At 40.8% G+C, this 57,671-nt stretch carries 58 protein-coding genes (2 of these 58 cut by a window edge); 27 read left to right on the forward strand and 31 right to left on the reverse strand.

From position 1 onward, the window contains the following. Nucleotides 1–272, forward strand: partial view of a glycerol-3-phosphate 1-O-acyltransferase PlsB gene (gene plsB, locus GBI66_RS07335; protein ID WP_151715630.1) — the final stretch only. Its footprint begins 2,275 nt before the window's first position; the window shows 272 of its 2,547 coding nt (coding positions 2,276–2,547); the start codon falls outside the window, past its left edge; the stop codon is at nt 270–272. A gap of 209 nt (nt 273–481) precedes the next feature. Here plsB and GBI66_RS07340 read toward each other — a convergent pair whose 3' ends face one another. Together GBI66_RS07340 and GBI66_RS07345 are read right to left on the reverse strand one after the other, a co-directional pair. After that, nucleotides 482–1,459, reverse strand: a complete 978-nt coding sequence (locus GBI66_RS07340; protein WP_005185273.1) for a putative solute-binding protein — start codon at nt 1,457–1,459, stop codon at nt 482–484. 125 nt (nt 1,460–1,584) lie between these two features. Beyond that, nucleotides 1,585–2,403 (reverse strand): NAD-dependent epimerase/dehydratase family protein, encoded by an 819-nt coding sequence (locus GBI66_RS07345; protein WP_151715631.1) that lies wholly within the window; start codon nt 2,401–2,403, stop codon nt 1,585–1,587. An 18-nt stretch (nt 2,404–2,421) separates the two neighbouring features. Here GBI66_RS07345 and recG point away from each other — a divergent pair, with 18 nt between their 5' ends. Together recG and GBI66_RS07355 are read left to right on the forward strand one after the other, a co-directional pair. Then, complete coding sequence (gene recG / locus GBI66_RS07350) at nt 2,422–4,467, forward strand: ATP-dependent DNA helicase RecG (protein ID WP_151715632.1); 2,046 nt, start codon at nt 2,422–2,424, stop codon at nt 4,465–4,467. Then, nucleotides 4,460–5,143, forward strand: coding sequence for a ComF family protein (locus tag GBI66_RS07355; RefSeq protein ID WP_151715633.1), 684 nt, complete (start codon nt 4,460–4,462; stop codon nt 5,141–5,143). The genes recG and GBI66_RS07355 overlap by 8 nt, the downstream gene beginning before the upstream one ends. On the opposite strand, the gene GBI66_RS07360 is transcribed toward GBI66_RS07355, so the two are convergent. Both GBI66_RS07360 and GBI66_RS07365 read right to left on the reverse strand, forming a co-directional pair. Continuing rightward, nucleotides 5,097–5,492 carry an NUDIX domain-containing protein gene (locus GBI66_RS07360; protein ID WP_005209105.1) on the reverse strand — a complete coding sequence of 132 codons (396 nt, stop codon included), beginning with the start codon at nt 5,490–5,492 and terminating at the stop codon, nt 5,097–5,099. The two genes, GBI66_RS07355 and GBI66_RS07360, sit on opposite strands and share 47 nt — an antisense overlap. A gap of 10 nt (nt 5,493–5,502) precedes the next feature. Continuing rightward, nucleotides 5,503–6,087 (reverse strand): TIGR00730 family Rossman fold protein, encoded by a 585-nt coding sequence (locus GBI66_RS07365; protein ID WP_151715634.1) that lies wholly within the window; start codon nt 6,085–6,087, stop codon nt 5,503–5,505. A gap of 171 nt (nt 6,088–6,258) precedes the next feature. Between GBI66_RS07365 and GBI66_RS07370 the strand changes: the two genes are divergently transcribed. Then, nucleotides 6,259–7,272: a magnesium and cobalt transport protein CorA gene (locus GBI66_RS07370; RefSeq protein ID WP_151715635.1), complete on the forward strand. Its 1,014-nt coding sequence runs from the start codon at nt 6,259–6,261 to the stop codon at nt 7,270–7,272. Further along, nucleotides 7,263–7,808 (forward strand): hypothetical protein, encoded by a 546-nt coding sequence (locus GBI66_RS07375; RefSeq protein ID WP_151715636.1) that lies wholly within the window; start codon nt 7,263–7,265, stop codon nt 7,806–7,808. The genes GBI66_RS07370 and GBI66_RS07375 overlap by 10 nt, the downstream gene beginning before the upstream one ends. Before the next feature lie 55 nt (nt 7,809–7,863). Here the strand turns inward: GBI66_RS07375 and GBI66_RS07380 are convergent, their stop codons facing one another. The 9 genes from GBI66_RS07380 to dxs form a co-directional block, all read right to left on the reverse strand. After that, nucleotides 7,864–8,151, reverse strand: coding sequence for a lipid asymmetry maintenance protein MlaB (locus GBI66_RS07380; protein WP_005185301.1), 288 nt, complete (start codon nt 8,149–8,151; stop codon nt 7,864–7,866). Between the two features lie 11 nt (nt 8,152–8,162). Beyond that, nucleotides 8,163–8,795 carry a phospholipid-binding protein MlaC gene (locus tag GBI66_RS07385; protein WP_005185306.1) on the reverse strand — a complete coding sequence of 211 codons (633 nt, stop codon included), beginning with the start codon at nt 8,793–8,795 and terminating at the stop codon, nt 8,163–8,165. A gap of 19 nt (nt 8,796–8,814) precedes the next feature. Further along, nucleotides 8,815–9,492, reverse strand: coding sequence for an outer membrane lipid asymmetry maintenance protein MlaD (locus GBI66_RS07390; protein ID WP_151715637.1), 678 nt, complete (start codon nt 9,490–9,492; stop codon nt 8,815–8,817). Further along, nucleotides 9,492–10,271 (reverse strand): lipid asymmetry maintenance ABC transporter permease subunit MlaE, encoded by a 780-nt coding sequence (gene mlaE, locus GBI66_RS07395; RefSeq protein ID WP_005185319.1) that lies wholly within the window; start codon nt 10,269–10,271, stop codon nt 9,492–9,494. The genes GBI66_RS07390 and mlaE overlap by 1 nt, the downstream gene beginning before the upstream one ends. Beyond that, nucleotides 10,268–11,086 carry an ABC transporter ATP-binding protein gene (locus GBI66_RS07400; protein WP_005185323.1) on the reverse strand — a complete coding sequence of 273 codons (819 nt, stop codon included), beginning with the start codon at nt 11,084–11,086 and terminating at the stop codon, nt 10,268–10,270. The genes mlaE and GBI66_RS07400 overlap by 4 nt, the downstream gene beginning before the upstream one ends. 416 nt (nt 11,087–11,502) lie before the next feature. Then, on the reverse strand, nt 11,503–13,425 hold the full coding sequence (locus tag GBI66_RS07410) for a DEAD/DEAH box helicase (protein WP_005185326.1): 1,923 nt from the start codon (nt 13,423–13,425) through the stop codon (nt 11,503–11,505). A gap of 480 nt (nt 13,426–13,905) precedes the next feature. Continuing rightward, nucleotides 13,906–14,475, reverse strand: coding sequence for a shikimate kinase (locus tag GBI66_RS07415; RefSeq protein ID WP_151715638.1), 570 nt, complete (start codon nt 14,473–14,475; stop codon nt 13,906–13,908). Nucleotides 14,476–14,548: 73 nt separating this feature from the next. Beyond that, nucleotides 14,549–15,379, reverse strand: coding sequence for an inositol monophosphatase family protein (locus GBI66_RS07420; protein ID WP_151715639.1), 831 nt, complete (start codon nt 15,377–15,379; stop codon nt 14,549–14,551). 133 nt (nt 15,380–15,512) lie between these two features. Next, a complete protein-coding gene (gene dxs, locus GBI66_RS07425) occupies nt 15,513–17,408 on the reverse strand; it encodes a 1-deoxy-D-xylulose-5-phosphate synthase (protein WP_151715640.1) in 1,896 nt (631 codons plus the stop codon). A 306-nt stretch (nt 17,409–17,714) separates the two neighbouring features. On the opposite strand from dxs, the gene ribA reads away from it, so the two are divergent. Beyond that, nucleotides 17,715–18,317, forward strand: a complete 603-nt coding sequence (ribA, locus tag GBI66_RS07430; RefSeq protein WP_004804065.1) for a GTP cyclohydrolase II — start codon at nt 17,715–17,717, stop codon at nt 18,315–18,317. A 131-nt stretch (nt 18,318–18,448) separates the two neighbouring features. Further along, nucleotides 18,449–19,390: an oxygen-dependent coproporphyrinogen oxidase gene (gene hemF, locus GBI66_RS07435; RefSeq protein ID WP_151715641.1), complete on the forward strand. Its 942-nt coding sequence runs from the start codon at nt 18,449–18,451 to the stop codon at nt 19,388–19,390. 50 nt (nt 19,391–19,440) lie between these two features. On the opposite strand, the gene GBI66_RS07440 is transcribed toward hemF, so the two are convergent. Then, on the reverse strand, nt 19,441–20,022 hold the full coding sequence (locus tag GBI66_RS07440; protein ID WP_151715642.1) for a histidine phosphatase family protein: 582 nt from the start codon (nt 20,020–20,022) through the stop codon (nt 19,441–19,443). A gap of 151 nt (nt 20,023–20,173) precedes the next feature. On the opposite strand from GBI66_RS07440, the gene aroE reads away from it, so the two are divergent. Continuing rightward, nucleotides 20,174–20,962, forward strand: a complete 789-nt coding sequence (gene aroE, locus GBI66_RS07445) for a shikimate dehydrogenase (protein ID WP_151715643.1) — start codon at nt 20,174–20,176, stop codon at nt 20,960–20,962. A gap of 56 nt (nt 20,963–21,018) precedes the next feature. Here aroE and GBI66_RS07450 read toward each other — a convergent pair whose 3' ends face one another. Beyond that, complete coding sequence (locus GBI66_RS07450) at nt 21,019–23,346, reverse strand: hypothetical protein (RefSeq protein WP_151715644.1); 2,328 nt, start codon at nt 23,344–23,346, stop codon at nt 21,019–21,021. Between the two features lie 239 nt (nt 23,347–23,585). Between GBI66_RS07450 and GBI66_RS07455 the strand changes: the two genes are divergently transcribed. Further along, entirely contained in the window at nt 23,586–25,409 is a 1,824-nt protein-coding gene (locus GBI66_RS07455; RefSeq protein ID WP_005185365.1) for an acyl-CoA dehydrogenase C-terminal domain-containing protein, read from the forward strand. A 56-nt stretch (nt 25,410–25,465) separates the two neighbouring features. Here the strand turns inward: GBI66_RS07455 and GBI66_RS07460 are convergent, their stop codons facing one another. After that, nucleotides 25,466–26,140 carry a hypothetical protein gene (locus GBI66_RS07460; protein ID WP_005185368.1) on the reverse strand — a complete coding sequence of 225 codons (675 nt, stop codon included), beginning with the start codon at nt 26,138–26,140 and terminating at the stop codon, nt 25,466–25,468. 344 nt (nt 26,141–26,484) lie between these two features. Between GBI66_RS07460 and GBI66_RS07465 the strand changes: the two genes are divergently transcribed. Beyond that, nucleotides 26,485–26,754: a PspC domain-containing protein gene (locus GBI66_RS07465; protein WP_005185370.1), complete on the forward strand. Its 270-nt coding sequence runs from the start codon at nt 26,485–26,487 to the stop codon at nt 26,752–26,754. A gap of 72 nt (nt 26,755–26,826) precedes the next feature. Here GBI66_RS07465 and GBI66_RS07470 read toward each other — a convergent pair whose 3' ends face one another. From GBI66_RS07470 to GBI66_RS07490, 5 genes are all read right to left on the reverse strand, one after another. Then, nucleotides 26,827–27,927 (reverse strand): HPP family protein, encoded by a 1,101-nt coding sequence (locus GBI66_RS07470; protein WP_151715645.1) that lies wholly within the window; start codon nt 27,925–27,927, stop codon nt 26,827–26,829. Nucleotides 27,928–28,038: 111 nt separating this feature from the next. Further along, on the reverse strand, nt 28,039–28,455 hold the full coding sequence (locus tag GBI66_RS07475) for a lysozyme inhibitor LprI family protein (RefSeq protein ID WP_151715646.1): 417 nt from the start codon (nt 28,453–28,455) through the stop codon (nt 28,039–28,041). 196 nt (nt 28,456–28,651) lie between these two features. Then, the gene (locus tag GBI66_RS07480) at nt 28,652–29,917 is read right to left on the reverse strand and encodes a hypothetical protein (RefSeq protein ID WP_151715647.1); all 1,266 of its coding nucleotides are present in this window, start codon (nt 29,915–29,917) and stop codon (nt 28,652–28,654) included. A 129-nt stretch (nt 29,918–30,046) separates the two neighbouring features. After that, nucleotides 30,047–30,838, reverse strand: a complete 792-nt coding sequence (locus GBI66_RS07485; protein ID WP_151715648.1) for a TIGR03915 family putative DNA repair protein — start codon at nt 30,836–30,838, stop codon at nt 30,047–30,049. Between the two features lie 2 nt (nt 30,839–30,840). Next, nucleotides 30,841–32,103, reverse strand: coding sequence for a putative DNA modification/repair radical SAM protein (locus tag GBI66_RS07490; protein WP_151715649.1), 1,263 nt, complete (start codon nt 32,101–32,103; stop codon nt 30,841–30,843). Between the two features lie 178 nt (nt 32,104–32,281). Between GBI66_RS07490 and GBI66_RS07495 the strand changes: the two genes are divergently transcribed. From GBI66_RS07495 to glyS, 3 genes are all read left to right on the forward strand, one after another. Then, the gene (locus tag GBI66_RS07495) at nt 32,282–33,721 is read left to right on the forward strand and encodes a hypothetical protein (protein WP_228267288.1); all 1,440 of its coding nucleotides are present in this window, start codon (nt 32,282–32,284) and stop codon (nt 33,719–33,721) included. Between the two features lie 68 nt (nt 33,722–33,789). After that, a complete protein-coding gene (gene glyQ / locus GBI66_RS07500; protein WP_151715650.1) occupies nt 33,790–34,779 on the forward strand; it encodes a glycine--tRNA ligase subunit alpha in 990 nt (329 codons plus the stop codon). Continuing rightward, entirely contained in the window at nt 34,779–36,848 is a 2,070-nt protein-coding gene (gene glyS / locus GBI66_RS07505) for a glycine--tRNA ligase subunit beta (protein ID WP_151715651.1), read from the forward strand. The genes glyQ and glyS overlap by 1 nt, the downstream gene beginning before the upstream one ends. Nucleotides 36,849–36,911: 63 nt before the next feature. Here glyS and GBI66_RS07510 read toward each other — a convergent pair whose 3' ends face one another. Beyond that, on the reverse strand, nt 36,912–37,196 hold the full coding sequence (locus GBI66_RS07510) for a YciI family protein (protein ID WP_005185387.1): 285 nt from the start codon (nt 37,194–37,196) through the stop codon (nt 36,912–36,914). Nucleotides 37,197–37,369: 173 nt separating this feature from the next. Between GBI66_RS07510 and GBI66_RS07515 the strand changes: the two genes are divergently transcribed. Both GBI66_RS07515 and GBI66_RS07520 read left to right on the forward strand, forming a co-directional pair. Continuing rightward, nucleotides 37,370–37,792: a hypothetical protein gene (locus tag GBI66_RS07515; RefSeq protein ID WP_151715652.1), complete on the forward strand. Its 423-nt coding sequence runs from the start codon at nt 37,370–37,372 to the stop codon at nt 37,790–37,792. A 210-nt stretch (nt 37,793–38,002) separates the two neighbouring features. Further along, nucleotides 38,003–38,413, forward strand: a complete 411-nt coding sequence (locus tag GBI66_RS07520; RefSeq protein WP_151715653.1) for a hypothetical protein — start codon at nt 38,003–38,005, stop codon at nt 38,411–38,413. 93 nt (nt 38,414–38,506) lie between these two features. Here the strand turns inward: GBI66_RS07520 and GBI66_RS07525 are convergent, their stop codons facing one another. Both GBI66_RS07525 and GBI66_RS07530 read right to left on the reverse strand, forming a co-directional pair. After that, on the reverse strand, nt 38,507–39,862 hold the full coding sequence (locus GBI66_RS07525) for a S8 family serine peptidase (protein ID WP_005185392.1): 1,356 nt from the start codon (nt 39,860–39,862) through the stop codon (nt 38,507–38,509). A 76-nt stretch (nt 39,863–39,938) separates the two neighbouring features. After that, nucleotides 39,939–40,250, reverse strand: coding sequence for a hypothetical protein (locus GBI66_RS07530; RefSeq protein ID WP_151715654.1), 312 nt, complete (start codon nt 40,248–40,250; stop codon nt 39,939–39,941). A 616-nt stretch (nt 40,251–40,866) separates the two neighbouring features. On the opposite strand from GBI66_RS07530, the gene GBI66_RS07535 reads away from it, so the two are divergent. Beyond that, nucleotides 40,867–41,481 carry a hypothetical protein gene (locus tag GBI66_RS07535; protein WP_151715655.1) on the forward strand — a complete coding sequence of 205 codons (615 nt, stop codon included), beginning with the start codon at nt 40,867–40,869 and terminating at the stop codon, nt 41,479–41,481. A gap of 67 nt (nt 41,482–41,548) precedes the next feature. Here the strand turns inward: GBI66_RS07535 and GBI66_RS07540 are convergent, their stop codons facing one another. Next, nucleotides 41,549–42,820 (reverse strand): hypothetical protein, encoded by a 1,272-nt coding sequence (locus tag GBI66_RS07540; RefSeq protein ID WP_151715656.1) that lies wholly within the window; start codon nt 42,818–42,820, stop codon nt 41,549–41,551. 121 nt (nt 42,821–42,941) lie between these two features. Here GBI66_RS07540 and GBI66_RS07545 point away from each other — a divergent pair, with 121 nt between their 5' ends. Then, a complete protein-coding gene (locus GBI66_RS07545) occupies nt 42,942–43,721 on the forward strand; it encodes a class I SAM-dependent methyltransferase (protein WP_005185400.1) in 780 nt (259 codons plus the stop codon). Nucleotides 43,722–43,739: 18 nt separating this feature from the next. Then, entirely contained in the window at nt 43,740–44,309 is a 570-nt protein-coding gene (locus tag GBI66_RS07550) for a hypothetical protein (protein ID WP_151715657.1), read from the forward strand. A 61-nt stretch (nt 44,310–44,370) separates the two neighbouring features. Here the strand turns inward: GBI66_RS07550 and GBI66_RS07555 are convergent, their stop codons facing one another. Continuing rightward, a complete protein-coding gene (locus GBI66_RS07555) occupies nt 44,371–44,934 on the reverse strand; it encodes a hypothetical protein (protein ID WP_005185405.1) in 564 nt (187 codons plus the stop codon). 162 nt (nt 44,935–45,096) lie between these two features. Between GBI66_RS07555 and GBI66_RS07560 the strand changes: the two genes are divergently transcribed. Beyond that, entirely contained in the window at nt 45,097–45,732 is a 636-nt protein-coding gene (locus GBI66_RS07560; protein WP_151715658.1) for a class I SAM-dependent methyltransferase, read from the forward strand. On the opposite strand, the gene GBI66_RS07565 is transcribed toward GBI66_RS07560, so the two are convergent. Next, complete coding sequence (locus GBI66_RS07565; protein WP_151715659.1) at nt 45,726–46,196, reverse strand: Holliday junction resolvase-like protein; 471 nt, start codon at nt 46,194–46,196, stop codon at nt 45,726–45,728. The genes GBI66_RS07560 and GBI66_RS07565 overlap by 7 nt on opposite strands. A gap of 130 nt (nt 46,197–46,326) precedes the next feature. Here GBI66_RS07565 and GBI66_RS07570 point away from each other — a divergent pair, with 130 nt between their 5' ends. The 4 genes from GBI66_RS07570 (at nt 46,327) to yccS (ending at nt 51,276) form a co-directional block, all read left to right on the forward strand. Then, a complete protein-coding gene (locus GBI66_RS07570) occupies nt 46,327–46,971 on the forward strand; it encodes a ParA family protein (protein ID WP_004657565.1) in 645 nt (214 codons plus the stop codon). Nucleotides 46,972–47,094: 123 nt separating this feature from the next. Next, entirely contained in the window at nt 47,095–48,189 is a 1,095-nt protein-coding gene (locus tag GBI66_RS07575; protein WP_151715660.1) for an AI-2E family transporter, read from the forward strand. Between the two features lie 108 nt (nt 48,190–48,297). Next, nucleotides 48,298–48,879 carry a superoxide dismutase family protein gene (sodC, locus tag GBI66_RS07580; protein WP_151715661.1) on the forward strand — a complete coding sequence of 194 codons (582 nt, stop codon included), beginning with the start codon at nt 48,298–48,300 and terminating at the stop codon, nt 48,877–48,879. Nucleotides 48,880–49,119: 240 nt separating this feature from the next. Continuing rightward, entirely contained in the window at nt 49,120–51,276 is a 2,157-nt protein-coding gene (gene yccS, locus GBI66_RS07585; protein WP_151715662.1) for a YccS family putative transporter, read from the forward strand. Between the two features lie 17 nt (nt 51,277–51,293). On the opposite strand, the gene GBI66_RS07590 is transcribed toward yccS, so the two are convergent. Then, a complete protein-coding gene (locus GBI66_RS07590; protein WP_373885781.1) occupies nt 51,294–52,529 on the reverse strand; it encodes an MFS transporter in 1,236 nt (411 codons plus the stop codon). A 361-nt stretch (nt 52,530–52,890) separates the two neighbouring features. Continuing rightward, nucleotides 52,891–53,262: a hypothetical protein gene (locus GBI66_RS07595; protein WP_151715663.1), complete on the reverse strand. Its 372-nt coding sequence runs from the start codon at nt 53,260–53,262 to the stop codon at nt 52,891–52,893. Nucleotides 53,263–53,442: 180 nt separating this feature from the next. Between GBI66_RS07595 and GBI66_RS07600 the strand changes: the two genes are divergently transcribed. From GBI66_RS07600 to GBI66_RS07610, 3 genes are all read left to right on the forward strand, one after another. Next, nucleotides 53,443–54,318, forward strand: a complete 876-nt coding sequence (locus GBI66_RS07600; RefSeq protein WP_151715664.1) for a DUF4349 domain-containing protein — start codon at nt 53,443–53,445, stop codon at nt 54,316–54,318. Between the two features lie 112 nt (nt 54,319–54,430). Next, nucleotides 54,431–55,021 (forward strand): NAD(P)H-dependent oxidoreductase, encoded by a 591-nt coding sequence (locus GBI66_RS07605; protein WP_004804006.1) that lies wholly within the window; start codon nt 54,431–54,433, stop codon nt 55,019–55,021. Nucleotides 55,022–55,034: 13 nt separating this feature from the next. Then, nucleotides 55,035–55,349 (forward strand): putative quinol monooxygenase, encoded by a 315-nt coding sequence (locus GBI66_RS07610; protein WP_004804005.1) that lies wholly within the window; start codon nt 55,035–55,037, stop codon nt 55,347–55,349. 86 nt (nt 55,350–55,435) lie between these two features. On the opposite strand, the gene GBI66_RS07615 is transcribed toward GBI66_RS07610, so the two are convergent. After that, nucleotides 55,436–56,200 carry a DNA polymerase beta superfamily protein gene (locus tag GBI66_RS07615; RefSeq protein WP_151715665.1) on the reverse strand — a complete coding sequence of 255 codons (765 nt, stop codon included), beginning with the start codon at nt 56,198–56,200 and terminating at the stop codon, nt 55,436–55,438. A 136-nt stretch (nt 56,201–56,336) separates the two neighbouring features. Between GBI66_RS07615 and GBI66_RS07620 the strand changes: the two genes are divergently transcribed. Continuing rightward, a complete protein-coding gene (locus tag GBI66_RS07620; RefSeq protein ID WP_151715666.1) occupies nt 56,337–57,125 on the forward strand; it encodes a xanthine permease in 789 nt (262 codons plus the stop codon). Nucleotides 57,126–57,220: 95 nt separating this feature from the next. On the opposite strand, the gene GBI66_RS07625 is transcribed toward GBI66_RS07620, so the two are convergent. Next, nucleotides 57,221–57,671, reverse strand: partial view of a hypothetical protein gene (locus GBI66_RS07625; RefSeq protein WP_151715667.1) — the 3' portion only. The gene runs 194 nt beyond the window's last position; the window shows 451 of its 645 coding nt (coding positions 195–645); its start codon lies beyond the right edge, outside the window; the stop codon is at nt 57,221–57,223.

The following is a 57,671-nucleotide window of genomic DNA, read 5'->3' on the forward strand; positions in this document are numbered from 1 at the left end:
TCAACTCACCTGAGTTCTTTGACAAAGCCTTATTCCAAAGCTTTATTAAGGTCCTCACTCAACAAAATTATATTCGTAATAATGAGCAAGGTTTCATTGAATATGATGATAACTTCAGTGAAATGGCCGCAGGTGCACAGCTGGTCTTAGATGAGACGACGCTACAAATGTTGCAGCACATCACTACATTTAGTGATGAGGAATTGGCTGAAGCATTAGAAGCCATGGCATCTCAACAAGCCAAACGTCGCTTAAAACGCAAAAAAGCTTAAAAGCTTAAAAGCTTAAAAGCTTAAAAGCAGAATAAATCCTCCCCAACCCTCCTTTTTCAAAGGAGGGGGTTTCAGAAATCTAAAATCATCTAAGATTCTCAATAATTCCCCTCTTTTTAAAGAGGGGTTAGGGGAGATTTTAAATCAGTCATCACAGAATTATTATTCACTGATCAATATTACAAACTTCGGTTGCCTTTTTTAATGCACTAACGACACTCCAAATACTTCGGATCATCCAAACATCTAAGACGTTTAATGAGCGATACAAAATATGCATCATAATAACCAGAGTCGACATAACGATTCCGAATTTTGACCACCATCGCGTCATAGCCCTGTTTCTCATAACCTGAGATATCCGCCCAGTAATAGGCTGGTAAATGGTTTTCCCATTGAATGGCTTGTGCAGCAAGTACATTGCTATTACGTACAAACCAAGATCGTATTTGATGACCAAAGCCTGCTGGGTAGACTTGTGGTCGAATCACGATATTCATCGCAAAATATGCCATAGGGAAGTTAACGACCTGCGTGTCTGCACCAAACTCTTTTTTCAAGTTATACGGCAATATGCCATAGGCAGGTGCAGCCAAAATATCAATTTTTTTCTGCTTGAAGGATTCCACCGCATTGGAAAAATCTACGTAGACGGGTTTAGCGCCTACACTTTGTACCAATGCCTGCTGTGGTGGATTATTCTCTAAAATACCAATGGTCTTATTTTTTAATTGAGACACCTTATTGATCTGTTGCGTATTCATGATCATATAAGCTGTGCCGATCGGGATCATACCCAGCATTTCATAATCTGCCCCGACCATACGCTTTTCCACATTGCTATTATTTAAAAGCTGTAAAAAGACTCTGGCAACACGATTATTGGGAATCAAACCAATTCCCCCTGTTGTTCCCATAAAGCGGTTATAGCGATAGGTATTAAAGTTAGATGCCACCAAGCCTGAACATTTACGCTGATCAAAAGCTTGTATAGCCTCCTTTTCATTTTTAAAGGTTTGAAAATCTAATTGAACTTGATTCTGGAGCGCATACAAACGAATGTCTTGTAAACGACGGCTAATATCACCCTTTGTACTTAAAGGATCAAACACGCACCATGTTTGTTCAACAGCCCAACTCGCTGTCGTGATCAATCCCAATAAGACCATGCAAATTATTTTTCTCATGTATCACCTTTACGCCTCTCCGCAAACTATGTGCTCAATTCAGGCGGTTCCCTTACGGAATCTGTTCGTATTTTAGATTCAAAATACATACCAACTATTTAAACTTTCTTTACAGTGTAATCTAATTATTTTTCATTACTATGTACCAATAACGCTGCTGCATAGTCATTAAAGCAAATCAAATGGTCAAATCGGAAACCTGTGTCTACCAAGCGTGTCGCGTAAATTTGTTTGCCTGTGGGTTGTTCTGACAATAGTTTTAAACGTGGTAAATTTAATTGCTGCTGAAACCACAACAAAATTTCATGCATCGGCATAGGTGTATTATTGGTAACGATATAACTTTGTTTCACTTTAGATAAATTAACTAATAGTGCTAAAAACTTTGCCAAATCATCAACATGAATGCGATTACTAAAATGGATCGTTGGATAAGTTAATGTTTGTTCGGCCAACTTTGTTAACCGTGCAATCGACGTCCCATAAATGCCAGTCGGGCGAACAATAATACTTTGTTGCGGATAATGCGCCTGCCAAAGCAATTCCATCTTTCGAAGAATATGCCCTTGCTCATCAGCAGGTTGTATCAACGATTCATCATCGATTCGCTCTCCTGCATTTTCACCATAAACACGGGTCGAAGACACTACGACAATACGTTTTACGGGATGTACTTTGAGTGCGTTAACAATGGGTAACACACTGTCGAGATAGGTTTGCTGATAGGCCACTATACCACTCTGTGCAGGGGCCAATATCACATACACTATATCAACAGGTGGCAGTTTACTTAAATCCAGCTGATGAATATCCTGAATATAATGCGTCGCGTAACAATCTGTTTTTTCACTGCGACTAATTGTGCTAATGTGGTGACCTTGCTCAAATAAGTGTTTAGCGACACGTTGAGATGTTTTACCATAACCAATAAATAAAATATGCATACACACCTTTGAGCAGAGATGACATCAGTTCAGCAATTACAAGGCGTTGGTGCTGCCGCAGCGACCCTCTTAGAAAAGCTTCATATTTTTAGCACGGATGATTTGTTATTCCATCTTCCCCGTGACTATGAAGATCGTAGCACTATTATTCCAATGAATCAGCTGATCGTTGGGCGAAGTTATTTACTTGAAGGTGAAGTCCGCTCTGTCGACTTTCCCCCAGGGAAAAAGAAGTCGCTTGCAGCCCTAGTGCAAGATGATTTTGGCAAAGTAACTTTGCGCTTTTACCATATTTATAAAGGATTGACTGATCGCATCAAGATGGGGCAACAACTGCGGATTTTTGGTGAAGTTCGCGTTGGTGCACGGGGTTTAGAGCTTTATCATCCTGAAATTCAAGTGATCCAGCAACATACCGCTTTACCTAAGACACAACTCACTGCGATTTATCCCAGCACAGAAGGCTTAACTCAACCCAAGCTGCGTGAATATGTCCGCCAAGCCTTGCAACATCATAGTGATGACTTACCTGAATTACTGCCTAGCAAATATAGCAATGGCTACCAACTTAAAGAGGCGTTGCATTACATCCATGAGCCGCCAACCGATGCCAACATGTTGCAGCTCAATCAAGGTTCACATCCAGCGCAACAACGTCTGATTTTTGAAGAGCTGGTTGCCCATCAAATCAGTTTACTCACCCGACGTGCTTATATTCGCCAGATTGCTGCTCCACGCTTTAGTAGCAGTAAAGTACTCGCGAAGAAACTCTTGGAAGGTTTGCCCTTCCAAATGACCAATGCACAAAAACGGGTATCCAAAGAAATTCTGCAAGATCTTAAACAAGATCAACCGATGCTACGCTTGGTGCAAGGTGATGTAGGCGCAGGTAAAACTTTGGTCGCTGCAATCGCGGCGTGCCATGCCTTAGAGGCGGATTGGCAAGTGGCCCTCATGGCACCAACTGAAATTTTAGCTGAACAGCATTACTTAAACTTTAAACGCTGGTTTGAACCTTTAGGCATTCAGGTTGCATGGCTGTCAGGTAAACAAAAAGGCAAAGCCAGAACCCATGCAGAACAACAAATCAAAGAAGGTCATGCGCAACTGATCGTGGGTACACATGCCCTGTTTCAAGACACTGTTGGATTTTCTAAACTTGGCTTGGTGATTATTGATGAGCAACATCGCTTCGGTGTTGACCAACGTCTTGCCTTAAGAAATAAGGGTGCAGACCAATTTACGCCACATCAATTGGTGATGACGGCAACACCGATCCCTCGCACTTTAGCGATGAGTGCATATGGGGATTTAGACACCTCAATTATTGACGAGTTACCTCCTGGACGCACACCAATTCAAACCGTCACGATCCCATTAGAACGTCGTGAACAGGTATTACAACGCATTGCCAGCAATTGCCGCGAAGGTAAACAAGCCTATTGGGTCTGTACCTTAGTGGAGCAATCTGAAACGCTGGATGCGCAAGCTGCAGAAGCCACTTATCAAGAGATTAAAGAGCGTTTTCCAGACATCAACATTGGTTTGGTACACGGTAAAATGAAGGCTGATGAAAAGCAAAGTGTCATGCAAGCCTTTAAAGACAATCAATCCCAACTGTTAATTGCCACCACAGTGATTGAAGTCGGGGTCGATGTACCGAATGCGTCGATTATGGTGATTGAAAATGCAGAGCGTTTGGGGCTTTCGCAACTGCATCAACTCCGTGGTCGTGTGGGTCGCGGAGCAACAGCCAGTTTTTGTGCCTTACTTTATAAAACACCCCTGTCTCAAAATGGTCAGGAACGGCTTTCAATTTTACGTGAAAGTAATGACGGCTTTATCATTGCAGAAAAGGACTTAGAAATACGAGGCCCAGGAGAGTTACTCGGTACAAAGCAAACAGGTGATATGGGCTTTCGAGTGGCACGTTTAGAACGGGATGATCATTTGCTTACCCAAGCACATTATGTGGCAGAGCAAATTCTAAAGGACTACCCACAACATGCGGAAGGACTATTAAAGCGCTGGCTGCCTGAAGCCCCAAGATATGCCTATGTTTAAACGACTTGGCATATCAGCACAGCAAGTTTTTGATTATTTTACACCGTGCAGTCTCTGCGACATTGGTATGAAACGCCAATTTGGTGTTTGTCAAAGTTGCTGGCAACAACTGCCTTGGTTAAAGCAAAGTATCGAGCGTAATCAGCAACAAGTCTTGGTTGCATGCCATTATCACTATCCGATTGATCGGATCATTCAACAGTTTAAATATGAGCAAAAACTTCATCATCAAAGACTGTTAAATGGTTTGCTATTACAACTTAAACTACCGAAAGTGCATGCGATTGTACCTATGCCCATTTCGATTGATCGACTAACAGAACGTGGCTTTAATCAGGCCCTTCTACTCTCCAAAGCATTGAGCAAAAGTTTGAATGTGCCAGTTTGGCAGCCAGTACAACGCTTGGCGCAGCACTCACAAAAAAGCTTATCCCGTTTAGAGCGACTGGAAGATATTGAACAACAATTTATTGCTGCACCACCAAATCAAATTCGTTATCGCAAAGTACTCATTATCGATGATGTACTCACCACAGGCAGTTCGATTAGTGCTTTATCTAAAGTACTGACCCAACTTGGCTGCCAGCAGATCTACAGTGCCTGCGTAGCAGCCGCACAAAATCCAACAATCAACTCACTCGATTTTGCTGACACCATGGAATCACAACTTCTTTAGTCAATGGCGCTAACAAAGTGGATTGGTCATCAAGTTCAATCCATTTCATTTCCGCAATTTCAGCTGCAATTTGCGGTGGCTGTTTTAATTCAACCGCGTAGACATAACTCACTAAAACATGATCAGGTTCATTAGCTGCGGCAGTTTCAAACTGACCGATAAACTGAGTTAATTCACATTCACAGCCAATTTCTTCCAAAATTTCACGTTGCATCGTGACCTCAGGTGCCTCATCAACTTCAAGCTTGCCACCGACTTGCATAAATGCCTGAGTATTTTGCTTGCGCACCAAAAGCAATTGGTTTTGCTCATTTAAAATGACGGCAGCTGCTACAGTTATAATTTTCACAAGTTGATCCTTAAGCTTGAATTTCAGCTGTCGACATCCACTTTGGTGTCGCAGGTTGATATGCCGAAAATGCGGCAAGAATTTCCTTAATTTGCTCAGCGACAATTAAGCGATCCACAAAACGTTCTTGACTAAAACCACGCTCAACTGAAGCGTGTAGCATCTTAATCAAGTCATCATAAAAACCATCAACATTTAAAAATGCACATGGTTTTTGATGAATCCCCAGTTGGCTCCATGTCCATTGTTCAAAGATTTCTTCCAAGGTTCCAGCCCCGCCTGGCAATGCCACAAAAGCATCGGATAGCTCAGCCATTTTAGTTTTACGTTCATGCATATTATTGACGATATGCAATTCAGTTAAACCCGTGTGAGCAAGCTCACGATCCACTAAAGCATTTGGGATGACCCCAATCACTCGCCCACCTGCCTGCAAGGCACTATCCGCTACCACACCCATTAGACCAGAACGACCACCACCGTAAACCAAGGTTTTACCTTGTGCCGCAATTTCCTGACCTGTTGCCTGTGCCATTTGCTGATAAATCGGGTCATTACCGAGAGAAGAACCACAGAAAACACATATAGAATTCATACAATTAAAACCGTTTTATATAACTGTCATGCTGATAAAGTAGGCTATGTAACAAGATTTTTGAGAAAATAGCGTTTAGGCAAGTGTTTTTCGTTTCATCCTTGTCTAAAATACACGCTGCTTTTCGGTAAAAGGCCGAAAATTTACATCGACTGCGCGAGGAAAAAAGACATGCTTGAAGCCTTTTATGCCACAGAGCGCGGTAGTCTAGAAGATGCAGCCATCAACGGAAGTTTTGATCTCCACCCTGAACTGGTCTGGATTGATCTCATCGCTCCATCCCAAGAAGAACAACAATGGGTCTTGGATGCCTATGAGCAAAACTTACCGACCCTAAAGTCACTTGAAGACATTTCCTCATCTGCCCGATTTTACCGTGATGATGATGGAATCTTGCATATCAGCACCTATTTTTTAACAAAGAATAAAAATTATCAAGTCGATGGTGATGCAGACGACTCTTTACCCATGTTGGCAATGGTACAAACGGTTGCATTTATTTTGCATAAAGACCGCTTATTTACTATGCGTGGTGAGAAGTTGGTTGCCTTCCGCGCATTCCGTGCCCGCGCTCGTCGTAATGACTATGATATGGACTATAAAGATCCAACATGGATCTTGCTCGGTTTACTTGAAGCAAAGCTAGATGAGCTTGCGGATATCTTGGAAGATATCCACAAGGACTTGGAACGATATTCCACAGAAGTCCTCAATAATCATCATCGCGAGAAAATTTTAGACCTTGATGACATGATTACCCGCTTAGCCCAGCAAGAAGATATGTTGGGAAAGGCACAACTCTGTTTAATTGATTTACGCCGTGTATTAACCTTTTTAGCACGCCCGCGTGCATTAGGCAGTCACATTTATGATGCCGACATTCGCGAATTAAGTGAAGATGTTCGCTCGCTGGTCGAACATGATGCCTTCTTATTCCAAAAAGTGCGATTCTTACTGGATACCACCTCTGGATTCATTAATACCGAGCAGAACGATACCATTCGTCGATTCTCGATTTTACCAAGCATGCTTGCGCCACCGATGCTGATTGCGAGTATTTATGGGATGAACACCGATGTGCTACCTTTTGCTCATGGCAGCCTCAGTTTTTGGATTGTCATCGGTATTCTGATGGCCTTCCTCGTCTTGCCAATGTTTTACTTCCGTTGGAAAAAATGGATCTAAGCAGGAAAGGATTAGTTCTCTTTTTGAGTATAATCCTTTCAATCTCAACAGCTTTTGCATGTGCACCACACTCCCCCAAAGATGTGTTTATCGCACGTGTTCAATCTATACAAAAGCAGTCTTCTGACACCCAAAATCAATTTACATTTCAGCATACTCGCTTTGTATTTCGGCATTTTCTCAGCATGTTGTTTGCACCCAAACCCACACTATGGCACAGTGATTTTCTAGCCAAAACCATAAAAATAAATGATTTAGTAATTGGTCTTGCCTACCCCGTAGACCATGCAGCTCCCAACAATTATCGAATCAGCTCTATGGCATTATTACGATGTGAGAAAAACATCATATCGATAGATCATCCCATTGCCCCCTTTACTGCATGGAATAGAAAAGCGAAAAGCTGCAGTAACAACCCATCCACCATCAAATTATTGGATGGTTTTTTAGAATATGATCAACGCTATTATTTAGAAAAATTACATCAAAAATATCCAAGCTGTGAAGCTCTCTTTTCTGCTTTCCCTAAAATATAAAGATAAAAAAAAAGAGAACTAAAAATAGTTCTCTTTTTTCACTCTGCCAGATCAATCAAATCAATTTCAAATCATCTTGCAGATGGCAGGCTTGGATAATCTTCAGCATTTTCTCAGACACATTTTTAAAATGCAGACCTTTATTCTCAGGTGTTTGACGCAACCATTGCACCAAAACAGCCAAAGATAAAGTATTACCTTGTTCAAGCTGAGCCAAATCCACAATCAAAGGAAAATCCTTATGCTGTTGAATATGCTTTAAGCCTGCCTGATAAATCTGTTCTGCATTGGCAAAGTTAATCGTTTTAGAAACAATTAACTGCTGATCAATATACTGAATCACCCGTCACCTACTTATTTTTTGCTTGTTGCAGCTTCTGCATCTGGTTTAAAGGTTGCGATCGCTTTATTGATGTCGCCGCCATTACGCTGAACAGTTGCAGCGAACTGGTTACGGAATTGCAAACCAAGATCAATACCAGAAACATTGATATTGCGTACTTTCCACTGATCGCCCTTGTCTGTTAACTGGAACGATACAGGGATTTTCTCGCCATTATGCAAAAAGTCTAAAGTCACCACAGGGTTTTTGCTGTTGGTCGACTTGAAAGGACGCATAGTGTAGCTTTCGTTGGTATATTTAGCGAAAGCACCACCATAGTTTTCAATAATCACCGCACGGAAATTTTGTTCAAACTGAGCACGCTGTGCAGCGTTGGTATATTGATTATTCGCATACGTACCTAACACGATACGTGTAAATGCTTGTGAATCTACATACGGATCAAGGTTTTGACGAATAATCGTTCTTACTAAAGCAGGGTTATTCTGTAATTTAGCGCTATCTGCTTTTAAACGCGTAATTAAGCCATCAGCCACACGTTTAACAAAATCAGGCGGGGTCTCTGTTGGTGCTGCAAATGCCGCACTTGCAAGCATTGTTGATAATACGCTTGCTGTTAGAGTTTGTTTCAATAATGTGTTCACTTCAATCTCCTAACCTGAATTACTCAACAAAAGAAGGTTCTGCTTCAGCCGTAGCTGGCTGAGAAGCAGCACCTTCTGCTGTGGTTGAGCTCGATGTGGCTTTACCCGCACCACCAGTAATAAACTTACTGATTAAATCTTCTAAATCCATTGTCCCTTGAGTATTTGAAACCACGTCACCACGTTTAAGGTAGTTCAACCCACCACCTGGAACGACTTTCAAATATTTCTCACCCAAAAGACCATTGGTTGCAACCATTATATAAGCATCTTCATCCAAATTTGTGATGGATGTCATGTTACTGATAAGTTGCTGTTCCATTTCTTTTTGTTTCGCAGCATCGGCCTGTTGGTAATCAGAGCTATAGCGCAATTCATCAAGCGCATTCTTTTGCACTTCTTTGAGTTGCTCAGGACTAAAGCTGGTTAACTTACCATCCAGATCAAATTTGACTGTTGCTAAACGTGTTACAGGATCAAGCGTAATTGATTCGACACGACCAATGGTCACACCACTCATGGTCACTTTGGCACGGGCTTTTAAACCATTTACGTTATCAAACTGCGCTGTCATGCTGTAGCTATCACGTAAATTGGTACCGACTAAACCACTAACTTTCATTGCAAGAAAAAATAGAGCGATACCGAAGATAATGACAAAAATACCTACGGCCAGCTCACTAGTACGTGATTTCATTAAATCCCTCCGAACATGACCGCAGTCAACACGAAATCAAAACCTAATACACAAAGTGAAGAATATACGACCGTTCTAGTCATCGAAGTCGCGATACCTTCTGGCGTCGGATCACAAGCATAACCTTGATATACCGCTACCCATGTACAAATTAAAGCAAATACAATGCTTTTGATAATGGTACCATTAAAGATGTCATGCCAGAATTGCACGCTGCTTTGCATACCACTCCAAAATGAACCTTCATCCGCACCCAAGAAATCAACACCAACCAACTTGCCACCAATAATACCAATGGTTGCAAAAATCACAGTGAGCATCGGCAGACTGACAATACCCGCCCATAAACGAGGGGCAACAATTTGTCGAAGTGGATCAACACCAATCATTTCCATACTGGCAAGTTGTTCACTCTGTTTCATGGAACCAATTTCAGCAGTTAATGCCGAACCTGCTCGTCCAGCAAATAATAATGCTGCAACCACAGAGGCGAGTTCACGTAACAAGGTTAATGAAATTGCGGTGCCGAGCATTGCCTCACTACCAAAAGTGACCAGAATGCTATACATCTGCAAACCAAGAACAGCACCAATAAACAGACCAGAAACAGCGATAATCAGCAGGGACATCACCCCGACACGATACATTTGATAGACAAAACGCTGAAATCCACCTTTCGATGGCATGGCAAATAAAACTTGCAAGAGCATTAATGCGGCAGCACCAATTCCCTTTATCCGCTCAATAACGAGTCTACCTAACCAGGCAATCGTATTCATGGACGAACCTCGTTATCTAAATATGCTTGATGAGTGAATTGATATTCCACAGGCCCTTCGATTGAACCTGTTAAAAACTGACGTACAAATGGCGATGCATGATTTTTTAATTGTTCTGGTGTACCTTCACCCTGAATTTTGCCTTCTGCCACCACATAAATATAGTCAGCAATCGACAAGGTCTCTGCAACATCATGCGAGACGATAATCGTGGTTAAATCTAAAGCATCACGCAAAGAACGGATTAAGCGGGTTAAAACCCCCATCACGATTGGATCTTGGCCAGCAAATGGCTCATCGTACATAATCAGTTCAGGGTCTAATGCAATCGCACGTGCCAAAGCCACACGACGGTTCATCCCGCCTGAAAGCTCCGATGGCATTAACTGCTCAGCTCCACGCAAACCGACAGATTCGAGTTTTAACGCAACTAACTCTGCAATAATATGTTCAGGTAATTTGGTATGTGCGCGGATGGGAAAAGCGACATTTTCATAAGTCGACATATCGGTAAATAATGCACCACTCTGGAATAGCATTCCCATACGTGCACGTGCAGCGAATAATTCTTGACGCGACATTGTCGCAATATCTTTACCGTCGAGCAGCACTTCACCATGATCAGGAAGCAATTGGCCGCCAATCAAACGTAATAAAGTCGTCTTACCCGTACCAGACGGTCCCATAATTGCAGTAATTTGACCACGTCGAATTTTAAGACTGATATCGTCATAAATGACGCGTTCTCCTCGATTAAAGCTCAAATTTTTAACTTCAATTAAGGCTTCTGTATCGAGAGGAGATTTGTTATTCATAATGGCATATTCCTGCACTTTTTATGCACGCATACTATACACTGAAAGATTAAACGCTTGTTTTTATTTTGATAACTGATGTATGAAGATTATTTAATTTATGTAGTTATTCTTTGAGACGGTTTGGCTGGTGGTTTGATGAGAATTAACATTAAGAGAATCAGAATGATTGGTGTCAAAAAGTGCATAAGCGAAAAACAAGCCATTACATAGCATCAGAATCACAAATAGACACGGCAGCCCTTCACTACACATGAATGACCATATTTGACTCAGAAGACTGTTATTTTGCTTAACGCTATTCATTTCTTATATAAAATTTGAATTAGTACACATTTTTTAGATTTTACATGACTAACAGAAAATAAAAAAGCCAGTTTTTCAACTGGCTTCTTCTTTTTATCGGTTTTTAACGATTAAAAATCGTTTTTGCGACGACGGTCACCACCGAAGCCACCTTCACGTTGTGGGCGATCACCGAAATCACGTTTTGGACGATCTTCACCACCGAAGCTGCGTTTTGGACGATCTTCGCCACCGAAGCTACGCTTTGGACGGTCTTCACCACCGAAACTACGTTTTGGACGATCACCAAAACCACCTTCACGTTGAGCAGGACGATCACCAAAATCACGCTTTGGACGGTCACCGAAGCTACCTTCACGACGTGGTTTGTAATCTACGCGGTTACCACGGTTGTCATCATTCGAATCAAAACGCGGTTTATCGTTGAAACCACCTTCACGACGTGGACGGTCAGAATTGAACTCGCGACGTGGACGGTCTTCACCACCAAAGCTACGCTTTGGACGATCTTCAAAACCACCTTCACGACGTGGGCGATCTGAGTTGAACTCGCGACGTGGACGGTCTTCACCACCAAAACTACGCTTTGGACGGTCTTCAAAACCACCTTCGCGACGTGGGCGATCTGAGTTGAACTCACGACGTGGACGATCTTCACCACCAAATGATGGACGTTCGCCACGTGGCTTGTCATCAAAGCTACGGCGTGGACGGTCATCACCACCTTCACGACGTTTGAAGCTGCTTTCACCTTCAAAACGACGACCACCACCGAAACCGCCACGACCGCCATCACGACCGCCACGACCACGACCACCGCCATCACGGCCACGACCACCACCATCACGACCTGAACGAGCAGGAGGTGGAGATGGCTCTAAACCTTCAATTTCAGATACATTTAAACGTGCATCTAAATAATCTTCTAAAGCACGGATTTTGCCACGCTCACGGTAAGTCGCTAAAGTAACGGCTTGACCTGTACGACCAGCACGACCTGTACGACCGATACGGTGTACATAGTCTTCGTTTTTCATTGGTAAACCGAAGTTAATTACGTGTGAAATTGTCGGTACGTCTAGACCACGCGCTGCAACGTCAGTTGCAACTAAGATTTTTGCACGACCTTCACGAATACTACGTAAACGACGGTTACGAACGGTTTGTGGCATTGCACCGTGCAACGCAACAACTGAGTGACCAGCTTCAGCTAGTTCTTCAGCAAGCATATCTGTATCTTCTTGCGTGCTTGCGAATACAACTGCTTGATCTACTGATTCGTCAGATAACCAATGCGTAAGTAATTTTTTCTTGTGTTCAAAACCGTCTGTCCAATGCAATGTTTGCGTTACATCAGTGTTGGTGCTATGACCAGTTTCGATTGCAATACGTTGTGGATCATTCATCATGCGTTCAGCAAGACGAATAATACGATCAGCAAATGTTGCAGAGAACATTAATGTTTGTTTACGGTTTGCAGCTAATTCACCAATTGCTTCTAGATCTTCAGAGAAGCCTAGATCAAGCATGCGGTCTGCTTCATCAACAATTAATGATTCAACTTTATCAAGTTTAATTTGACGACGGTTTACAAGGTCAAGTAAACGACCTGGAGTCGCAACGACAACTTGTGCACCTTTAAGCTGTTGAATTTGTTTACCAAAAGGCATACCGCCCATGATTGCAGCAATACGAACACCTTTCATGTGACGTACAAATGCAATCGCGTCTTGGCTTACTTGTTGAGCCAATTCACGTGTAGGAGAAATAACTAAAATAGTAGGCTGAGTTACCGCTTTCATGCGGTCTTTGAAAGAAACAAATGCTTCTTCGCCTGCTAATGCATTTAACGTTGGAAGTAAAAATGCAGCTGTTTTACCTGAACCAGTTTGGCTCGAAACTAATAAATCTTTCCCTTCTAACGCAGCGGGAATCGCTTGTTCTTGCACAGGAGTTGGAGTGGTAAAACCTAAACCTTCAAGCGCTTGTTGTAAGGTTTCGTGTAAAGAAAATTCGGCAAAAGTTTTGCTCATAGAGAGTTTCACCCTAATGGGTGCTCCATTTTAATAAATACAAAAAAATAGACATCGGCAACAAGCGGCAAAGCGACTCAAGCTGAAAAATAGATGAAGTTCAGCGGCGATCCGAATAACGACGATGTGGACTAAACGCACGCTTGATTACTGCTTCAACCTGAAGAATCGCTAAGCGATTTGGGCGCAAGATGTGGTCCTCTCTACGGACAGCGTGCGCTAATATGAATAGAACTGAATGTTCAGGTAATGAACTGGAATTTAAGTGCGTGGGCGGATTATAGCAGAATAATTTTAAAAGTCACCTTTTTTAATAGGTTTTTCTATTTAGTCTCCTTTATTATTTGTATCCAAACGATAATGATGACCTCAAAACAACGCATTTAAAATAATTTATATTTCAATATAAACATAATTATCAGCAAGTTAAAAACCTATTATGCCTTACTCTTTTGTTAACATTCTTATTGTACAGTTAAGCTAAGATTTATTAGATCCTTGCTTTACTTTATTAAGGGTATCCAGTATTTGTTTCACATTTGCAGCAACTTGATCAGGGATATGATCCGTGAAAAGTACCCGACACTTCAAATTCGAATAAAGCTGAAATCTCTGCCTAATCTTTAATTCTTCTTTTGCTCGAACAGGATTTAAGTAAGCTCGATTCATCTGCCTTGCAACTATTTCTTGAACACATGTTTCCAACACGAGTGAAGGTAACATTAAAAAAGTAAAAATATGGCTCTCTATTTCATCTTTGATTTTTATATAGTCTTGGTGAGTATCATGAGGATAGGTCATAAATCCAGAGGAACATACAATGATCATTATTTTATTCAAATCGTATTTTATTTGAAGCTGCATAAAAAGCTGAATGTTACGCGCTGCATATTCTTTATAACCATGTTGAATAATGTACTGAGTAATATCTCCTTCCCTCTGCATAAAATATTCATCTAAATCATAATAGTCAAAACCAAACTCCGCCGAGAGCAACTTGGCTGCAGTAGTCTTACCAGCACCACCGGGACCAATAAAATAGATCAGCAATTGGCTTTACCTTATTTCGAATAACACATAAAAAAGCCCTCAAATATTGAGGGCTTTTTTAGAATTCGGCAAATTATTTTGCAGCATCGCCCCAAGCAGGAACTACGGTCTGCATCAATGGCTTTAACATCTTAAGTGAGCTCGCAATAACCTGACCATTATCAAATGATTCATTACCACCGCGTGCATCAACCACCACACCACCTGCTTCTTTCACAATCAACTCACCCGCTGCGATATCCCACGGTTTTAAGCCAAGCTCAAAGAACCCATCAAAACGGCCTGCAGCAACATAAGCCAAATCTAATGCAGCTGAACCGCCACGGCGAATTTGTGCGCCAGATTTAGTCACTGCCAATAATGAAGCAAAATGCTGTTCAGCATAAGAAACGATTTCGCCATTACGCTTCGCACGGTATGGATGACCAACAGCAAGGAAAGTGTTTTCTAGGTTTTCTTTTACATTGACACGGATACGGCGTTGATTCATCACTGCACCACGGCCACGGCTTGCAGAGAATAATTCATCACGTACAGGATCATAGATCACACCGTGTTGAGTTACACCTTTGTGCTGTACAGCAATAGAAATACAGAAATGCGGAAGACCGTTGATAAAGTTTTGTGTGCCATCTAAAGGATCAATCACCCAGCACCAATCTGCATCGTGACCTTTACCTTCTTGCATACCAAACTCTTCACCAAGGAAGCTGTGGTTTTTATAGCTTTTGCGAAGAGTATCAATTGTAAGTTGTTCCAAGTAACGATCGACACGCGTTACTGGACCATCGATGCCTTTTTCTTCAACTTGCAAATCGAGTTTATGACGATTCTGATGTGCCTTTAAAAGCTCTTGACCAACTGTTTGAGCCGCACGCGCAGCCATAACCACCATAGGTTCCATTGAACACCCACTACAAATTTGAAGATTTTGACAAAGAATAATGCATAAAAGCGCGTATATTCTAGCAAATATAAGCGCTTTTAGGGGAAAAATGTTGCGAAAAATTATTTCCGCTTTTACATGAGCTTATAGATTAGAACCAAGCTTTCTCAATTGAAGCTAAGATTCCTTGAGCATCTAAACCACTATCTTGCAACATTTGTTGATGTGTTGCTTGATGCAAGAAGGTATCTGCTAAACCAAGATTCAAGATCGGTTTGAGAATACGTGCTTGTGCCAAGAACTCATTCACGGCACTGCCCGCACCCGCCATCACAGCATGTTCTTCTACCGTTACAAACAGTTGGGTCTGTGGAGCCAAATCACAAAGTATTTGCTCATCCAATGGCTTCACAAAACGCATATTCACAACACGCACACCCATCGAGTGTTTGTTCGCAAATTGCTGAGCTGCTTCTACCGATGCTGCAACACGACTACCAAAAGCAAGGACACTGATCTGCTGTTCAGCATCCACATTAAATTCAGCAACGATTTCAGCCTTACCAATTTCCATCGCTGTCATCTGCTGTTGAATCTCAACGCCTGTACCTACCCCACGTGGATAGCGCACTGCCGTTGGTCCTTTATAAAGATAAGCTGTATGCAACATTTGGCGGCATTCATTTTCGTCTTTCGGCGCCATGATCACCATGTTAGGTACGGTACGCATATAAGCATAATCATACGCACCGGCATGGGTTGGGCCATCTTCACCCACCAAACCAGCACGATCAATACCAAAGGTGACGTCCAGATTTTGCAAGGCAACATCATGGATCAATTGATCATAACCACGTTGTAAGAAGGTTGAATAAATCGCAACAACGGGTTTAAGACCTTCACATGCCATACCTGCAGCTAAAGTCACTGCATGCTGTTCTGCAATGGCAACATCAAAGAAACGCTCAGGATATTGCTGCGCAAATTTAACCATGCCAGAGCCTTCACACATCGCAGGCGTAATCGCGAGTAAGCGATCATCTTGTGCCGCCTCATCACATAGCCATTGCCCAAAGACATCTGAGTACTTAGGAGGCGATTTTTTTACGGGCGCTGCTGCGGCTGGCGCAATTTTAGTAATCGCATGATAGGTAATCGGATCTGCTTCCGCTGGTGCGAATCCTTTACCTTTTTTAGTATAAATATGAACCAGACGTGGACCTTTACGCTTTTTAAGCGCATGAAAAACTTGCGCTAGCTGTTCCACATCATGACCATCAAATGGCCCAAAATAATCAAAACCAATCGCTTTAAATAAATTATCTGCTGCATCGGTCGCAGATTGATGTAAGCGAGAATTATACGTCCACTTTGGATGTGGCTGAACATAGGCTTCGCCTTGTTCATTCACATTGACCAATTGACCTGTTTCCCAAATCGCAGCCAAATGTTTTGCAAAACCACCTGTACTACAAGAGATCGACATATCGTTATCATTTAAGACTACGATCAAATCGGCATCATGAGCAACCGCATCATTCATGGCTTCAAAAGCCATACCCGCAGTCATTGCGCCATCGCCCACGATTGCAACAACATCGCACGGATCTTTCTGATAACGACGTGCCAAGGCCATGCCCAAACCAGCAGAAATCGCAGTAGATGAATGTCCAACACCAAAGGTATCGAACTCAGATTCATCACGCGCTGGAAATGCAGCTAAACCATCTTTACTACGAATCGTGGTAATTCGATCACGACGACCAGTAAGCACTTTATGAGGATAAGCTTGGTGGCCCACATCCCACACTAAACGGTCATCTGGTGTATTAAAGCAATAATGCAGCGCAACAGTCAGTTCAACTACACCTAAATTTGCGCCAAAGTGTCCACCACTTTGCCCTGCCGCATACAAAATATATTGACGCAACTCATCCGCCACTTGTGCGAGTTGGCTTTGCTCGAGCTGACGTAATTGTTGTGGATGATCAATCTCATCTAACAATGGCGTAACAGGGCGCTGAGTTGGTATTTCGGTATACAACATAATGTGGCAAAGCCTTTTTAAGCCTGGCAAGTCCGAAGCTGGGTTTTAAATGGGGGCAATCATACAATTAAATATGATCTACCTTCAATCAGCCACACGTGCGAATGATGTAGTGCTGAACATTCTCATGCAAATTTTAAAGAATGACCCGTAGATTATCCTGAATTATGTCACTGTTTATCAACCATTATTGTGTGCTTTGTATGAAAAAGAAAAAGTTATGTGAAAAATCAGAAATTCCAGTTCACGCAATCTTCATACATTAGGCTATACTCGAACTGTTTTTATTATCATAGTGAGCTCTCTGTGCCGATTGAATTTATTGCAACATCAAAGCTACCCACCGCTTTTGGTGACTTCAATATTTCCGTGTTTCAAGACCCTGCAACAGGTGAAGAACATGTGGCGCTATCTAAAGGTTTAGAAACGGCTCCAGATCAGCCTGTACTTGTCCGCATCCACTCTGAATGCTTAACAGGTGATGCTTTCGCTTCACTCAAATGTGATTGTGGACCGCAACTTCAGGCCACACAAAGCTTGATCAATGAAGCTGGCCAAGGTGTGATTCTTTATCTTCGTCAAGAAGGCCGTGGTATTGGTTTAACCAATAAGATTCGTGCTTATGCCTTGCAAGATCAAGGACATGACACTGTTGATGCGAACTTGTTATTGAATTTGCCTGCTGATGCGCGTCGTTATGATATGTGCAGCATTATGTTGGATCACCTTCAGATTAAAGAAGTGAAACTACTGACCAATAACCCGCTTAAATTAAAAGCCTTGACTGATCTCGGCATCAATGTGGTTGAGCGTGTTCCTTTAACAGTAGGCCGCAATCCATTCAATGAACAATATTTAAAAACCAAACGTGAGCGTATGGATCATCTCTATAAAAAAGATGACTTTTAATTCACTTTTCAAAACGTTTAAAAATAAATCAGTTAAAGGGTTTTTATTGTAAAAAATAAAAAACCCTTACTTTTTTTATGGGTTTTATGTTTTGATATAAGCAATCCCTAGATCACTTTCAGAGGATCATCATGCAGCATCCAACTTCAGTTGATATTCAACGTGTTCGTGAGTTTTTACTCGATCTACAAGCACGGATTTGTGCAGGACTAGAACAACAGGAACGTGCAGGCGGTGGTAGCGCTGAGTTTATCATCGATGATTGGCAACGCACCGAAGGTGGCGGCGGTCGTTCTCGTGTTTTGCAAAATGGTGAAGTGATTGAAAAAGGTGGGGTGATGTTCTCCCACATCAATATTAGTAAGCTTCCTGCATCTGCTACTGAACGGCATCCACAAATTGCTGGGGCGAAAGCACAAGCACTTGGCGTATCCTTAGTGATTCACCCGAAAAACCCAAATATCCCAACATCTCATGCCAATGTTCGCCTATTTGTGGCGGAGCCTGAAGGCCAAGATCCTGTGTGGTGGTTTGGTGGCGGTTTCGACTTAACTCCGTTCTACCCAGATGATCAAGACGTTCTCAACTGGCATCAAACCGCTTATGACCTGTGTCAGCCTTTTGGCGAAAATGTCTATGCTGAACACAAACAATGGTGTGATGATTATTTCTATCTAAAGCATCGTGATGAACAACGTGGTGTGGGTGGTTTATTCTTTGATGATTTGAACCAGTGGGATTTCGAGACCTGCTTTAAATATATCCAAGCCGTGGGTAATGGCTATTTAGCAGCGATCTTACCGATTTTTGAAAAACATCGTGAGCAGCCTTATACCGAAGCTCAACGTGAATTCCAACTGTATCGACGTGGTCGTTATGTTGAATATAACCTGGTCTATGACCGTGGCACGTTGTTCGGCCTACAGACTGGCGGGCGTATTGAATCGATCTTGGTGAGCTTGCCTAATCTGGCGGGCTGGTCATATCGTCCTGAATGGGATGCAGATTCGGCTGAGAAACGTCTCACTGATTATTATCTAAAACCTCGAGATTGGTTAGGTTTGCAGAAGTAATATATTACTCATCCCTAGCTTAGATGTTGGGGATGAGGTCTTTAGAGGCATTAAAATAAAAAGATTGCTGTATTTTGAATTGGCTGATGAATTAAATCTGATCTAAAGTTTTGCATCAGCTCTCGACTTAAAGATTGTGGTCTATCCTTTAAAGTCAGAAGTAATTGTAAAAATTGCCCATGTGTAAAAATCATTAAATTCTTTTCCGTATACTTCTGTTCTAATTGCCTTAATTTGTTATGAAATAGTTGCACCCGAGAATACAAGTCAGCAAAAGACTCGGCATCATCAGCCTCGCGATAGTCATAATCCATCCTTTCCCAATAAGCACTTAGCCATAACTTACGATCATCTATATTTGTATTGAAACACTTCCTTTCTGAGAGATAGCTAAATTCATGCAAGTTTTCATCTATCTCTGCACTCAACTGATATTTATGCAAAATGGGTTCTGCTGTCTGATAAGTTCTCTTATATTTAGAAATAATCACATGATCAACTTGAGGTAATCGTTCACAAAGCTGCTCAGCCTGCCGTTGCCCCCTCTCACTCAATGCAATCGAAGCGTGAGATAACGTACGTCCGTTGATATTGGCTTCACTCTCTGCATGCCGAATTAGAAATATACTCATAATCCAATTAAAATTATCTGATCGTTTTCACTTATCAAAGCATGTTGTAAAAATCAAATCACGTTGTCGTCATGTTATAGATGTAAATCAATATTGCAGCATCCCTTTCAACTTTATAAACTTTAACCACTCTCTAGCATACTGATCACTCATGACCAAACAATTTGCTGTAATTGGAAATCCGATTGAACAATCTCGCTCACCTGAACTTCACCATGCATTTGCAGCAAAAACAGGGGTCGATCTTAACTATAAAAAAATCCTTGCACCTTTAGATGGCTTTGAAAGTACGACAAAAGCTTTTTTTGCTCAGAATGGTATGGGAATGAATGTCACTGTACCATTTAAAGAACAGGCCTTTGCCCTTTGCGACCAATTGACTGAACGTGCCAAGATCGCCAAAGCAGTCAATACCTTATGGATGCAGGATGGCAAACTATATGGTGATAACACCGATGGTCAAGGCTTGGTTGCAGCAATTCAGGCTTTGGGCTGGGAACTTAAAGAGAGTCGTATTTTAATTTTAGGGGCTGGCGGTGCAACCCGTGGTGTCATTTATCCTTTGGTACAGGCAGGTGCAAAACAGATTGTGATCGCCAACCGTACCCTCGCCCGCGCTGAGCAACTCGTTGACGATTTAAAAGATGCTGTGCCACATGCAGAACTTAAAGCAACAAGCTTAGATCAACTCGTAGGTGAGTTTGATGTTGTGATTAATGCAACCTCTGCAAGTCTAACAGGCGATGCCCTACAACTGCCTGAAAGCTTAGTATTCCATCATGCTTATGAAATGGCTTACGGCAAACCATCTAGCTTTCTAGATCAGGCCAAACAACGCCAAATCCCATCTACCGACGGTTTCGGCATGCTGGTCGGTCAAGCGATTGAAGCATTTTCGATTTGGAATGGGGTAAAACCAGAACTGAAAGATTTTTTATAATCATCAAAATAAAAAAACCTGCAAAGTGCAGGTTTTTTTTATGGTGCTTAAATCAATTATTTAACCGTCAGCATCTTCTGATAAACCTCTTTAAAAATCTCATAATCAATAAATTCGTTATGTTCAATTTTTAAAGACTGAATTGATTTTTCAGACAGCTTATTTTTACGGGCATCCACATACACTTGCCCTAAAATATTTGCTGTTTGTGCAAGCAAAACTTTTTCTTCACTTGAAACGCCATTCTCTTGTTCAAACTGGATTTGATATTGCTTGGCAAATAATTGCTGTGGTTGTCTATATTGTGCTTGTAGCTTTTTCCAAGCTTGACGATCTTTATCACCACGCATGGCATCAAGCACAAGACGATTCACCGCTTGCCCCAGTTTGTCATCAAATTGATCTTCATTTTCAAGATGATGTTTCTTTTGTAAAGCTTCAATCGTTTGCAGTGATTTACCTTCAGGATTATAAACTTCCTCATCGGCATACCAATACGCATACACACTGGCAATTTCTTGCAACTCTTGACTCGAGTAACGCTGTACAACCTGTGGTGTGCTTTCCGTTAGTTTGGCAATAAATACCGCTTTATAGGTTTGCTCATAACTATGTGCTGCATCAAAACGTTGCTCTGCAATCACTTTAAGTTGATCATCTAACGACAAGCTATAAGGCTCTGCTGAGCGTTCTTGAATACCAGCTTGGCCCAGTTTCTCAGAAAAACTACTCACCGTCTGTTCAAGCATTGAGCCTTTGCTTGCTTCTGCCCATGTTTTAGCACGTTTCAACTGCGCCTGATCGATTGGTGTGGCTTTGCCATAATTCGAAATCAACATATCCGCTTTAACACTAAATCGAGACTTCAATTCAGATAAGCCATAATTCAAATCATAATCCAGTTTGACCGCACGCCCTTGTGCATCCAGACCAACATCCATCGTAAATGGATTACGCTTATCGACTGGCGGTAAAGCCTTATCAATATCTGCTTTGTGTTTGATCCAAAGCGCTTTAAAGGCCTGATCATCAATAAACTGATTCTGATCATAGCCAACAAATTCTTTTTCTACTGTTTGTAGCTTTTCAAAATAAGACAGGAAACCTACTTCTGCGGGCTTGCTACCAAATACATCAATGCCATAAACACTTTGACAGTACTGGACATCGCCATAAGTAGTTTTAGGCATGTTTTGTAGAGCTGTACATTGTTCTTCGGTTAAACCCACCTGTTCATCTTCTTCAGCGACTGTGGTATCAACCGTACTATCTGCAGCAGCCTCGGCATAGGCTCTCTGCGCTGCTTGTGTTACATCATCTGCTGCATCTGCGCTCTCACCAGCATAGTCTTCGTCAGCATCTTCAACACCAAAATGTTTATTCACCAACCGATACAGTTCTTGGCTGACCACACTGGCATCATCAGCCGAATCTTTTTTATCTAATAATGAAGCATTTGATTTTGACTTACTTTCACTCGCAGCCTTCATTTCATTGGCAATCAGTTTCTCAAGATTCTCTTCTTTAATATTGAGAACACTTTGGGTGAAATATTTTTCATTAACCTTGCTATATAAATTGGCTTGCAAAATCAGCTCTTCAATTGAAGTTTTTAAACGGATTTTTTCAACCACACCCGCAGCTTGATCTGCCGAAGAAACAGACAAAGCCTGAATGTTGTTTTGATCTGCAAGACGGTAATAAATCGCACTCGATGCCTTGACATATTCAGCAAATTTTTTGTAATCCACTTGCTTGAATACATCCTGATATTTCGAAAAATCTAGATATGCGAGATTGTTTTGATTTTCTTTATTCACCAAATACGGCATCAAAGCAAAGTAGTTGATATAAAACTTATAATTATTTAGATCAAGCACCATTGGCACTTTAGCTTGAACCAATAAAGTCGGCTTTTCATAGCGTGCAGTCAGGTTAAATGAACCCACTTTCTGACGATAATGCACAGAACCATCATATTCAAACTGCATGTCATTGAGGACATTGGCCATGATTTGGGTAAATTTATCGACTTTAGATCGACCATAGCTTTTTTGTTCTTGCGCCAAGGCAACATATAACGCTTGTTTTTGCCTACTGTTTAAATTGACCTTCTGATCTCGTAAATATTGATCAACTTTTTGCTTGAGTGCCGCATCTAAAGGTGCATTGTCGACTTTGGCATTTGTATTATTTTGCTGCGGTTCAACATGAATATTAAATTTGCCACGATAATCATAGCTCGGATATTCATACATCGCATTGAGACTATTGATTGCCTTCTGTTCTAAATTGTTCGAAGCTGAATTGGTTTTAATGACATGCTGTGAACATGCAGAAAGACTTAGACCCATTAAGCATAAAGTTAAATATTTTATACGCATAGCTTTACCAAACACCTTTATATCATTATATTTTCAAGTATAAAATTGAGTACTTTTCACGTTTAACATCAGTTTTGAGACCAATAGAAAAGTGATTTTTGTACAAATCTCCCTTTTAGGAAATTCGCTTTTCTGACATTCTTTTCCCTAGTGGTTATCAATGTATTTTTATCACTATTGTGAATAATCAAAGTATCGAAACAGATAATCCAAAATGATTCAAATACAGGATTAAGATTATGCCAGCTTATAAAGCCCCGCTCCGTGATATTCGTTTCTTAATGAACGAAATGTTAGATTATCCAGCACATTACCAAACTTTGACAAGTGGTCAAAATGCGGATGCTGAAACAGTTGATATGATTCTTGAAGGTGCGGCAGATTATTGCGAAAACGTACTTTCTCCGCTCAATCAATCAGGTGACGAAGAAGGTTGTACTTTTAACAACGGTGAAGTGACAACACCAAAAGGCTTTAAAGAAGCTTATGACCAATTCGTAATGGGTGGTTGGCAAGGTCTTTCTTATCCAGAAGAGTTTGGTGGTCAAGGCTTACCAATGTCTTTAAACCTGATCAAATCTGAAATGATGGGAACGGCAAACTGGTCATTCACCATGTATCCAGGTTTAAGTACAGGCTGTATGAACACAATCATGCAGTTTGGTACAGACGAGCAAAAAAATACCTATATGCCTAAACTGGTTGAAGGTACTTGGTCAGGCACAATGTGCTTAACTGAACCGCAATGTGGTACAGACTTAGGTCAAGTTAAAACTAAAGCAGAACCTGCTGCTGATGGCACATACAAAATCTCTGGTACTAAAATCTTCATCTCTGCGGGTGAGCACGATTTAACCGAGAACATTATCCATATCGTACTTGCGCGTCTTCCAGATGCACCAGCAGGTACTCGTGGTATTTCTTTATTCATCGTACCTAAATTCATCCCAACTGCGGATGGTGGCGTAGGTGAACGTAATACTGTTTCTTGTGGTTCAATCGAACACAAGATGGGGATCAAAGCATCTGCAACTGCAGTGCTTAACTTTGACAATGCAACAGGTTACCTGATCGGTGAAATCAACAAAGGTTTACATGCAATGTTTACCTTCATGAACACTGCGCGTATTGGTACAGCAGTTCAAGGTATTGCACATGCTGAACTTTCTTTCCAAGGTGCTTTACCTTATGCGAAAGACCGTATGTCTATGCGTGCCCTTTCTGGTAAAAAAGAACCTGAGCGTGTAGGTGATGCAATTATTCACCACGCTGACGTTCGTCGTATGTTGTTAACGCAAAAAGCAATTGCTGAAGGCGGTCGTTCAATGATCTATCATGCTGCTAAACTTGCAGACAAAATGACAGATGCATTGGTCAGCGGCGATCAAGCAGCTTATGAAGCTTATGATGACAAACTTGGCTTCTATACACCTATTCTTAAAGGTTTCTTGACTGAACTTGGCTTAGAAGCTGCAAACCACGGTATGCAAGTTTATGGCGGTCATGGCTATATCCGTGAATGGGGTATGGAGCAAATCGCACGTGATGCACGTATCTCAACCTTGTATGAAGGTACGACAGGCATTCAAGCACTAGACTTAATTGGTCGTAAAGTACTTTTAAGCTCAAAAGGTAAAGTTGTTCGTGACTATACTGCTGAAATTTTGAAGTTCTGTGCTGCACATGCACGTAACAAGTACTTACGTCGTTTTGCGTGGGACTTGACTAAGCTTTGCGCACAATGGAATACATTAACTGTTCGTATCATGCTTGCTGCACGTAAAGACCGTGACATCGTTTCTTCAGCTTCGGTTGATTTCTTGATGTTCTCTGGTTATGTGATGATGGCTTACTTCTGGGCACAACAAGCAGTGATTGCATCTGAGAAATTAGAAGCAGGCGACGGAATCGAAACACCTGAATTCTATAAAGCAAAAATCAAAGTTGCAGACTTCTACTTTGACCGTTTATTACCACGTGCACAAGGTCATGCAGAATCAATGGTGTCAACATCTCGCACCTTGACTTCACTTGCACCAGAACACTTCAGCTTCGATTACTAATCGAAACTGCAATAAAAAAGAGCGCTTGAAGCGCTCTTTTTTATTGCGAGGTAATTTTATTCAACCTTCTTAAACACATAAGCTTGCTCAGGAAATGGATACTCTTTAAAAAACTTACGGTTATGACCGTTGTCGCCATTCCAGATTTTATCTAGATTCATTACTAAATCTTTATTTTTATTAATTTTATAATACAGATTCACATCCGCAGCATCGCAACGAATCATGATTTCGTTGAGCTCTTTATGCGCACGCCATTGTACTTGCTTACAGGTTTGCTCAATCTTGGCTGTGTTCCGTGATGGATCTGAACCTAAACGACTGAAGCTGGTATTGGTCCAATACACCGAACCATCACCCAATAAGTTGAGAATATATTCCGCTTCTTTTTCATTATTCACACAACCTGCAAAGGCATCGGTACATGGAATACGCGCATGATAACGCCCGACATAGATCATATCGGCTTCAGAAGGCTGGCTTAATTCTAGTTTATGTGTTGCAGGATGCGGCAATGTCGCTTGCCCTGCTACTTGAGTCAATGACACGCCTTGTGTATCAGATGCAAGCTGTTCTTCTTGTTCATCTGCAAGCACTTCACTCGTTTCACGACTCGGTTGCGTTTGGGGTTGTTGCTTTACTGGCTCTGGATGATGGCTATCACAAGCACTTAAACCCAAACTCAATAGAACTCCTACACTAAAATGCTGTAAGAATAACCTGAACTGCATATTCATAAATCTCTAACATCAATATCGTTATCGCGTGGTTTGCACTGACCGATCCCAAACTTGGAAAAATATAGGGATCATTTCAATGTCCGTCTATTCCCCAAATGGGTAATATCCAATGCGACCGGATTGAAATAGCAAATTGACAAAGCAGTATGCTTTAATTCGGTGCATTTTAGGCGATCATGTTGGTTTTTCCATCAAGGATTTACACAACTTAACTAATCTCCCATCTGTTTAAACTTTAAAAAAAGCAGTTTGACCCTATTTCATAATTATCAGCAGCTAAAACTGAAACGATTTATTTTTTACTGCTGTTTCATTAATTTAAGGAGACAAACTCGATGGCCAACTCTGGTTTATATCGCTCAAACCAACAAAGCATGATCGCTGGTGTAATGGGCGGTATTGCGGAACGATTTGGTTGGAACGCAAATTTATTACGTCTGATCTTTTTCGTGATCTCGATCATGAGTGCTGCCTTCCCGGGTATTTTGGTCTATCTGATTTTGTGGTTAGTAATTCCTAAACAGCAGCAGGCACGTGTTGATCATGTGCAAGGTTATAACCAACCTGTCAAAACGATTTATGAAGACCAAAGCATAAAACGTTAATTCACTGTTACCTTTTTGGTCGCTACGGTTGAAATTACCCCTAATCCAACCGTAGCTTTTTTTTATCTAAATTCAGAGCTGTCGATTAAGCTGTTGTTGCAAAGCTGCAATCATATCGGCACGACTGATAATCCCGATTAAACGATGTTCCTCAACTACAGGAATATAGTTAAATGATTTCTCGACAAAATACGGCACCAAATCCTGAATAGGTTGTAACGGGCTCACTGTCACAACTTTATGGCTCATAATCTGTCTGACATAGTGCTGCCACGAATTACGTGGATCTGCTGCGCCCTTGAACCACTCTACCACTTCGTATAAGGCCAATGTCCCAACCAAATGCTCTTCCGCATTGACGACTGGCAAACTCATTAAATTCACCGCTTTAAACTTATCTAAAGCCTGATGAATATCATCATGCTCATGCAGTTTAATTACGTCACGGCTCATAATATCTTGGCAGACGAATGAATTAATCAAGCGCTCGTTGGCATGCGATTGTGCTTCTAAAATGATTTTCTCTAAATCGTACTGACTAATATCCAATAGCTCAGTGTGATGCTCTAAAGCATATTCAATATCTTTCGGTTGAATCGAGACTTTCTGAGTGGGTGTAGGGTCTTTAGATCGCTCATTTACATGTGCCGTGATCGGATAATGACGGCCAATCAAACGATTAAAAAAGACTGCAAACACAAGCAATAAAATCGAATTAAGCAGGACTGGATACAAGATGAAATGAAAACCTAAACGGTGTACAGCTTCGCCTCCTAAAACAGCCGTAATCGCAACTGCTCCACTCGGTGGATGCAAGGAGTCTGTGGTCATCATCACAAAAATTGCCAATCCCCCAGCAACGCTAAATGCACTGGTCAGATCAGGCAAATATTGCGTACAGGCGACACCAATGAATCCTGCCAGCGTATTACCCACAATGACATTCCAAGGTTGCGCCAACGGACTGTTTGGCACTGCAAATAGCAGCACAGAAGATGCGCCCATCGGGGCGATATACCACGCATTCATGCCACCTAAGACATACCAGCTAATCAAGGAGGAAATCGCCAAACCACATAAAGCCCCGAGGCCAGAGAGCATCCTCTCTTTTAAAGGCAGGACTTTATAATTTGGTTTTAGAAAATTTAGCCAGTCTGATTGGGTCAAGCTCACAATGCACCTTGCTGGATTCGCGTGGTTTTACTCGATGCAGAAGTATACGCCTACTCAGACTTAAGGTGTATTTAAATTACAGTTTTAAATCTTGGTAAAAGCTGCTCAAACTCAATTTAAATATTCTTTTAGCTGTTCCAATCGCTCTGCATATTTTTGCATCGGGCAGAACTCATACATCGGTGAGCCGATATAAGCACCTGCATTACGACACTCTTGATCCACAAAATTTTTCCAGAGCTGTTGAGATTTCATAATGTCGTTATAGCGTTCTGGTTGCTTATATTGCTTGCTCTGAATTTTAATTTGATCCAGTAACTGTACGATCTGTTTGGCATAGAGTGTTTTAGTTCTGGTACTGCAAATTTCCACCACAGCATTATTAATATTACCCAATTTTAGCTCTTGAATGGTTTCATCCACACATTGGCTATAGGGATCAGTGGTTTTATCTTGTGCTTTGGCAAAAACATGAGCACCCAAACTCGTGATTGCAAGCAATACAACTGTGAACATTAATTTAGTCATGAATCTGCTCTTTGTTTTAATCATCTTTCAGTCATCGTCATCAAGAAATATACCCAACCTTTTTTTAAAACTTTGTGGCGGATAGACTTTTGCCCTCTTCTTGTTATAAAACCATACAACAATGGATCAAAACATTATAGATCTTTATTAAGCAAAAGCAGCCCAATATCTGGGCTACTTATTTGAGTTGCTGGCTTTAAGAGGCTTTTGCGACACCCAACCAAGTAAAGGTATTTGGTACGTCATTGAGTTGAATGGTCTGCTTGATTTTTAGATTGTTTAAATCCAGCTCCACAATGGTTTTTGCTTGTGTATCATTAATGAAAATGGTATCTGTTGCGGCATTGACTGCTAGACGGCTTTTTGCAAGTTCTGTCGCATTGACGTTTGCGATCGCCTTGATTTGCCCAAGTCGTTTCCAGTTTTGGCTATCAATCACATGTACCCCCCCTGCGCTATCCAGAATCGCCAAATGACGGCCTGAGCTGTCGACTACTTGTTGTAAACGCTTAACTGGCGTCGTTGCATCTGCTTCTTTCGCACCTAAAGACCAATCTAAACTTGTAGCATTGAGGTTCTTGGGATCAACAATAAACAAAGCATGTGTCCCTGTTGCAAAGGCTGCGAATTTCTCTAACTTTTCATGCCCTGCAATCGTGGTAATCCGCTGGTCGATCAGGATTTTCTTATCTGTAAATTGATTACCTTTCTGCTCAACCACCAATACACCATCTTCACAACCAAAAGCCGCATATTGCTGAACCGATGCAGCCCCATGCAAACGGTTACATGCATTTTTTAGGGTTTGTTCTTCGTGGAAATGATCGCCATGTAATTCATAACTTTTAACGAGACTCAGCGTTTCTGCATCTTTAGGCAGGTAAGTACTTAATACATAGCCACCGCGTGGTTCTGCGACACCATGGTGCTTTTTCGGCAGCTGTTGCGTTGAAATGGCCTGTTTTTCAATTGCGGCATCATTAAACACATCAAATTTAGAAACTTCAGTATCGCTACCATCGTAGAACAGAGCGGCTAAACCATTAAAGCTACGATAATGTGCTGGCGTTGCACCTTTAAGCTGAAAGGCCAATAGATTGGGGGCATTACGTTGTAAGACACCATTTTTATTAAATATTCCACTATCTGCAAACTGCACCACACCTTCATTTCGACTCAACATCACCGCATAACGGGATTGAGGACTACTATACATCGCAGACGGAGCCGAACTCAGTGCTGTAGTATTAATAAGCTTTTGCTCTTTTAGATCATAGATGCTCAGTAAGGGACGTACAGTATCTGCATTGGCAATGACCAAGCGACCTTGATCACTTTGTGCTGGTTGCTCTGGTTTTGGTGTAACAGCGGAAGTTGAATCTGATGAATCTCCTCCACATGCCGACAGCAACAGACTACTCAATAATGCGCCCAGCAGATAATGATGTTTTATGCGCTTCACTCTGATTTTCCTTATTGGATGAATAATTCTGAATTATTGTTATGTTATAACATAACAATAACAATTCATTCATCTTTTTTTAAGCTTTGTTTGAGTGAGGCGTTTTTTTAAAGATAATCAGAAAGCTTGTTAAACATATTTTTCATTCAGATAACGCCAATAACGTTTCGGCAAATATTGCACATGTAATTTGATATTTTGACGTGCTTTAATATTGATACTATTAAAATAATCTTTCCAAAGCTGATCGTATAAAACTTCCTGCTCATCCAGCTGCAACTGGAAGTTTTGGCTGCCGCCATTTTGAATATTGCGATCGATTTCATTTGCATCCATATAGACTTCATGGACATCGAGCAGATCATAATAGAGTCCATATTTACGTTGCTCATCATAAATCAGCCAACGTTGATCCTGATAACGACGCCTAAAATGCGGCTGAATCAAAGGCAATACATTAAAATCGGGACGAACTAAACTTAAAAACAGCCCATCTGTGGTTTTCTTAAACCGTACAAAAGCCTCCATCCGATGCTTTTCACGTCCTACTTTTTTGGTCCACTGAGAAATCGCCAACACACTCGGATGTAAATAATCTTTTTCTATAGAGTACGGCTGTTGAAAGACATAAATACAGTAGTTAAATACATGCTGGTAGGCATCAAGTGACTCAGATAAAGACGCAAAATAAATCTGCTTCAATGCTGCTTTAGACAGTTTTTGTTGTAAGGCAGACCAAACCCGCTGTGCATGTTGCTCATGAGCTGGAACCTCAATGACTTCAGAAAACAAGCCATGTTGTGCCCCATCCAATAAACCAAGCTGAACCTGAAACTCTTTAAACTGAAAGGCACGAAATACGCAGCTCAGCAAGCCTACCATTGAACCATCAAAATAATAGCTCAGTTGCTCATTCGACATTGTTAAAACCCTAAACTCAACTGAGGTGAAAGCGGCTTAATATATTTAGATGAGCCTTGGGTTAAAATCTGCTGACGAATAAAACCAGCAGAAAGTTCCTTCTGAAAGCGAGGACTGTCTTCACAACGAATGAAATACTGTGCACGCGAATAGGCCACACCTAACTGCTTTAATAAATCGACATGAATTTTGCCAAAACGACGCGCCTGTACAATTTTCTTGGCTGATTTCACCCCAATACCAGGCACACGTAGAATCATAAGGTAATCAGCTCGATTTAAATCCACAGGAAAATGCTCTGAATGCCGCAATGCCCAACTGAGTTTTGGGTCGACATCCAAATCCAAATATGGGAACCGCTCATTGACGATTTCATTGACCTGAAAACCATAAAAACGCATCAACCAATCACTTTGATAAAGTCGATTTTCTCGTAGCAACGGTGGTGCAGAGCCAACCGCAGGTAGATAATTATTCTCGGTATTAATCGGGATATAACCTGAGAAATAGACCCGCTTTAATTTAAATTCTTTGTAATGTCGATCTGCCATAAACAACACATCTTGATCAGTTTCTTGATGCGCTCCCACCACCATCTGTGTGGTCTGCCCTGCAGGGACATATTTCGGCACATGCTTGATAATCTGACGTTCATCTTTAAGTTGAATCAAGCGATCTCGAACCAGTCCCAAATCTTTTTGTACTTCCTGATGCGACTTTTCAGGTGCAAAGGCTTTTAAACCGACCTCGGTTGGCATTTCCAGATTAATACTCATTCGATCGGCGTAGAGACCCGCTTCATGAATCAATTCAGGTGAAGCTCCTGGAATGGTTTTAAGATGAATATAGCCATTAAAATTTTCTTCTAGGCGTAGTTTCTTCACCACCTGCAGCATGCGCTCCATGGTGTGGTCGGCTGACTTGAAAATACCTGAGCTGAGAAACAGCCCTTCAATATAATTACGTCGATAGAAATTAATGGTCAGGTCAACCACTTCCTGTACCGTAAATGCAGCCCGTTTCACATCATTGGAACGGCGTGACACACAATAGGCGCAATCAAAAATACAAACATTGCTGAACAGGATTTTCAGCAAAGAAACACAGCGTCCATCCTCGGTATAGCTATGACAAATCCCCGCCCGACTTGCATCACCTAGACCTTTGTCTTTATTTTTACGGTCACTCCCACTGGAGGAACAGGACACATCATATTTGGCAGCGTCCGCTAAAATTTGCAGCTTTTCACGAATGCGATCAGACATTTCAAACGACCTGAGGAGAACAGAGAATATCGTTTAAAAATTAACATTTCAAAGTTGTGAAATTAAGAGGATGTGAGATGCAATACGTCATGAGCTGACGTATTAGTTTTGCTAAAGCTGGCACAGTTAATTTAATTAGATATAATCACCATAAATTCAAAAGATTAAATAATTCGTGATGGAACAAAATAAAGAAGAACTTCTCAAACATCTAGCAGCTTCACTACAAGATGCAAAAGATGAAGGTGGTGCAATTTTATTAGTAGGTGCGGGTATTTCTGTCTCTGCTGGCATCCCTCCTGCACAAAAATTAATGAAAATTGCAATTGAGAACTTCCCTAATTACTTTACATCAGAAGAACAAAAGCTTGCTCAACAAGATTTAAGTCAGCTTCAATATAACGATATTATGACTAAACTCTCGAACGTTAAGCGTAAAGAGTTATTTAAATGGTTTATTGAAGGAAACACTGCAAAAGGAATAGAAAAAGCCAAGCTAAACTTCGCACATATTGCAATTGCAGAACTATTAAAACAAGGTTATTTCAGCAGAATTCTTACTGTTAATTTTGATCCTTTATTGATACATGCATGTTATATGGTTGGCATGTATCCTTTCCCTGCGATCTATGATTTAGGGGCTATGGGTAAAGTGAATGCAGAACTTCTTCATGATCCAAGTATTGTTTACCTAAATGGTCAACATGTAGGCTTTGTCCAACGTAATACCACAGATCAATTGGAAGCCCATAAAGAAACTTTAACTCAAATTGTGCGATCTACTGGATGTAATAAAACATGGATTGTTGCTGGTTACAGTGGTGAAAATGACCCACTCATGGAAGCTTTAAATGAGCTTCGACCATATAATAATTGGTTATATTGGTTAGAATATAGTGAACAGATTATCCAGAAAGAAAGCCATCATTTTTTAGAAAATGATGAAGAATGTAAAGTTATCTATCAATGTGATGCTGATGAAATTTTTATGCAAATTGCTGAACATTTAAAATGTAGTTTAGATTTTATTGAAAAACATGAAAATGAATTGGCTCAATACTTAGAAGAAATAAATTTTATAACATCATCCAAAGGATATATTTATGAAAACAAGATAAAATCATTAATTAAAATTTTATCAACTGACGAAAACCGCGATGCTCTAAAAAATATTAATGATGAAAAGGTTTTAAGTGAAATTGCATGGGAAGAATATGGTAAGGCATTTAAGACACCAGACAAAACTGAGGCTATTGAGCATGCAAAAAAAGGATTAAAGTTATTTGAAGAACTATATTCTAACTACCCTAAAGATAATTACAAAGTCTATCAATGCGTGATTCTAATAAGGCTTTTTCACTATACAAATAATGAGTCTTATCTGGCGCAAGCACACACATTAATAAACCAAATAAGCCCCAATGATCAGTATATTCATTACATTAAAGCAAGAATTCATGCATCTGAAAAAGACTGGGAGTCTGCTATCAATGAGCTAGATAAAATAACATGGAACAACCTTCTAGAAAGCGTAAATAAAGATCCAGACTTTTCTTTCTTAAAAGAAAATGATGATTACAAAGAGAAGTTTTCAAATTTAATGAAAGGTATTCAATAGCCTTTGCCACTCCATCCCAAAATCCTTATACTTAACCACAATTTTTGTTTGATTCCAGTGGATGCACCATGAGTCGTGCTATATCGCATATTGATACATTTCAGGGCTTAATTCTTGCCCTACAAAACTATTGGGCGGAGCAAGGCTGCGTCGTATTACAACCATATGATATGGAAATGGGCGCAGGTACTTTCCACACTGCAACCTTCTTACGTGCATTGGGGCCAGAAACTTGGAACGCGGCTTATGTTCAACCATCACGTCGTCCGAAAGACGGTCGTTATGGTGAAAACCCGAACCGTTTACAACACTACTATCAGTTCCAAGTGGTACTTAAGCCAAACCCAGACAATATCCAACAGCTTTATCTCGATTCATTAAAAGCAATCGGGATTGATACCCTGACTCACGACATTCGTTTCGTGGAAGATAACTGGGAATCTCCAACGCTTGGCGCTTGGGGCTTAGGTTGGGAAGTTTGGTTAAATGGTATGGAAGTGACTCAGTTCACTTACTTCCAGCAAGTCGGTGGTATTGAATGTTACCCAGTTACAGGTGAAATCACTTACGGCTTAGAACGTCTTGCGATGTACCTTCAAGGTGTAGACTCAGTTTACGATCTGGTTTGGACCAAAGGTCAATTCGGTACCGTAACCTATGGTGATGTATTCCATCAAAATGAAGTTGAGCAATCAACCTATAACTTCGAATACGCGCCAGTCGACAAAATGTTTGAATTGTTCGACTTCTATGAAGCTGAAGCGTCTCGTTTAATCGAAGCTGAGTTACCACTTCCTGCTTATGAGCAAGTGATCAAAGCATCGCATTGCTTTAACTTGTTGGATGCGCGTGGTGCGATTTCTGTGACTGAACGTCAACGTTATATTTTACGTGTCCGTACTTTGGCGCGTTCAATTGCTCAAAGTTATGTGGCGGCCCGCGCGAAACTTGGTTTCCCAATGGCAGAACCACATTTGCGTGATGAAGTATTGGCTCAACTCAAAGCACAAGTTGAAGCAGAAACAGCCCAAGCTGAAAAAGCGAAGGAGAATAAATAATGACTCAACATACAGTTTTATTCGAACTTGGCTGTGAAGAACTTCCACCAAAAAGCTTAAAAACTTTGCGTGATGCACTTAAAGCAGAAACCGAAAAAGGCCTAAAAGATGCAGGCTTAAACTTCGCCTCTATCGAAGCCTATGCTGCACCACGTCGTTTAGCATTGAAAATTGTTGATATCGATGCTGCTCAAGCGGACACGCAAAAACGTTTTGATGGCCCTGCGGTACAAGCGGCTTATGATGCTGAAGGTAACGCAACTAAGGCACTTGAAGGCTTTATGCGCGGTCAAGGTATTACCGTTGACCAGCTTTCGACGTTCCAAGCGGGTAAAGTTGAAAAAATTTGCTTCTTGAAAGATGTCAAAGGTCAAAGTCTTGACGCTTTACTGCCACAAATTTTACAGACTGCATTGGATAACTTACCAATCGCAAAACGTATGCGTTCAGCGGCAAGCCGTACTGAATTCGTACGTCCAGTAAAATGGGTCGTATTGCTGAAAGATGATCAAGTGGTTGAAGCAACCATTCAAGATCACAAAGCAGGAAATGTGACTTATGGTCATCGTTTCCATGCACCTGAAGCCGTGACTTTGGCGCATGCAAATGACTATTTAGCAACTTTAGAACAAGCCTATGTGGTTGCGAATTTCGAAAAGCGTCAAGCGACCATTCAAGCACAAGTCAAAACATTGGCAGATGAAGTCAATGCGACTGCAATTGTGCCAGCAGACTTGCTTGATGAAGTAACCAGTCTGGTTGAATGGCCTGTTGCTTTACGTGCAACTTTTGAAGAGCGTTATTTGGCTGTTCCTCAAGAAGCCTTGATTACCACCATGCAGGATAACCAGAAGTATTTCTGCTTAATCAATGCTGAAGGTAAATTACAGCCTTACTTCATTACTATTTCAAATATTGAGTCGAAAGATCCGATTCAAATTATTGAAGGGAATGAGAAAGTTGTACGTCCTCGTTTGTCTGATGCTGAATTCTTCTTCTTACAAGACCAAAAGCAACCGCTTGCGTCGCGTAAAGAAAAATTAGCCAATATGGTGTTCCAAGCACAATTGGGCACACTTTGGGATAAATCAGAACGTATTGCTAAATTAGCGGTGGCATTGTCTCCAATTACGGGTGCAAATGTGGCTGATGCTGAGAAAGCTGCGTTACTTGCGAAATGTGACTTAACCTCTGAACTTGTGGGTGAATTCCCAGAACTTCAAGGGATTGCAGGCACTTATTATGCGCGCCTTGAAGGTGAAAATAATGAAGTTGCCGAAGCTTTAGGTGAGCAGTATTTACCTAAATTTGCTGGTGATGTATTACCGCAAACCAAGACAGGTACAACCATTGCCCTTGCGGATCGTTTAGACACATTGGTCGGTATTTTCGGTATTGGTCAAGCACCAACGGGTTCGAAAGATCCATTTGCATTACGTCGTTCTGCAATCGGTATCTTGCGTTTAATCATCGAAAATGAACTTGATGTGACCATCGAAGAATTGGTGAACTTTGCCTTGCAAGGTTATGGCGACGTTGTTAAAGATCACGATAAAACCCGTGCTGATGCAGTGGTATTCCTTGAAGGCCGTTACCGTGCCAAGTATGAAGACCAAGGCGTTGCAGTTGATGTGATTCAAGCAGTTCAAGCACTTGCACCAAAATCCCCTCTTGATTTTGACAAGCGTGTGACTGCGGTCAATCATTTCCGTACCTTACCAGAAGCGGCTGCATTAGCTGCGGCAAATAAACGTGTTGCCAATATTCTTGCTAAAGAAGCGACACCAGAAGGTGCTGTAGTTGAAGCGAATCTGGTTGAAGCGGCTGAAAAAGCACTTTATGCAGAATTGTCTGCACTCACACCTGTGGTTCAGCCATTGCTTGCTGCACGTAACTACACAGAAGCATTGTCTAAGCTTGCTGCGCTTCGTGCACCAATCGATGCCTTCTTTGAAGGTGTAATGGTTATGGCAGATGATGCTGAATTAAAAGCCAACCGTTTACGTTTATTGGCTCAGTTGCGTGACTTATTCACGTCAATTGCAGATGTAAGTGTATTGCAGGGTTAAGCTCTAAGCATATCTTCAATAAAGGGATCTTTGATAGATCCCTTTATTTTTACTTTAATTCACTTACACAAGTGCTTTAATCTCATCCAAACACTTTGAAGGTTCAAATAGTAAGAAATCATAATCTGCAATTTCCTGAATATAAAATGGGTCATTTTTTATTATTTCTTTAGCTTCTCGAATAGATGAACCCAATATTAAAATTACACCACCCACCCTATTCTCACGGCGTCCAGATGCTAAAAATTTCTTTCGCTCATAATTATCCTGTAAAAATTGAACATGCTCATTTAGAAAGGAATCAACCTCGTTCAATGGTTTCTTATAAGTTAAAGTCACAACAATCATTTTTTCTGCTAAACCCCAATTAATTATTTCTTTCCATCATACTCTTTAGGATTATCGAATCTCATTATTTATACATAACTGTATCAATTTCATATCATCCCCACTCTTTTCTTCAATCCAACGATAAGATATAAAATCTCGATTGCGACAATATCGCGGAAAGGACAGAAAAGATGATGAATAAAGTACAAATATTATGTGTTACGACGGCACTGATTGCATCGTCTTCGCTTTGGGCAGCAGACACAACTAACACCACAAGCAATGCTTCTAATGCTGTCCCTGAAAAAGCCATGCCCTACGGCGACAATCCAAGCCTAGGTCGTATCCTGCTATATAAAACAGGTAAAGGCATGCAGAATCTCGGTGATTCAATCCAAGGCGCATCCGAAAACACATCGCAAAAGATGAGCGAAAAATGGCAAGACACCAAGAAATATACGGAAGAACAATCTGAAGTTGTTCAAGCACAAACTGAAAAAGCCAAACAATACACAGCCAAGAAATGGCAAGACACCAAAGATGCGGTGGTGGGCACCAATGAAGGCAATGTCCCGATCGAGCGTGCTGAACTGAGTCAGTCTTCAAAAAATTAAACCCAAAAACCTCTACACCGTAGAGGTTTTTTATTTCTTCAAATACATCTAGCCTGATCATCTGAAATATCATTTTCTAAAAACTGCGCTGTTATAGTGATTTGAAAAATAGACTTTAAATTTACAGTGTCCGCTCAAAACATTCATTGAACTTCACGAGTTTTGCCGACACACTAAACCGCATAAATTCATCGGACTGGAATTTTGCACATGACGCAACGCACTTTCAAAATAATTCTTCTTTCCTGCATCAGTGCACTCAGCTTTACTGCTTGCTCAGCACTTTCTACACAGAACAATGGCACACAAACATTACAGCAAGTGAAGAACATTGGTGCCACACCATCCACTGAAGGTAATATTGCAAAATTGGTCAAACAAGACCAATACTGCAACATCGAATTCACAGGATATTTTGATGGCGGTCAGGCGGTTGAACATTGGAGCTTTAACCAAAATGGTTTAATTTCAGCAAGCTCTACCACTCAACACTATAAAGATAAAATGCTTGCTCAACCAACAACTGCAACCGCCTTTGATGTGCAAGATGCGACTGTTCAAGCCAATTTTCACAAACTACAAAGTAACTTTAGTGCAGATAAGCTAGCACAATGTCATTAAGCTTCTAAAAAAACTCGTTGCATCTGTCTCTAGCTGCAACGAGTCATGGCTTTTAAACTATTTTTGGATCGATCTTTAAACTATAAAATCATCTTAATTCGAACTGAGTCCGCTGGTTGCAGACAGTAAATCAATACGTGGGAACACCAAACCAGTTCGCGTATCGGTAATTGGCTTACCTGTTACTTTCAAACGATTTACGGTTTGATCGATGGTCTCTGATGGTGTCACGCCATTGGCACGTAATAATGCGATTGCCCCTGCAACATGAGGCGCAGCCTGTGAAGTTCCACCTTGAGTTTCCCCACCTGCAGTAATCATTGCACCTGGTGCCAATAAAGTCACCAATGAGCCACCATTACTAAAGCATGTGATTTTATCGGCTGCTGTGGTTGGATCAGAGCATTTCAAAGGATTGCCCCAAGACACGCCACCAATATTACTGTCATACACCGCGCCTACTCGTACTGCACCTTTCACACAGGCTGGTGAAGAAATCCCATCGGCGAAGGCATCATTACCCGAAGCCACTACAGGTACAACACCTGCTGCACGCGCATTGGCAAAAGCCGTACTGTAGCTGCTATTGCTACATTCAGAGGTGTATTTCACCCCAGGTACACCCAAACTTAAATTAATCGCTTTAATGTTATAGGTTTGCGCATTATTTACGGCCCAGTTAATGCCTGCCAGAATATCACTGTCATAAGCGGTACTTGCCCATTGCCCTTGTGATCGAACTTTTCTAAACACATCTATCCCAATTATTTTGGTTTTAGATGCAACTTTGGCAACAATCCCAGAAACGTTACTGCCATGCCCGTCATCATCCAAGCTATTGTCATCAGGTGCGCTATCAAAGGCATAGACCACACGACATGTTGAAGCTGGGGTATTGACTGCGGTACAGCCAAAGTCAGCATGTTTATAATTCACCCCAGTATCAATCACCACCACACTCGAACCCTCCCCAGTAAAGCCATTTGTGACCGCTTGAGGTTGATTAATAAGAGGTAGACTCTCCATTGTGGTCGGGACATTTTTACGGTTTGGATAAACACCCTTTACCGTCGGATCATTTAACACCTGCGCTAAGGTTTCACGATTTTGAATACGATATAAGCCCAAAGGCAAACCATTAAACTCACGCAAGGTCTGAAAACCTGCTGCGTTGCTAAATTTATTTTTAAACTGACTTTTACCATCCGCAATCAGGCTACGTTTTTCTCGCCCTAAAGTAGTGCTCGTTGCACTGCTATCGTATTCAATCAGTAGATCATTTGAATCATTGTCGACTAAGGCATCAATATTAATTTTGCCATTCGACACTTTATTTAATGCTGCGGTGCTGAGTCGTTGTTTGAGTTGGACAGCATCGAGTGCTGCGGCAGAGGTTATGGTGGTATAAAAAGCACACAAGCTTAAAAGTAGTAAGGTTTTATTGTTCACTATTGATCTCCATCGTTCTTGGATAAAGAACGGTTCTTAATATCTGTTTTTCTTGGATAAAAGAAGCCCAGACGATTTAAAGTTTTTTAATTTCATTGGCTGGATCAGTGTCAGGATCAATCGGTTGTATCGAAGGATCGCTTTTCGTATCGTAAAATTGGGTATCTTTTTGAGTTGTCTCCAATTTTTTCAACATATGTGATGTGGTATGTTCGGTTGTGTTCGCCTCCTGTTTGCTTAAAACGGTTGAAATATTCCCTGAATGATCAGGGCTGATCTCATAAATTGCGGTATCATCCGTTGAACTGGTCGGTTCGGCAGGTTCAAAGTAGAAAACCACCACGCCCAGTGCAACCAATACAATTAAAAATGCTGCAATCTGTTTCATTCATATTCTCCAGCGCTTTATTTACTGGCCATTACTTGGTTTTCAATTCTTTTTCTATAAATAATGCGAATACAATTTAAGATTCACTTTATATTTCACATATATCTTTAAATAAAATACGATCTGAATCGTGGGTTTATCAAAAAATATAGCGGCATCATGGTGTTTAATCTTGTGCTTCCTGGTGCAAAATTTCTACTCCTAGCAAACACGATGAAAAAAATGAAATGACTAAAAAAGTGCAATCACAATTTCACATAGTTATACCAAGCAATAAAAATGCCATTATTTTGATCTTTTTTGAATCGGTTTAAAGCTATTTATTTATTCATAATTTTCATATTCATTTTGCTAAAACATAACCAGATTACGATTAATTTTTATCTTAATTTTTTCTAAAACTGATGAGTTACAGAAACCTACATGATTAAAAAAACGATCTATTTCACGTTCTTATACATGTAATCGCTCTCCATAATTTCCTGCTAAAGTGTTTTTAAGCTGTAATCAGGTTGTAACGTTTTGATGAAATCCATAGATTTCTACTTTTTGCTCGCTATGATGCAATTGCGTTGATGAAGTACCCCAATACGGTACATCGCTTAAGGAAATCGCAATGAAAAAAATGATCAAAACAGCTATCGTGACAACAAGTATCCTCGCTTCTGCTTCAGTTTTTGCACAGAACGTTGGGGCGAATGCCAGCGGCTCAGCTCAAGTCAATGTACAACCGAGCGGCCTGATTAAAGGCGTAACGGGTGCAGTGAAAGGCACAGCACAAGGTGTGGGTCAAGTGGCTCAAGGTGTTGGTCATACGGCACATAATGTGGGGCATGCTGCTGTAAATACAGGTGTTTCAGCTACACATCAAACAGTTAATGCGGCAACAAATGTTGGCTCTAAAGTCGCGAATAAAACAGGTGAAGTCGTAAAAAATACCAAAGACTATGCTGTAGACAAGGCAGTTGATGGTAAAGAATTCGCTGCAGATACGACTGCAAATGTAAAACAGCGTATTGCGGATAAACAAGCAACTTCAAAATCTAAATCATTGAATTTGGAAGCACAAACCAATGCCAAAGCACAATTGAATGGCAAAACAGCTGGTGTAAATGCTCAAACAGGTTTGAATGCCGATAAAAAGAACCTGCAAACAGGTGCAAATGTGGGTGTTAAAGTGTTAGGCGTAAATGCCAACGTCAATACCAATGCAAAAATTGGTGCGAATTAATATTCAGTCAGATATAAAAAAAGCCCTTTGAACATTCAAAGGGCTTTTTTTATTGTCATTGCAAGGTTCAGCAAAGTTGTAGCTTGGTTTGCTCGTCCGCATTATTCTCAATGAACTGAGTAAAGCCAGATGCATCACAACTCAAAGTCAGTTGCTTATAACTCAGACTATAAAAATCTGCATAGTGTTTAAATACCAATGGAGATTGATCAAGTGCAAAGGGCTCCCCCTCTTTGACCAATTTATGAATTCCACGATCATTCATACTCAATAAATAGTATTCATCATTCAATCTGAGCTTCACCAAACTATTGGCAGTCAGGTTTAATGGCAATAGATAAGCTGGATTGGCTGCAATAATCTCAGCGCTATAGCAATCTAATTTCAAGCTTGCCAAATTAAAGACCAAAAACTGATTCTGCACATTCACCACATTGGCAGCTTGTGTCTCGGTATGTTGTGCAAAATTCAGATGTACACCCAGCTTATGTAAATTCTGTTCAGTACCTTGTTTTAGATTAAACAGTTGCTGTACCAGTTTTTGTTTGAGCGCAGCATCAAAATAGCGCTCATCTAAGGCAATGTCGTTCTGTTGCAGTATTTTTAATAAAGCCTGATTATGGCGCGGCAACAAAGCATCCAACACATGACGATAATAGAATTTGCTTTGCTTCTTAACTTCTCGAACCCGCTTATAGAAATAAGTGATTTCAAATGGTTTAACCACAAAATCATTCAACAACTGAGAACTGGCTAAAACAGAAAGCGCTTCATGGCCTGTAAATGGCAAATGAATCACATGCATTTTAGGCAATAAAGGTTGGATCTTTAAGAAGTGTTCTTTGTCTTCTGCATAGTACGGATCATAGACAATGATGTACTCACGCGATGAATCGACTTCATCTGCCTGAATCTGCATGTCTTGATGGATAGACGCATCAAAAAACTCAGCATAACGGCGATCCTGTACCACATCAGGGTCGATTGAATACTGTGGTACAAAAGCCACAATTTTTTGCATATTCAATAAATTTGAATACTTGATTGCAGCATAGCCGCCCATAGAGCCGCCATAACCAACAATGCCTTTGAATTGCTGCAAAATTGGCTGAATCTGCTGCTGCATATCTAGCATGCTGCTTTTAGGAAACCATGATTTCTGCTTCGGCATAATGCCGATCACATTGTATTGATATTTTATTAAGGATTTTTCAGCATTAATTGACATGCCTTTCGCACGACTAATCAAGTCGCCAAACGAAATCACTAAAGTGTCACTTGAACCTTTTAAAAAAATAACGCGAATGTGCTCATCTTCAAATATTATTTGCTTATCCATGCTCACACTGAAAAGTTGATCCTAGGTCTGTAGCAAAAAGTCACCAAATGGTGGCTTTGCCAAACCATAATTGCGGAGTATCTTATTTTATAGAGATAAGACAGATTAAAAAGCGCAAAAAATGACACAATCCTTACATCCTGCTGCTCAAAAAGGCTTTAGTTTAGGGGCTGAACTGTACCAACAGGTTCGCCCCAGTTACCCGCAAGAAATAGCGGTTTGGCTGCAAGATCGGCTCCAAATAGATGAAAGTTCCACTGTTGTTGACCTCGGTGCTGGGACTGGCAAATTCTTACCCTACCTTATTCAAACACAGGCAAAGGTGATCGCGGTTGAGCCTGTCACTGAAATGTTACAGCAGCTTCAACAAGCTTATCCGACAGTCGATTGCCAGCAAGCATTCAGTAGCGAACTGCCATTCGCGGATGCGTCAATTGATGCCATTCTCTGTGCTCAATCGTTCCACTGGTTTGCCAATATCGAAACGCTCAGTGAAATGCATCGGATACTTAAGCCATCAGGTCATCTAGGGCTGATCTGGAATCAGCGGGATACCAATGTTGATTGGGTTAAAGCCTTGGCTGATGAAATTGCACCGTTAGAAGGTGATACCCCTCGTTATCATAGTGAACAATGGAAACAGGTGTTTGAAGGACAATCCTTATTTAAACTGGATGGATTAACCACCTTTCAACAGGCGCATCAGGGCACTGTCGAACAAGTGGTGAGTAAACGCTTGCTGTCCACCAGTTTTATTGCCGCGATGCCATCAGCAGAGCAACAACAGCTAAAAGCAAAGTTTGAACAAATTGTATTTGATTTTACAGGCTTAACTGCGCAAGATCAGATTAGCTTCCCCTATACCACTTTTGCATACCATTTCCAGAAAATATCAAATTAATCTTGAACGAGTTGAGCTATGCCTAATCTTAAAATCACATTTGCCATTACCTGTGTACTCAGTTCAGCACTTATGCTCAGTGCGTGTAATAAAGATAAAGAGCCTTCTGCCAATAAAGAGCAGCAAAGCAGTTCTAGCAATGACGCGATTGGCCAGCTCAATCAAACGCCGATCAAGCAGTTCCCTGCCACAGCTGATGATGGTCATGATATTGCGATTCTTGAAGATTATGACAATCGCTTTACTGACATGAGCGATAGCATGGAAATTGAATTGGCCAAAATGAAAGAAGCCAACACGTTAACGCCTGAATTAGAACAGCAACGCCAAAAGGACAATGTAAAATCTGCACTTGCTATGCTGAAAGATTTGGAACTCAAAACTGAACAAGGGCGTTATATCCAAGGCTTGCTCTATGACTATTGGGAACAACAAGCCAAAGTTTTAGAACAAGGAAATGCATCGAATCAGTCCCAAACGGACACAAACAAACAAGTCAATCATCTGAATGAATATCTACATGCCCAAAGCCAGTTACATCACTGGAAAAGTGCACAAGCACCTGAAACCAAAATGCAGGCTGAATAATTCATAGCTATAAAAAAAGAGGGTTCCTGCCCCTCTTTTTTTATTTAGATATGGTATTTCATTAAATATTCTGTTTTTCAATCCACTGAATCGAACTCACACGAAATAATTCACATGCACCATCGCCGACCCCACCTGGGGTTAAAGAAGATTTCCATACCAAGTCCTTATCACGAATCTCGACTAGTTCACCTTTGAGTTGAACCAAATCCCCACGCTTCACCTGTTTAATCTGTTTGGCAATTTCTGGATTGGCTGGAATAATGTGCATATTCGATACCATTTTGATTGCCTGATCAGGTGGAACAGGTAATGTTTTCATTTTCCAGTTTAGGTAACGGTCATACTGTTGAACATCAATCGTCCGCGCAATCTGAGGGTCAGCAAAAAGTCCTAGACTGACCGCATAATCAATCGGAGAAAATTTAGCTTGCTCATCGTCGTGATAGACTTTTGAGCCAAGAATACGAAAATTACCATCAAAAGGTTTTAATACCGAAATCGATTGATATTCCACAACAGGTGCTAAACCATTGGCAATATTATATTCTGCCTGACTGGTTGATGCATGTGTTTGCCCAATTGCAGCCACCATGCATAAACTCATCCATAGACGTTTTTTCATGGCTCGATTATCCTCGATAAATATTAGAAAAGCCTTTCTCTTGATAGTATGCTGAGATGGTGAAAAAAAGTGCTTTTTTTGGTAACAGTCAAATTCATTTTAGTCATATTTTTGTGCTGTTAGTGACGTATCCTCTTTATTAAAACCAACGAATGGATCTCTATGATTTACCAATTTTACCAACGTCATATCTTTCCTCATTTGCTCAATCAGGTCATGCAAACTGCCAGCTTGATGGATCGACGTCGTGAATTACTGCTCCCACTCGAAGGTGAAGTGCTAGAAATTGGTTTTGGTACAGGGCTCAATATTCCGTTTTATGGCAATGTCGATTCGCTGTATGCCTTAGAACCCAATCCTGATATTTATCAGTTGGCCGTTGATCGTGTGCAACATGCTCCCTTTTACGTGAAACATGTACAGTCGAGTGCAGAAAAACTCCCCTTTGCAGATGCCTCTTTAGATCATATTGTGTCGACATGGACCTTATGCAGTATTGCGCACTTAGAGCAAGCACTGGCTGAAATTCATCGGGTACTCAAACCAACAGGGACCTTCCATCTAGTCGAGCATGTCAAACATCCAAACTCAGCAAAAATACAATCTTTGCAAACACTGCTGACCCCAATTCAAAAACGTATTGCCGATGGTTGTCATCTAAATCGAGACATTGAACGCCAGCTCTTGCAAGCCAAATTTAAATTCATCGAAAAAGAATATTTTGATGCAGAAGGAATCCCATCTGTGGCACAAACAATGCTGTTGGCGCGCGTACAAAAATTAGAAGCGCCTCATTGACCTTCAAAATCAATGCGCAAGGTTTCAAATCGGATACGCCCTTCTGCGACCGCTTGAGCAATCGCCTGCTGTCCTTTGCTTAAGCGTGCACCACCACTTTTAATATCCAGTAGAATTACCTCAATATCTTCGGCTGTTCCATCGCCATCTCTAAAGTCGGTATAACCATCAAAAACGACATAATCGACCGGATCACCCAAAAACTTGGCATCGCTGGGTAAATAACGAAATTCAGGCAAGATTGGAGCAAACTGCTCGGCCATTTTGCCTTTTAATACCGCACGACTGGTATTGACACTACGCTTCTGCGCATCAAGCAAAGCCTGCTTATGTTCTAACTCTAGTTCAGCGATATATTTTTCATACTCAGCCTGAATCCGACCATTACGGGTGCTGGATAAAATAATCGTCGTAAGCACGACACCAATACAGCCACCAATCAGCATCGCAAGCCAAACCGACATAGCAATTTTCCTTTTCTTGAATGCAGCTATTTAACTGCAACATTAAACTTTTGTCATGTGTAACACACTTGACCGAAAAAGATGCTAAGGTATAAACGAATACGAGAGTGTAGTTAATAAATCTAATTTCATGAAAACCATATTAATCGCAAATCAAAAAGGTGGCTGTGGCAAGACCATGACAGCTATTACACTGGCTGCAGCACTATCTCAAAAAGGATATAAGGTTGCGCTGGCTGACGCTGACAACCAAAAATCGTCTCTGCAATGGCTCAAGCAACGTCCTGAAACCGTCACAGGTATTCAGAGTCTGGATTGGCGACATGAAAAATCAATTGGTGAAGCACCCAAGAATTTAGATTATTTAATTATCGATGCGCCTGGTGCACTTTCAGGTGAACATGCAGAGCAACTGGTCAGCGAAGCGCATGCCATCGTGACACCGTTGCAACCATCGTTCTTTGATATCGACAGTACCCGTCGCTTCTTAAAACATTTACAAGACATTAAGCGTATTCGTAAAGGCAAAGTGCAAATCCTATTGATTGCCAATCGTGTCAAACCGAACAGTGCCAGCTCCAAAGATATTCAGGATTTCTTTAGCAAAATTGAGCAAGATCCTGTGGCATGGATTTCAGAACGAAGCGCCTACGGTACATTGGCAATGCAAGGACTGAGTGTGTTTGATAAAACCCAGAAAAACTTTGTCAGCATCCAAAGCCAATGGCAGCCTGTTTTAAATCAATTGGTCGATGATCCGAGCGAGTGGTTTTAAGGCTTTGCAAAGAAACGTAATCTTTTGATATCAAATCCTAAAATAGGGAAATGAAAATTTCCCTTGCCTACTTTTTCAGTTAAGATGGTTTTATTCAATTTCTAGCACTAGAGAAATACTATCGTGCAACAATACGCTCCCATATTACAACGCGTTTTGCTGTTTGGACTGTTCTTTGTCCTGCTCTTTTTGGGATTCAGTATTCTCAAATACTTTATTGTCCCTGTCCTTTGGGCCGCAATTATTGCCTATATGACTTGGCCCTTATATCTATGGGTACAGCGTCGTTTCTTTGGTGAAAACCGACCTACATTGAATGCCACCCTGATGATTAGCTTGGTCATTATTGTGATTGGTGTGCCATTTATCTGTGCAATCTTTATGTTGCAACTTGAAGGTCGTAATTTATATTTTAATTTACAGCGACAATTATTTTCAGGTCATGTTCAAGTTCCTGAATTTATCAAAAATCTACCGATTATTGGCAAAGACATCAGTCGCACTGTCAATGAACTGAGTAGTGATCCGAACAGTATTACCAAGAATATTGCCGAATGGATTCAAAGCCATCTGAGTTATGGCCGTTTTGTACTCAGTGAAATTAGCCGTAACTTGGTCAAACTCACATTTGCACTAATGACTTTGTTCTTTTTCTACCGTGATGGGCAAATGATTTTGGCACAAGTGAGTCGTGCCTTGGAAATGGTGATTGGTCCGCGTGTCCATCATTATTTAGACACCATTTCAGAAACAACCCGTGCCGTGGTTTACGGTGTAGGCTTAACCGCAGTTGCACAAGCCTTATTAGCGGGTCTCAGCTATTTTGTTGCAGGTGTGCCAAATCCAATGCTGTTGACCATGGTCACCTTTATCTTGGCACTGATTCCTTTTGGAACACCAGTTTCATATCTTGGGGTTGGTCTGTGGTTATTTGCACAAGGACAAACCATGGAAGCCATTGGCGTTGTGGTTTGGGGTGTACTCATCGTGAGTAGCTCGGATAATGTCATTCGACCACTGGTGATTTCAGGCGCGACCCAAATTCCATTCATTTTGATTATGTTCGGGGTATTAGGGGGTATTGCTAGCTTTGGTCTGGTCGGCCTATTCATTGGCCCAGTGATTTTAGCCATCTTGTTGGCAATTTGGCGTGAATGGCTGCATGAAAACGTCGATGAGCCTGTTGCGGCTTTGGAAGCTCCTCCCGGAACTAAGTAGGTTTGTTTTGTTTAATTTTTTGTCATGAATTGATTAATGTTGCTTGCGAGATATCGCTTACTTTGTTTGAATCGTCAAATAAAGATAATTTATAAGGATATCTTCGCAATGACTTCAATGCTTCAAAAAATTTCTCTATTAGGCTGTCTGAGTTTAAGTATCGCAGCCTGTTCTTCAGTTTCTTTAGATAACAATGCGGCTAAAATCCAGACTCAAGCCAGCAAAAGTGATCAAAAGCAATTGATCCAAGTCTACCAAGTCGATGCCAATGGTATTGGTGCTTCAATCGGAACTGTTGCTTTTCAACAAACACCTAAAGGTTTATTAATCACCCCTGCACTTTGGAAGCTTTCTCCTGGCGAACATGGTTTCCACATCCATGAGAACCCATCCTGTGAAGCGGCTCTAAAAGATGGAAAAATGGGCGCAGCCTTGGCAGCAGGCAGTCACTTAAATCCTGAAAAAGTCGCGCATCATGGTACGCCTGAAACAGGCCACTTAGGTGATTTACCCGTATTGGTGGTGAATGAAAAAGGCTTTGCAACCACACCTGTGATTGCGCCACGTTTAAAACTGGCTGATATTCAAAATCGTGCGATCATGATCCATGTTGGTGGAGACAATTATTCGGATACACCTAAGCCATTAGGCGGTGGTGGTGACCGTATTGCATGTGGTGTGATTAAGTAATCTAAATACTGTGGGTATCTTCCGAGTTATCCACAGTTGCTCTGCTTTTAGCCATTTTTACGTATTCTTTAATTTCATCATAAAAAAATACAACTGAGCATGAATTTTGCATCTTATCTATTATTTGAAAGATCAAGCAAATATTTATGCTAAAAAATAGTGCCGCTTGTTGGCTAACATGCTTTCCTTTGGGAAATTTATTTGTATGATGAATCCAGAACATATTAAAGAATAAGAATCGTGAAAAATTTATCCGTCCTGTTCAATCGCTTTCGCTCCAACTCGATTCTTCTTTATTGTCTACAAATTTTGATCGTACTGTGCGGGACCACATTAGGTTTATATCAACTTGGTCTTGGGCAACTGATTGTTCCTGTCACCTTAGGGGCAATTGCGACCGCACTGACCGACTTTGATGATCGTCTCAGTATCCGTTTACGCAATCTGATCTATGTCTGCGTGCTGTTCTTTACAGTCAGTACCATTCTAGAGTTTCTCGCCCCCTATAAATTTTGGTTCATTGTCTATCTCAGTCTCTCGAGTGCAGCGTTGGTCATGATGGGTGCGCTTGGGCAACGCTATGCCACCATTTCCTTCGGTACGATTTTACTTTCGATCTATACCATGTTTGGTTTAGGAGAATATTCAGATTGGTATCAGCAACCGAGTTATTTTGTATTGGGTGCTCTGTGGTACGGACTGACCTCGATCTTATTTTTTGTTATTCGCCCAACCTTGCCTTTACAAGAAAAGATCTCCACTATTTTTCAGGATCTTGCTGAATTACTTCAAGCCAAATCACGTTTATTCGACCCAGATAATATTGATAATGTCGAAACACTGCTATTCGAACTTTCTCACAAAAATAGCCAAGTGGTCAGTAGTCTGAATCAAGCCAAAAACTCCTTACTTACGCGCTTAAAAGCGTCCCGGGTTAACAACACCAGTATTTATTGGCTGAACTTATATTATTTCGCCCAAGACATGCATGAACAGGTCACGTCCAGTTATCTGCATTATGAAAAAATTCATCAAAATTTTAGCCGCAGTGATTTAATTTTCCGTATTCAAAAAAATATGCAGCTTCAAGCCTTGGCGTGTCATGATTTAAGCCAAGCAATCTTACATCATCAAAGCTATCAGCCCCGTGAATCTGCCAGTAAGGCACTAGAAAATCTCGAATTGTCGATGCGTGATTGGGTGCAACAACATCCCCATAATCTTGAAGTTAAAAATCTGGAATTGATTCTCAATAATTTAAAAAGTGTGCACGAGCAGTTTGCTCAACTGCAACTCAATCAAAATATTGAGCAGCTTTCACCGCAGCAACATCAAGATCAAGATCATTTGAACTTACTCGATAATGATATTCAGGGTGTGCAGGACCTGATGTTAAAAATCAAACAGCAACTCAGTCCGCAATCCGCGCTGTTCCGTCACGCCATCCGTTTGGCTGTGATCTTTGCGGTTGGTTATGCCATTTCCTTATTACCTTTTGCCCAAAATGGCTACTGGATTTTACTCACCAGTTTATTTGTTTGCCAAATTACTTATTTTGCCACCAAGAGCCGACTTAAACTGAGAACCATTGGCACTCTACTCGGAGTATTGCTAGGTATCCCCATTCTTTATTTTGTGCCCAGTATTGAAGGTCAATTAGTATTAACCGTCATCTGTGGGGTCTCATTTTTCTATTTAAGACAAAAGAAATATGCACTTGCCACGGTCATGGCCACCTTGATGGTGTTATTGATTTTTAATTTAAAAGGTGCAGGTTTTAGTATTATTCTGCCACGCATTATTGACACTTTTATTGGCTGTGCGATTGCATGGCTTGCGGTCAATTTCATTTGGCCCGATTGGAATTTTCGCAATATCTCCAGCAACATCAAGAAAAATAATCAAACCACCTTCGATTATTTTCATGTGGTGGTACAGCAGTATCACCAAGGACGTGAACTCGATCTGGAATACCGAACCACTCGACGTGCCGCACACAATGCCCAGATCGAGCTGTCAAATATGATTTCAAGTCTGAGTACCGAACCCCAGCCTAACCAAGAACTCATTCAACATGCCTTTCGCTATTTGGTCTATAGCCATAGCCAACTCAGCTATGTCTCGGCCTTAGGACATCAACGGGAAAAAATTGAAGATCAGGCGTTGTTAGAACTACTGGATAAAATTGAGAATGTGCTCAAGCAAAGTCTGATCGAACAAGCCGCTATTTCGCAACACCAAGTAGAACGGTTGCTCGAACAGATAGAAGCATTAAATCAACAGCATCAGGTCTCTGCAAAGCACCCGTTGCTGTTAAAACAAATGAGTCTGTTACTCGAGACCTTACCTGAGTTAGTCCTATTAAAAAATAAACTGCTCGCCTTAGAAATCAAGTGAGCAGTCGATGGGGATAATTAATTCAACCCGTCTTGCTGACGTGCCAGCATATGCTGTTTCAAGGCATGGCGTGGTGAACTAAACCAGAATAAAATCAAGACCAGACTGGCTAAAGCAAAGGCCCAAATATGGAAATGCGTATACAGCACACGAACCAATTCAATCACGACAAAATAACTGATCATCATCAACATCGAGACCGCGGCTGCGACTGTTCCTTTTGAGACTTCTGAAGACATCAGTGCAAAACGGTACATCACCGAGAAGCTAATCCCCTCACCCAAACTGATTAAGGTCATACCAATCAATAAACAAGGTACCAAATAGCTTTGCCAAATGACACCGAGCAGCAAGAATGCAGTACCCAATAACATGATCGGCAAACCAAGCAGAATGGTTTTACCTAGCGGGAAACGATCAATAATCTTGATCAGGATGATATTGCCTGCAATTAAGCCAAAGAACACAGGAAACTGCGCCAAGCCATATTGCACACTGCTCAATTTCAGCTCATCAACTAAAATGATTGGTGATAAAGCAATCCATAGCATCAACGGCATACCCACCATCGGTAAGGCGATGCTTAAACCCAAGAAGCGACGGTTGCTCAATACCTTTTTAAAGTCATCAAAGATATAACTAAAAGGCTGTTTTGGTTGTTTACGGCTTTCTTGGGTCGCAGGCATAAATTTCTTTAAGCCAAACCAACTGATAAAAGACACCGCAGCAATGGCGATGAAACCCCAATGCCATGACACATAATCAATCAGGAATGCCCCCAATACAGGGCCTAGTAAAGGCGCCAATAGAGAAATATTCGCCATTAGTGCCATGACTTTGATCGCATCACGCTCTTCAAAGGTTTCTTGAATGGCTGCATAACCGACCGCAGAAATGACGCTCAGCCCCATACCCTGCAAGAAACGCAACGTTAGGAATTGTTCAATATTGTGGGTCAATAAAATCAGCAAACAACACAGCGTAAAAAATGCCACACCAGCCAAGAGCACTTTTTTACGCCCGAGGCGATCCGAAAGTGGTCCTAATAGCCATGCGACACTGGCACCACCCAACAAATAAAATGACATTGACGACGGTGCCCACGTTGCACTGACCGCAAATTGTTCTGTAATCGACAACATCGCAGGTTGAATCAAGTCATTACCGATATAAACTGAAAATTCGAATAGCACTAAAGCTAAAGGAAACATGAGCGTTATACGGTTTAACGTCATGTTCTGATTATTCGTCATCATGTTTTATTCACAAAAATAACCAACTCGTGTACGTCCCATTTTTCAAAACGAAAAAGGGATCATCACCACAAGATTTTATGGCTTAGATTTAAATTAAATTTTGATTTCATGCTGTGAGAAAGCATGTGATAAATGTGAAAACACCGTATTCACTAGGTGTATATAAGAAAAACAATTTATTTACGTGAGATTGGTAAATGTTTTACCGTTTGGCTAAATTGCCACGCGCAACTGTAGCACTATTTCAAAATGACCGCAATTTAAACAACCGATAACGAGGATTCAGCAATGTGCATAACCGAAAAGTTATCCACATCTTTGCTGATATTTCATACACCGCTCTAAATAGAAGCCGTACTTATGGACAAAGATCAAACTGGAAGGTCTCGGTATTCTCTCCTCTGGCACATTGATAGCTTTGCTTTTTATTCACCACTTTCCAAACATCTTGATTTCGTTTCAATTGATATTCTGTCCGTACCGCGATCACAGAGTCATCTAATTGTGCTTGCTCAACCGTAACCTGTGCATCGGTTGGATTCTCGGCACTATTGAATTGCTGATCTATTTTTAAATTGCTGTCTGCATGAAATAGATCGGGCTGATCCGATAAGATTGCATGCATCACCGTACTCTTTTGCACGGCTGCTTGTTGCTGCGATGGTGCTGTTGGTTGATTACATGCTGTGAGGAATAAAGCAGCCCCCAAGGTCATCGCAATTTTATGCATTTTGTACCCATCCAATCCATTTAGCTCATTTATGCTACTATGCAAAATTAAATTGCCACGCAACAAAATGTATGTGGCGTGCATTAAATTTGTTGTCATCATTCAAGATGATGATCATAACAAATGATTAAAAAAACACAGTTTATAACATCAAAATCACCATACTTTGGACATGCCGATATGTCAGATTTAGCAAAGAAATTAACGATTATTTTAATCCTTGGGAGCACCGCCTTAGGCTGCTCGAAAAAAGAAGAAGGCCATGCTGGTGAAGCCGCTATGGCAACTGAAACTGCTGCGGCAGACAGTCAAGCTGTTCAAGAAAATGCCGCTCAAAATCCAGAACAACTGGTTAGCAACCAACAGAGTGCTTTAGAGCAAAATCGTCAATTGGTCAAAAGCGCACAATTGCAATTTGAAGTGAAAGACGTGTTAAAAACCACATCAGCACTAGAACAGCAGTTATTGCAATACAATGGTTATATCGAAGAAAAACAGATTAATTATCAAGTCAGTGACCGATCTGAGCGTGACCGTATTGATGGCAGTGTCGATATTTATGAAAAGATCACCCCCACTGTCCAGCTCACAGTACGTATTCCAAATGCGCAGGTGACCAGCTTCTTAAACAATTTATTGCCACTCATGCTGAACTTTAATACCCAGAGTTATGAAGCTAAGCGTTATGAATTAAAATTGCTCGAAGAAAAACTGAATACTGCCAATCAAAGTAACAGTGGATCAAATGCGGTGAACAATCAACTACAGCAACTGACCAATTTAGAAGTTAAAGACCGCTTGGCTTATAGCACCATTCGACTGGAATTCTTCCAGCAGTCACAAGTGCGTAAAACGCATGATCTCAATATCAATCGTATTGCCACCTTAGACAGTGATCCTTTATTCAGTCGGATTTGGGAAGCGATTAAAGTGGGCTTGTACGGCTTTAGAGAAACCATCATTTGGCTCGTGATGCTGTGGCCGCTATATGTAGCGATTGCGATTTTATGGGGCATCCGTCGTTGGTATAAAGCTAAAAAATCCAAAGCTGAATAATTTAATTATTGATTTTTGATCAATAGTATTTTGCTCATTTATGCATTTTTACTCATGAATAGATTTTCTAAAATGCTTTCCAGTTTTTAGAGATTTATTTTTGAGTAATCACATGAGCAATATTTTAATTATTAATGGCGCCAAACAATTTGAACATTCGAATGGTGAGTTGAACGACACCCTGACCGAGTTTTCTCAAGCACATCTAAGCACCTTAGGTCACCAAGTACAAGTTACCCGTACCGACAGTGACTATGACATTCAGGCCGAGATTGCCAAATATCTATGGGCAGATGTGGTGATTTACCAAATGCCAGGCTGGTGGATGGGTGCACCATGGACCATGAAAAAATACATCGATGATATCTTCACCATCGGACATGGCTCGCTTTATGCCAGTGATGGTCGTAGTCGTTCAGATGCATCTAAAAAATATGGTTCAGGTGGTTTAATTCAAGGTAAAAAATACATGTTGTCTTTGACATGGAACGCACCGATGGAAGCCTTTACCGATCCAGATCAGTTCTTCCACGGTGTGGGTGTGGATGGTGTTTATTTACCTTTCCATAAAGCCAATCAATTCTTGGGTATGGACTCACTACCGACTTTTATCGTGAATGATGTGATCAAGGCGCCAAACGTACCAAGTTATATCGAAGCGTATAAAGCGCATTTAGACCAGCTTTTTGCAGCAAGCCATTAAGTGAGAAAATAATATGCTAACCATTATTGCTGAAATTTATACACATGCAGGTGCTGAACATCGCCAAGCCGTTTTAGATGCATTTGAAAAAATCATTCCAACAGTACTGGCAGAAGATGGTTGTCATGGCTATGAGCCTTTGATTGATCATCTTCCTGCGATTGAGATGCAGGCAACGAATGAGAATACCATTGTCATGTTAGAGAAATGGCAGAGTACTGCTCATTTAGAAGCCCATATGCAAACTGCCCATATGCAGCAGCATTTTGAAGCGACCAAAGACCATGTTGCCGATGTAAAAATCCGTATTCTAAACAGCGGGATTTAACAGATAACCCCATACATCTGAGTCCGACAAAAGATAAAATCATTGTATCTTTAAGTCGAACTCAGCTGATAAGTAAACGTATTGTTCTACTGATAGTAATGCTGTTTTAAATGACGGCTATAATCGGTTAAATAGGCTTCCAAACTGGCACGACGATCTGCCTTCGGCATCGACTTTGCTGCCAGTTGCTCTATCTTGCTTTGCAACAGTTGAAGAATCGCAGCTTGTTCCGCTTGGGGTAGCTGTGCTTTTTCTTGCTGCTGCTTTTTAATTTCCAGATAGTCTTCTGCCCAATGCCGTAATGGATCATTTACATCCACTTGCGCAAACAAATCGGTAATCAATAATTCAGGCATCTGCTCTTGGGTTGCCAATTCTGCTGACATCAAGCCACGAATCGAATAAAACACTTTTTTATAGGTAAAGTTATCTGCGGTTTGCATCACTTTCATGCCACCATTCGCCAATGATAAATAGTGGTGATACAACGCACTATAGTCGATTCGCTCAAGTAAGCCATCACGAAAGACCTGCCATTCTGGAAAGGCATTAAAATACACAATATGTGCTCTGACCCACTCTAAAACAGTAGGATTACTTTTTGCCAATAACCCAAACATTTTATCGAGGTCATAAGAAACGAAGTCAAAATCGCCATCCATGATCTCGATCAGGTCACGATGCTTTTTATAATCAAAATATTGGTCTTTACTCGGTAGGTGAAAACCGCGTACATCGTAGTCACTATCAGGACTGGCCATGCCCCATAAACGGCTGCCACTTTCAATATAAAATAATGGGATATCTTGGCGTTGTTGAAATAGTTTTTCGATTTCGTGATGGATATTCATTGCGATGACTTCATTATTTAAAAATTTATACTTGTGAGAAACAATACTATTTTTTACCGTACTCATTAATTTGATTTTAAAAAAATTATCGTTTGATAAAATCAATCTCTATTCAATATAACAAATAGGATCATGCATGCAACTGACTTATGCGGGACAGGTTTTCTTGGTGGTGGTTGCGATCTTGTGTGTCTGGTCTTTTGTGCTGACAAAGTTTTGGCTAAAACGTTTAGCCAAGAATCGTGACAGCAGTAAGTTTGAATTTGCTTATTTATTTGTTGTGGTGTTTAGCATCAGTTCTTTATTTTTTCCTTTTACTTATTGGGTGTCGCAAGCTGTATATGGTTTAGCAACCAAACCGAGCTACGATGCAACCATCGTGAGCTATACCTCTGAATGGGTCGATACCGAACGTACGGATTCCAACGGGCGTAAATATAAAACCCAAACTTTAATGCATACGGCTCAAGTTCAATTCAAAGATGCTCAAAACAGAACATTGGTCTTGGATAATTCAGTCCGTTCAGGTGATGTGCCTGTAGTCGGAGATCATATTCAAGTCGTTTATGAGGCAGGTGATCATTCCGCACAAGAAAAGAGCTGGCGCACAGGTCTGCTGTTTGCCGCTACCCTATTTATGTTGTTTATTATGGGCTATATCTTGGTCATGATTATTGCCTATGCTTTGAATCGAAACATGGATCCTTATAAAGCCTTTGCTAACTTTTTAATTTTTAGAATTACCCTTCCACTCGGCACAATGACGATGTTTGGGATGCTGTCTTATTCGGTTTTTGCTTATTTCTTTTTGGGCAATCCACAGAATATACCTGTCTGGGCCGTTGCGATTTGCAGCTTCTTTTCGCTCTGTCTTTTACCGCTGATTTATCATATTTTGACAGGTTGGAAAGCGTACAAGAAATAAAAAAAGCGAAGATCGTCCAAATAAAGGAATGAAAAAGGAAATAGATCACTCCCAACCTAAACATTGGTGGGTTATGAGCTGTAGAATATAAATGGCTAATTTAAAACAATATTTTTACTTTTTATATTATAGATAAAAGTAGTAGTAAATTTATTGGAGTCGACACCTACTCCTATATCCCTATTATTCTTAATAAAAAAACTAGATATATCTGAATAAGCAACCCTTTTTTTATTCTCAATTAGGCTTTGTAGTGTCATATCAGCACAGTAATCAGGTAGAGATTTTTTTACGGAAAGGCAAGGTGAAATAAAACTATTTATACTCTTCAATACATCATACTTAGAAATTTTTTTATCTTTAAGATATTCTGAAAGACTTAGCTCCTTTTTATTGGAGAGACTCAGTGTGTAATATTTATTAAAGTATCTTTCTGTTGAGTTGCTGATGTTATAATTAATTGAAAAACTTAATATATCCTCATTCTGAAATAGTTTTTCAAAACTAATTTCTGTAGGGTACTGCTCATCTTCTCTATCAAAATTA

The sequence above is a fragment of the Acinetobacter sp. TUM15071 genome, from assembly GCF_008980925.1.
GTDB lineage: Bacteria > Pseudomonadota > Gammaproteobacteria > Pseudomonadales > Moraxellaceae > Acinetobacter > Acinetobacter dispersus.

Coding starts and splice junctions, on each gene's coding strand:
- hemF (WP_151715641.1), top strand. CDS start 18,449: ATGCAGCATCCAACTTCAGTTGATATTCAACGTGTTCGTGAGTTTTTA.
- GBI66_RS07340 (WP_005185273.1), bottom strand. CDS start 1,459: ATGAGAAAAATAATTTGCATGGTCTTATTGGGATTGATCACGACAGCG.
- GBI66_RS07420 (WP_151715639.1), bottom strand. CDS start 15,379: ATGGAACCTATGGTGGTTATGGCTGCGCGTGCGGCTCAAACAGTTGGT.
- GBI66_RS07440 (WP_151715642.1), bottom strand. CDS start 20,022: ATGAGTATATTTCTAATTCGGCATGCAGAGAGTGAAGCCAATATCAAC.
- GBI66_RS07390 (WP_151715637.1), bottom strand. CDS start 9,492: ATGAAATCACGTACTAGTGAGCTGGCCGTAGGTATTTTTGTCATTATC.
- GBI66_RS07590 (WP_373885781.1), bottom strand. CDS start 52,529: ATGACGAATAATCAGAACATGACGTTAAACCGTATAACGCTCATGTTT.
- GBI66_RS07610 (WP_004804005.1), top strand. CDS start 55,035: ATGCTAACCATTATTGCTGAAATTTATACACATGCAGGTGCTGAACAT.
- GBI66_RS07495 (WP_228267288.1), top strand. CDS start 32,282: ATGGAACAAAATAAAGAAGAACTTCTCAAACATCTAGCAGCTTCACTA.
- aroE (WP_151715643.1), top strand. CDS start 20,174: ATGACCAAACAATTTGCTGTAATTGGAAATCCGATTGAACAATCTCGC.
- GBI66_RS07595 (WP_151715663.1), bottom strand. CDS start 53,262: ATGCATAAAATTGCGATGACCTTGGGGGCTGCTTTATTCCTCACAGCA.
- sodC (WP_151715661.1), top strand. CDS start 48,298: ATGACTTCAATGCTTCAAAAAATTTCTCTATTAGGCTGTCTGAGTTTA.
- GBI66_RS07465 (WP_005185370.1), top strand. CDS start 26,485: ATGGCCAACTCTGGTTTATATCGCTCAAACCAACAAAGCATGATCGCT.
- GBI66_RS07345 (WP_151715631.1), bottom strand. CDS start 2,403: ATGCATATTTTATTTATTGGTTATGGTAAAACATCTCAACGTGTCGCT.
- GBI66_RS07450 (WP_151715644.1), bottom strand. CDS start 23,346: ATGCGTATAAAATATTTAACTTTATGCTTAATGGGTCTAAGTCTTTCT.
- GBI66_RS07570 (WP_004657565.1), top strand. CDS start 46,327: ATGAAAACCATATTAATCGCAAATCAAAAAGGTGGCTGTGGCAAGACC.
- GBI66_RS07410 (WP_005185326.1), bottom strand. CDS start 13,425: ATGAGCAAAACTTTTGCCGAATTTTCTTTACACGAAACCTTACAACAA.
- GBI66_RS07555 (WP_005185405.1), bottom strand. CDS start 44,934: ATGAAAAAACGTCTATGGATGAGTTTATGCATGGTGGCTGCAATTGGG.
- GBI66_RS07490 (WP_151715649.1), bottom strand. CDS start 32,103: ATGTCTGATCGCATTCGTGAAAAGCTGCAAATTTTAGCGGACGCTGCC.
- GBI66_RS07620 (WP_151715666.1), top strand. CDS start 56,337: ATGCAACTGACTTATGCGGGACAGGTTTTCTTGGTGGTGGTTGCGATC.
- GBI66_RS07615 (WP_151715665.1), bottom strand. CDS start 56,200: ATGAATATCCATCACGAAATCGAAAAACTATTTCAACAACGCCAAGAT.
- GBI66_RS07545 (WP_005185400.1), top strand. CDS start 42,942: ATGACACAATCCTTACATCCTGCTGCTCAAAAAGGCTTTAGTTTAGGG.
- GBI66_RS07550 (WP_151715657.1), top strand. CDS start 43,740: ATGCCTAATCTTAAAATCACATTTGCCATTACCTGTGTACTCAGTTCA.
- recG (WP_151715632.1), top strand. CDS start 2,422: ATGACATCAGTTCAGCAATTACAAGGCGTTGGTGCTGCCGCAGCGACC.
- GBI66_RS07515 (WP_151715652.1), top strand. CDS start 37,370: ATGATGAATAAAGTACAAATATTATGTGTTACGACGGCACTGATTGCA.
- GBI66_RS07565 (WP_151715659.1), bottom strand. CDS start 46,196: ATGTCGGTTTGGCTTGCGATGCTGATTGGTGGCTGTATTGGTGTCGTG.
- GBI66_RS07460 (WP_005185368.1), bottom strand. CDS start 26,140: ATGCAGTTCAGGTTATTCTTACAGCATTTTAGTGTAGGAGTTCTATTG.
- GBI66_RS07355 (WP_151715633.1), top strand. CDS start 4,460: ATGTTTAAACGACTTGGCATATCAGCACAGCAAGTTTTTGATTATTTT.
- GBI66_RS07375 (WP_151715636.1), top strand. CDS start 7,263: ATGGATCTAAGCAGGAAAGGATTAGTTCTCTTTTTGAGTATAATCCTT.
- GBI66_RS07485 (WP_151715648.1), bottom strand. CDS start 30,838: ATGTCGAATGAGCAACTGAGCTATTATTTTGATGGTTCAATGGTAGGC.
- GBI66_RS07560 (WP_151715658.1), top strand. CDS start 45,097: ATGATTTACCAATTTTACCAACGTCATATCTTTCCTCATTTGCTCAAT.
- GBI66_RS07535 (WP_151715655.1), top strand. CDS start 40,867: ATGAAAAAAATGATCAAAACAGCTATCGTGACAACAAGTATCCTCGCT.
- dxs (WP_151715640.1), bottom strand. CDS start 17,408: ATGTTGTATACCGAAATACCAACTCAGCGCCCTGTTACGCCATTGTTA.
- GBI66_RS07365 (WP_151715634.1), bottom strand. CDS start 6,087: ATGAATTCTATATGTGTTTTCTGTGGTTCTTCTCTCGGTAATGACCCG.
- GBI66_RS07600 (WP_151715664.1), top strand. CDS start 53,443: ATGTCAGATTTAGCAAAGAAATTAACGATTATTTTAATCCTTGGGAGC.
- glyS (WP_151715651.1), top strand. CDS start 34,779: ATGACTCAACATACAGTTTTATTCGAACTTGGCTGTGAAGAACTTCCA.
- glyQ (WP_151715650.1), top strand. CDS start 33,790: ATGAGTCGTGCTATATCGCATATTGATACATTTCAGGGCTTAATTCTT.
- GBI66_RS07605 (WP_004804006.1), top strand. CDS start 54,431: ATGAGCAATATTTTAATTATTAATGGCGCCAAACAATTTGAACATTCG.
- GBI66_RS07520 (WP_151715653.1), top strand. CDS start 38,003: ATGACGCAACGCACTTTCAAAATAATTCTTCTTTCCTGCATCAGTGCA.
- GBI66_RS07530 (WP_151715654.1), bottom strand. CDS start 40,250: ATGAAACAGATTGCAGCATTTTTAATTGTATTGGTTGCACTGGGCGTG.
- GBI66_RS07510 (WP_005185387.1), bottom strand. CDS start 37,196: ATGATTGTTGTGACTTTAACTTATAAGAAACCATTGAACGAGGTTGAT.
- mlaE (WP_005185319.1), bottom strand. CDS start 10,271: ATGAATACGATTGCCTGGTTAGGTAGACTCGTTATTGAGCGGATAAAG.
- GBI66_RS07400 (WP_005185323.1), bottom strand. CDS start 11,086: ATGAATAACAAATCTCCTCTCGATACAGAAGCCTTAATTGAAGTTAAA.
- GBI66_RS07475 (WP_151715646.1), bottom strand. CDS start 28,455: ATGACTAAATTAATGTTCACAGTTGTATTGCTTGCAATCACGAGTTTG.
- GBI66_RS07540 (WP_151715656.1), bottom strand. CDS start 42,820: ATGGATAAGCAAATAATATTTGAAGATGAGCACATTCGCGTTATTTTT.
- GBI66_RS07455 (WP_005185365.1), top strand. CDS start 23,586: ATGCCAGCTTATAAAGCCCCGCTCCGTGATATTCGTTTCTTAATGAAC.
- GBI66_RS07370 (WP_151715635.1), top strand. CDS start 6,259: ATGCTTGAAGCCTTTTATGCCACAGAGCGCGGTAGTCTAGAAGATGCA.